Origin of the sequence: Micromonospora sp. NPDC047812 (assembly GCF_040704175.1) — a bacterium.
GTDB lineage: Bacteria > Actinomycetota > Actinomycetes > Mycobacteriales > Micromonosporaceae > Micromonospora.
In genome coordinates this window covers 56106-113776 of record NZ_JBEYRY010000013.1, presented here as the reverse complement: position 1 = coordinate 113776, position 57671 = coordinate 56106, and the positions used below count along the sequence as shown (strand labels likewise).

Annotated in this window: 50 protein-coding genes (1 of these 50 only partly in view); 45 read left to right on the top strand and 5 right to left on the bottom strand. The window is 74.4% G+C overall.

The genetic code is table 11. The features are described from left to right. Positions 1-1189, top strand: the 3' portion of a protein-coding gene (hisS, locus tag AB0883_RS28455; protein ID WP_366644373.1) for a histidine--tRNA ligase. Its footprint begins 140 nt before the window's first position; 1189 of the gene's 1329 nt are visible here — the last part of the coding sequence; its start codon lies beyond the left edge, outside the window; it ends in the stop codon at positions 1187-1189. A 69-nt stretch (positions 1190-1258) separates the two neighbouring features. Continuing rightward, entirely contained in the window at positions 1259-2191 is a 933-nt protein-coding gene (locus AB0883_RS28450) for an acyl-ACP desaturase (RefSeq protein WP_366644372.1), read from the top strand. A gap of 95 nt (positions 2192-2286) precedes the next feature. On the opposite strand, the gene AB0883_RS28445 is transcribed toward AB0883_RS28450, so the two are convergent. Then, a complete protein-coding gene (locus AB0883_RS28445) occupies positions 2287-2808 on the bottom strand; it encodes a PaaI family thioesterase (protein ID WP_366644371.1) in 522 nt (173 codons plus the stop codon). A gap of 56 nt (positions 2809-2864) precedes the next feature. On the opposite strand from AB0883_RS28445, the gene AB0883_RS28440 reads away from it, so the two are divergent. The 3 genes from AB0883_RS28440 to AB0883_RS28430 all read left to right on the top strand — a co-directional run bounded on the left by AB0883_RS28440 (position 2865) and on the right by AB0883_RS28430 (position 6412). Then, a complete protein-coding gene (locus AB0883_RS28440; RefSeq protein ID WP_366644370.1) occupies positions 2865-3341 on the top strand; it encodes a helix-turn-helix domain-containing protein in 477 nt (158 codons plus the stop codon). Positions 3342-3651: 310 nt separating this feature from the next. Beyond that, positions 3652-4701 carry a S1 family peptidase gene (locus tag AB0883_RS28435; protein WP_366644369.1) on the top strand — a complete coding sequence of 350 codons (1050 nt, stop codon included), beginning with the start codon at positions 3652-3654 and terminating at the stop codon, positions 4699-4701. A 103-nt stretch (positions 4702-4804) separates the two neighbouring features. Continuing rightward, positions 4805-6412, top strand: coding sequence for an MFS transporter (locus AB0883_RS28430; protein ID WP_366644368.1), 1608 nt, complete (start codon positions 4805-4807; stop codon positions 6410-6412). Positions 6413-6447: 35 nt separating this feature from the next. Here the strand turns inward: AB0883_RS28430 and AB0883_RS28425 are convergent, their stop codons facing one another. Then, positions 6448-7119, bottom strand: coding sequence for a hypothetical protein (locus tag AB0883_RS28425; RefSeq protein WP_366644367.1), 672 nt, complete (start codon positions 7117-7119; stop codon positions 6448-6450). Positions 7120-7318: 199 nt separating this feature from the next. On the opposite strand from AB0883_RS28425, the gene AB0883_RS28420 reads away from it, so the two are divergent. The 5 genes from AB0883_RS28420 (at position 7319) to AB0883_RS28400 (ending at position 12382) form a co-directional block, all read left to right on the top strand. Next, positions 7319-8089 carry a hypothetical protein gene (locus tag AB0883_RS28420; RefSeq protein ID WP_366644366.1) on the top strand — a complete coding sequence of 257 codons (771 nt, stop codon included), beginning with the start codon at positions 7319-7321 and terminating at the stop codon, positions 8087-8089. 122 nt (positions 8090-8211) lie between these two features. Then, the gene (gene aspS, locus AB0883_RS28415) at positions 8212-10017 is read left to right on the top strand and encodes an aspartate--tRNA ligase (protein WP_366644365.1); all 1806 of its coding nucleotides are present in this window, start codon (positions 8212-8214) and stop codon (positions 10015-10017) included. Positions 10018-10218: 201 nt separating this feature from the next. Then, positions 10219-10344, top strand: coding sequence for a hypothetical protein (locus AB0883_RS28410; protein WP_366644364.1), 126 nt, complete (start codon positions 10219-10221; stop codon positions 10342-10344). An 83-nt stretch (positions 10345-10427) separates the two neighbouring features. Next, complete coding sequence (locus AB0883_RS28405; protein WP_366644363.1) at positions 10428-11018, top strand: helix-turn-helix domain-containing protein; 591 nt, start codon at positions 10428-10430, stop codon at positions 11016-11018. Then, entirely contained in the window at positions 11015-12382 is a 1368-nt protein-coding gene (locus AB0883_RS28400; RefSeq protein ID WP_366644362.1) for an MFS transporter, read from the top strand. Before AB0883_RS28405 ends, AB0883_RS28400 begins: the two co-directional genes overlap by 4 nt. Positions 12383-12395: 13 nt before the next feature. Here the strand turns inward: AB0883_RS28400 and AB0883_RS28395 are convergent, their stop codons facing one another. Then, positions 12396-13136, bottom strand: a complete 741-nt coding sequence (locus AB0883_RS28395) for a GNAT family N-acetyltransferase (protein WP_366644361.1) — start codon at positions 13134-13136, stop codon at positions 12396-12398. 165 nt (positions 13137-13301) lie between these two features. Between AB0883_RS28395 and AB0883_RS28390 the strand changes: the two genes are divergently transcribed. The 22 genes from AB0883_RS28390 to AB0883_RS28285 all read left to right on the top strand — a co-directional run bounded on the left by AB0883_RS28390 (position 13302) and on the right by AB0883_RS28285 (position 40540). Further along, entirely contained in the window at positions 13302-13523 is a 222-nt protein-coding gene (locus tag AB0883_RS28390; protein WP_366644360.1) for a hypothetical protein, read from the top strand. 76 nt (positions 13524-13599) lie between these two features. Next, on the top strand, positions 13600-15105 hold the full coding sequence (locus AB0883_RS28385) for a replication-associated recombination protein A (RefSeq protein ID WP_366644359.1): 1506 nt from the start codon (positions 13600-13602) through the stop codon (positions 15103-15105). 3005 nt (positions 15106-18110) lie between these two features. Next, complete coding sequence (locus AB0883_RS28380; protein ID WP_366644391.1) at positions 18111-18734, top strand: hypothetical protein; 624 nt, start codon at positions 18111-18113, stop codon at positions 18732-18734. A gap of 149 nt (positions 18735-18883) precedes the next feature. Next, positions 18884-19345 (top strand): DUF948 domain-containing protein, encoded by a 462-nt coding sequence (locus AB0883_RS28375; protein WP_089000990.1) that lies wholly within the window; start codon positions 18884-18886, stop codon positions 19343-19345. A 27-nt stretch (positions 19346-19372) separates the two neighbouring features. Continuing rightward, positions 19373-19678, top strand: a complete 306-nt coding sequence (locus AB0883_RS28370) for a hypothetical protein (protein WP_132240143.1) — start codon at positions 19373-19375, stop codon at positions 19676-19678. Further along, the gene (gene alaS / locus AB0883_RS28365; protein WP_366644358.1) at positions 19675-22353 is read left to right on the top strand and encodes an alanine--tRNA ligase; all 2679 of its coding nucleotides are present in this window, start codon (positions 19675-19677) and stop codon (positions 22351-22353) included. The genes AB0883_RS28370 and alaS overlap by 4 nt, the downstream gene beginning before the upstream one ends. 72 nt (positions 22354-22425) lie before the next feature. Continuing rightward, positions 22426-22887, top strand: a complete 462-nt coding sequence (gene ruvX / locus AB0883_RS28360; protein ID WP_366644357.1) for a Holliday junction resolvase RuvX — start codon at positions 22426-22428, stop codon at positions 22885-22887. Next, complete coding sequence (gene mltG, locus AB0883_RS28355; protein WP_366644356.1) at positions 22884-24083, top strand: endolytic transglycosylase MltG; 1200 nt, start codon at positions 22884-22886, stop codon at positions 24081-24083. The genes ruvX and mltG overlap by 4 nt, the downstream gene beginning before the upstream one ends. After that, positions 24083-24907 carry a shikimate dehydrogenase gene (locus AB0883_RS28350; RefSeq protein WP_366644355.1) on the top strand — a complete coding sequence of 275 codons (825 nt, stop codon included), beginning with the start codon at positions 24083-24085 and terminating at the stop codon, positions 24905-24907. Before mltG ends, AB0883_RS28350 begins: the two co-directional genes overlap by 1 nt. A gap of 154 nt (positions 24908-25061) precedes the next feature. Next, positions 25062-26762, top strand: a complete 1701-nt coding sequence (locus tag AB0883_RS28345; RefSeq protein ID WP_366644354.1) for a glycosyl hydrolase — start codon at positions 25062-25064, stop codon at positions 26760-26762. A 221-nt stretch (positions 26763-26983) separates the two neighbouring features. After that, on the top strand, positions 26984-28912 hold the full coding sequence (locus AB0883_RS28340) for a hypothetical protein (RefSeq protein WP_366644353.1): 1929 nt from the start codon (positions 26984-26986) through the stop codon (positions 28910-28912). A gap of 130 nt (positions 28913-29042) precedes the next feature. Beyond that, positions 29043-29558: an acyltransferase gene (locus AB0883_RS28335; RefSeq protein ID WP_366644352.1), complete on the top strand. Its 516-nt coding sequence runs from the start codon at positions 29043-29045 to the stop codon at positions 29556-29558. Next, complete coding sequence (locus AB0883_RS28330; protein ID WP_366644351.1) at positions 29551-31173, top strand: lipopolysaccharide biosynthesis protein; 1623 nt, start codon at positions 29551-29553, stop codon at positions 31171-31173. Before AB0883_RS28335 ends, AB0883_RS28330 begins: the two co-directional genes overlap by 8 nt. 66 nt (positions 31174-31239) lie before the next feature. Then, positions 31240-32529 (top strand): O-antigen ligase family protein, encoded by a 1290-nt coding sequence (locus tag AB0883_RS28325; protein ID WP_366644390.1) that lies wholly within the window; start codon positions 31240-31242, stop codon positions 32527-32529. Then, complete coding sequence (locus tag AB0883_RS28320) at positions 32526-34133, top strand: lipopolysaccharide biosynthesis protein (RefSeq protein WP_366644350.1); 1608 nt, start codon at positions 32526-32528, stop codon at positions 34131-34133. The genes AB0883_RS28325 and AB0883_RS28320 overlap by 4 nt, the downstream gene beginning before the upstream one ends. 8 nt (positions 34134-34141) lie before the next feature. Then, a complete protein-coding gene (locus AB0883_RS28315; RefSeq protein ID WP_366644349.1) occupies positions 34142-35044 on the top strand; it encodes a sulfotransferase domain-containing protein in 903 nt (300 codons plus the stop codon). Further along, complete coding sequence (locus tag AB0883_RS28310) at positions 35041-36297, top strand: hypothetical protein (protein ID WP_366644348.1); 1257 nt, start codon at positions 35041-35043, stop codon at positions 36295-36297. Before AB0883_RS28315 ends, AB0883_RS28310 begins: the two co-directional genes overlap by 4 nt. A gap of 226 nt (positions 36298-36523) precedes the next feature. Further along, a complete protein-coding gene (locus AB0883_RS28305) occupies positions 36524-37006 on the top strand; it encodes a UDP-N-acetylglucosamine--LPS N-acetylglucosamine transferase (RefSeq protein WP_121395268.1) in 483 nt (160 codons plus the stop codon). 74 nt (positions 37007-37080) lie between these two features. After that, entirely contained in the window at positions 37081-37695 is a 615-nt protein-coding gene (locus tag AB0883_RS28300) for a glycosyltransferase (protein WP_366644389.1), read from the top strand. Continuing rightward, positions 37692-38612, top strand: coding sequence for a glycosyltransferase family 2 protein (locus AB0883_RS28295; protein ID WP_366644347.1), 921 nt, complete (start codon positions 37692-37694; stop codon positions 38610-38612). The genes AB0883_RS28300 and AB0883_RS28295 overlap by 4 nt, the downstream gene beginning before the upstream one ends. A gap of 187 nt (positions 38613-38799) precedes the next feature. Continuing rightward, entirely contained in the window at positions 38800-39978 is a 1179-nt protein-coding gene (gene aroC, locus AB0883_RS28290) for a chorismate synthase (protein WP_121395260.1), read from the top strand. Between the two features lie 58 nt (positions 39979-40036). Next, entirely contained in the window at positions 40037-40540 is a 504-nt protein-coding gene (locus tag AB0883_RS28285) for a shikimate kinase (protein ID WP_366644346.1), read from the top strand. Positions 40541-40703: 163 nt separating this feature from the next. Here the strand turns inward: AB0883_RS28285 and AB0883_RS28280 are convergent, their stop codons facing one another. After that, complete coding sequence (locus tag AB0883_RS28280) at positions 40704-41432, bottom strand: alpha/beta hydrolase (protein WP_366644345.1); 729 nt, start codon at positions 41430-41432, stop codon at positions 40704-40706. An 81-nt stretch (positions 41433-41513) separates the two neighbouring features. On the opposite strand from AB0883_RS28280, the gene AB0883_RS28275 reads away from it, so the two are divergent. The 5 genes from AB0883_RS28275 (at position 41514) to nusB (ending at position 46009) form a co-directional block, all read left to right on the top strand. Further along, positions 41514-42479: a YafY family protein gene (locus AB0883_RS28275; protein ID WP_366644344.1), complete on the top strand. Its 966-nt coding sequence runs from the start codon at positions 41514-41516 to the stop codon at positions 42477-42479. 149 nt (positions 42480-42628) lie between these two features. Then, the gene (gene aroB / locus AB0883_RS28270; RefSeq protein ID WP_366644343.1) at positions 42629-43705 is read left to right on the top strand and encodes a 3-dehydroquinate synthase; all 1077 of its coding nucleotides are present in this window, start codon (positions 42629-42631) and stop codon (positions 43703-43705) included. Beyond that, positions 43702-44133, top strand: a complete 432-nt coding sequence (gene aroQ / locus AB0883_RS28265; RefSeq protein ID WP_366644342.1) for a type II 3-dehydroquinate dehydratase — start codon at positions 43702-43704, stop codon at positions 44131-44133. Before aroB ends, aroQ begins: the two co-directional genes overlap by 4 nt. A gap of 884 nt (positions 44134-45017) precedes the next feature. Continuing rightward, positions 45018-45575: an elongation factor P gene (gene efp / locus AB0883_RS28260; RefSeq protein WP_366644341.1), complete on the top strand. Its 558-nt coding sequence runs from the start codon at positions 45018-45020 to the stop codon at positions 45573-45575. A 23-nt stretch (positions 45576-45598) separates the two neighbouring features. Next, positions 45599-46009, top strand: coding sequence for a transcription antitermination factor NusB (gene nusB, locus AB0883_RS28255; protein WP_357872626.1), 411 nt, complete (start codon positions 45599-45601; stop codon positions 46007-46009). Positions 46010-46137: 128 nt separating this feature from the next. On the opposite strand, the gene AB0883_RS28250 is transcribed toward nusB, so the two are convergent. Continuing rightward, positions 46138-46626 (bottom strand): helix-turn-helix domain-containing protein, encoded by a 489-nt coding sequence (locus AB0883_RS28250; RefSeq protein WP_013285505.1) that lies wholly within the window; start codon positions 46624-46626, stop codon positions 46138-46140. A 284-nt stretch (positions 46627-46910) separates the two neighbouring features. On the opposite strand from AB0883_RS28250, the gene pyrR reads away from it, so the two are divergent. From pyrR to pyrF, 8 genes are all read left to right on the top strand, one after another. Beyond that, positions 46911-47495 carry a bifunctional pyr operon transcriptional regulator/uracil phosphoribosyltransferase PyrR gene (gene pyrR, locus AB0883_RS28245; protein WP_366644340.1) on the top strand — a complete coding sequence of 195 codons (585 nt, stop codon included), beginning with the start codon at positions 46911-46913 and terminating at the stop codon, positions 47493-47495. Continuing rightward, positions 47492-48418 carry an aspartate carbamoyltransferase catalytic subunit gene (locus tag AB0883_RS28240; RefSeq protein WP_121395245.1) on the top strand — a complete coding sequence of 309 codons (927 nt, stop codon included), beginning with the start codon at positions 47492-47494 and terminating at the stop codon, positions 48416-48418. The genes pyrR and AB0883_RS28240 overlap by 4 nt, the downstream gene beginning before the upstream one ends. Next, positions 48415-49692, top strand: a complete 1278-nt coding sequence (locus AB0883_RS28235; protein WP_366644339.1) for a dihydroorotase — start codon at positions 48415-48417, stop codon at positions 49690-49692. Before AB0883_RS28240 ends, AB0883_RS28235 begins: the two co-directional genes overlap by 4 nt. A gap of 58 nt (positions 49693-49750) precedes the next feature. Beyond that, positions 49751-50914, top strand: coding sequence for a glutamine-hydrolyzing carbamoyl-phosphate synthase small subunit (gene carA / locus AB0883_RS28230; protein ID WP_366644338.1), 1164 nt, complete (start codon positions 49751-49753; stop codon positions 50912-50914). After that, positions 50907-54278 carry a carbamoyl-phosphate synthase large subunit gene (gene carB / locus AB0883_RS28225; protein ID WP_366644337.1) on the top strand — a complete coding sequence of 1124 codons (3372 nt, stop codon included), beginning with the start codon at positions 50907-50909 and terminating at the stop codon, positions 54276-54278. Before carA ends, carB begins: the two co-directional genes overlap by 8 nt. Before the next feature lie 19 nt (positions 54279-54297). Continuing rightward, positions 54298-55317, top strand: coding sequence for a quinone-dependent dihydroorotate dehydrogenase (locus tag AB0883_RS28220; RefSeq protein WP_366644336.1), 1020 nt, complete (start codon positions 54298-54300; stop codon positions 55315-55317). Further along, positions 55314-56588 (top strand): adenosylmethionine--8-amino-7-oxononanoate transaminase, encoded by a 1275-nt coding sequence (locus AB0883_RS28215; protein WP_366644335.1) that lies wholly within the window; start codon positions 55314-55316, stop codon positions 56586-56588. The genes AB0883_RS28220 and AB0883_RS28215 overlap by 4 nt, the downstream gene beginning before the upstream one ends. Positions 56589-56696: 108 nt before the next feature. Further along, a complete protein-coding gene (gene pyrF / locus AB0883_RS28210; RefSeq protein ID WP_366644334.1) occupies positions 56697-57536 on the top strand; it encodes an orotidine-5'-phosphate decarboxylase in 840 nt (279 codons plus the stop codon). Positions 57537-57671 lie beyond the last annotated feature (135 nt).

The following is a 57671-nucleotide window of genomic DNA, read 5'->3' as shown; positions in this document are numbered from 1 at the left end:
GCTGGACCAGCTGTTGCGCAAGGGGGAGACCTCCAAGGAGGTCTACCTGATCCGGCGGCTTCAGGCCGACGTCGAGGGCCCGGCCGGCGACGACGCGCTCGGCCTGCACTTCGACCTGACCGTGCCGTTCGCCCGCTACGTGCTGGAGAACGCCGGCAAGCTGCAGTTCCCGTTCCGCCGCTACCAGATCCAGAAGGTGTGGCGGGGCGAGCGGCCGCAGGAGGGGCGCTACCGCGAGTTCCTCCAGGCCGACATCGACATCGTCGACCGCGACACCCTCGCCCCGCACCACGAGGCGGAGATGCCGCTGGTGATCGGCGACGCGCTGCGCTCGCTGCCGATCCCGCCGGTGAGGATCCAGGTCAACAACCGCAAGATCTGCGAGGGCTTCTACCGGGGCATCGGGCTGACCGACCCGGAGTCGGCCCTACGCGCGGTGGACAAGCTCGACAAGATCGGCCCGGCGAAGGTGGCCGAGCTGCTGGCGCAGACCGCCGGGGCGAGCGAGGCGCAGGCCAAGGCGGTCCTGTCGCTGGCGGAGATCTCCGCCCCGGACGCCTCCTTCGCCGACGCCGTCCGCGCGCTGGGCGTCAGCGACCCGATGCTCGACGAGGGCGTCGAGGAGCTGGTCCGGGTGGTGGAGACCGCCGCCGCGCACTCCCCGGGTCTGTGCGTGGCCGACCTGCGCATCGCCCGGGGCCTGGACTACTACACCGGCACGGTCTACGAGACGCAGATGGTCGGCTACGAGCGGTTCGGCTCGATCTGCTCCGGCGGCCGGTACGACAACCTGGCCAGCGCCGGCGCCACCCGCTTCCCGGGGGTGGGCATCTCGATCGGGGTGACCCGGCTGCTGGGGCTGCTCTTCGGCGCCGGCGCGCTGACGGTGTCGCGGGACGTGCCGACCTGCGTCCTGGTCGCGGTGACCAGCGAGGAGCAGCGCGCCGCCAGCAACCGGGTGGCCGAGGCGCTGCGGTCGCGGGGCGTGCCGACCGAAGTGTCGCCGAGCGCGGCGAAGTTCGGCAAGCAGATCCGCTACGCCGAGCGGCGGGGCATCCCGTACGTCTGGTTCCCCGGGGTGGACGGCGCGGCCGACGAGGTGAAGGACATCCGTTCCGGCGAGCAGGCCGCCGCCGCGGCGGGGGAGTGGACGCCGCCCCGGGCGGACCTCAGGCCGCTGGTCAGCTGAGACATTACTGGCGCGTACGAGCGATCGGACCTACGGTGGCGTAAGTTACGCCACCGTAGGGAGATCGTCGTGACCGCACTCAGCCAGACCGCACTGCTTCTCGAACTGGAACCGGTCGTCGAGAAGAACCTCGAACGGCACCTGGCCGTCGCCAAGGAGTGGTTCCCGCACGAGTACGTGCCGTGGAGCGAGGGGCGCACCTTCGACGGGCCGCTGGGCGGCGAGGCGTGGGCGGAGAGCGACTCGACGATCCCCGACGTGGCCCGTACCGCGCTGATCGTCAACCTGCTGACCGAGGACAACCTGCCCTCGTACCACCACGAGATCGCCACCCTGTTCGGCCGCGACGGCGCCTGGGGCACCTGGGTGCACCGGTGGACCGCCGAGGAGGGGCGGCACGGCACCGCCATCCGCGACTACCTCACCGTCACCCGGGCGGTGGACCCGGTGGCGCTGGAGCGGGCCCGCATGACGCACATGTCCGCCGGCTACGCCAACGTCCACGACGACGAGGTGCTGCACTCCCTGGCGTACGTCTCGTTCCAGGAGCTGGCCACCCGGATCTCGCACCGCAACACCGGTCGGGTCACCGGCGACCCGGCGTGCGAGGCGCTGCTGGCCCGGGTCGCGGCCGACGAGAACCTGCACATGGTCTTCTACCGCAACCTGCTGGCCGGGGCCTTCGAGCTGGCGCCGAGCCAGGCGATGCGGGCGGTCGCCGACGTGGTGGCCGACTTCCAGATGCCCGGCAACGGCATCGACGGCTTCGCCCGCAAGTCCGTGGCGATCGCCCTCGCCGGCATCTACGACCTGCGCCAGCACCGCGACGACGTGGTGGCGCCGGTGCTGCGCCAGTGGGACGTGTTCAACGTGACCGGGCTCGACGCCGACGGCGAGGCCGCCCGCGACGAGATCGCGGCGCACCTCGACGACCTGGAGCGCGCCGCCTCCCGCTTCGAGGAGAAGCGCGACGCCCGCGCCGCCCGCCTGGCCGCCCGCTGACCCGGTCTTCGCGACAGGGCCGTCGATCACGCAGTCGTGGCGGGGGACGGAACGCCTGGGTCGCCGGCATCCCGGCACCACGACTGCGTGGTCGACTACTCGGTGGGCGCGGGGTCCAGGGGGAAGAGGAGGCAGGTCGAGGTGGCGTGGGCGACCAGGCGCGCCTTCGCGTCGAGCAGCCTCGCCTCCGCCAGGGCCGTGCGGCGACCACTCTGCAGGACGGTGCCCTCGCAGCGCAGCGTGCCGCTCGCGACGGTGACCGGGCGGAGGAACTTCACGTTCAGGTCCAGCGAGGTGTAGCCGACCCCGGCCGGCAGGGTGGTGTGCACCGCGCACGCCGCGGCGGTGTCCAGCAGGGTGGAGATGACCCCGCCGTGCACGGTGCCGAGCGGGTTGTAATGGAACTCCTGCGGGACGAGTTCGACGGCCACCCACCCCTCGTCGGCCTCCATCCGGGACATGTCGACCAGGTGCATGATGGGCGGCGCCGCCAGCTCGCCGGCGATCATCGCGCGGAGCAGCTCCAGGCCGCCGCGCCGGCCGACGTGCGCGGCGTTGATGCCCGGGTCGGACCACGAGAAGGTGCGGCTGCGCGCCGGATCCTGCGTCTGCGTCATGGACTCAGCCTGGCAGCGCGTTGCTGAGTCTGTCAATCAGACCTAGCCTGGAGCGCATGAGACCCGCGGCACTGGACTGGTCGGTGGAGAACTGCACCATCGCCCGGGCGATGGAGATCCTCGGCGAACGGTGGACCCTCGTCGTCCTGCGCGAGGTCTTCAACGGCGTCCGCCGCTTCGACGACATGCGGGTGCGCACCGGCGTTCCCCGGCAGGTGCTGACCAACCGGCTGGCGATGCTGGTGGAGCGGGGCGTCCTGCGGCGCGAGCCCTACCGGGAGCCAGGCAGCCGCGAGCGCCACGAGTACCGGCTGACCGGGATGGGGCTCGACCTGTGGCCGGTGCTGGTCGCCGTCCTCGGCTGGGGGGACCGCTACCTCGCCGACCCGGAGGGCTCGCCGCTGACGGTCGCGCACCGCGACTGTGGCGGCGAGGTCCGCGTCGAGCTGCGCTGCGAGCGCGGGCACGAGGTCGCGCGGCCGCGCGACGTGGTGCCGCGTCCGGGGCCCGGGGCGCGCCGCCGCGCCGGTTGACCGTCGGCGGGCGGACCGGCCGGGGCCGAGGCGTCGGCGCCGATCAGCAGGGTGCCGTCATGGGGTTGCCCGGTCGCACGTACCGGATGTTGGGACGATGGGCGGAGCATATAGACGTACGCCTGTGTCCACGATGTTTCGGGCCGATGGCCGCGGCAGCCGGGGCGAAAAGGACAAAGTCGGGTCTTGCATACGTACTCAAGTATGTGAATACTTCAGTGAGCTCGGCCGATACCCCCAGATCGGCAGGGCTGCTCCCGGCTCGTGTCGCCCCGGCGCGGGTCAGTCACCCCCTTCTGGAGGTTGTTGCATGCGACCCACGAGGTCCTCGCTCCGTCGTGCCGCCGTCGTCGCCGCGGCCGGCGCCATGGTCGCCGGCTCGCTGATCGGCGCGCCCGCCCAGGCCGCACCCTCGTTCGCTTCGCCCGACGCCGCCGCCGGCCTGGCCGAGCGCCTCGGCGACCGGTCCGCCGGCACCTACGCCGACGCCAACGGCAAGATGGTCGTCACCGTGACCGACGCGCTCGCCGCCCGGCAGGTCAGTGCCGCCGGCGCCATCCCGAAGATGGTCAAGCGCGGCGCCAGCGAGCTGGCCCGGGCCACCTCGGAGCTGGACCGCTCCGCCAAGATCCCCGGCACCGCGTGGTGGACCGACCCGGCCACCAACCAGGTCGTCGTCTCCGTCGACAGCACCGTCACCGGCGCCAAGCTGGAGCGCGTCAAGGCCGCCGCCGAGCGGATGAACGGCGCGATCCGGATCGAGTCCGAGGCCGGCGTGCTCGGCACCCGCATCTCCGGCGGCCAGGCCATCTACGCCGGTGGCGGCGGCCGCTGCTCGCTCGGCTTCAACGTCCGCAGCGGCAGCACCTACTACTTCCTGACCGCCGGGCACTGCACCAACATCTCGGCCAGCTGGTACAGCAACTCCGCCCAGACCAACCTGCTGGGCAGCCGCACCGGCAGCAGCTTCCCCGGCAACGACTACGGCATCGTGCGGCACAACAACTCCGCCAACGCCGCCGGCAACGTCTACCTCTACAACGGCAGCTACCGGGACATCACCGCCGCCGGCAACGCCTACGTCGGCCAGTCGGTGCAGCGCTCCGGCAGCACCACCGGCCTGCGTGGCGGCTCGGTGACCGCGCTCAACGCCACGGTGAACTACGCCGAGGGCTCGGTCTCCGGCCTGATCCGCACCAACGTCTGCGCCGAGCCGGGCGACAGCGGCGGCTCGCTGTTCAGCGGCTCCACCGCGCTGGGCCTGACCTCCGGCGGCAGCGGCAACTGCTCCTCCGGCGGCACCACCTACTTCCAGCCGGTCACCGAGGCGCTGAGCCGCTACGGCGTCAGCGTCTTCTGATCCATCGCACCGCAACGGGCCGCCGGGTGATCCCGGCGGCCCGTCCGCGTGCCCGGAGCGGTTCGCCGGACTGCAGCGGGCAGGTCGGGGTACGTTCCCGTCGGTGAGCGCCCCCGTGACCCCGCCCGCCGACGCCACCGCGTCCGCCTGGGCCCCGCTGCGACTCGCCGCGTTCCGCAGCCTCTGGCTGGCGGTGCTGGCCAGCAACGTGGGCACCTGGATGCAGACCGTCGGCGCCCAGTGGCTGCTCGTCGACGAGGCCAACGCCTCGACCCTGGTGTCGCTGGTGCAGACCGCCAGCATGCTGCCCGTGCTGCTGCTCGCCCTGCCCGCCGGCGCGTTGGCGGACACCCTCGACCGCCGCCGGCTGCTGATCGGCGTGCAGTGCTTCCTGGCCGCCGTCGGCGTACTGCTGGCGGGCCTCACCGCCGCCGGCCGGATGCCGCCGGCGCTGCTGCTCACCCTCACCTTCGCGCTCGGCGTCGGCCAGGCGCTGACCCTGCCCGCCTGGCAGGCGGTCATCCCCGAGCTGGTGCCCCGCTCCCAGCTCGTCTCGGCCTCGGCGCTCGGGTCGATCAGCGTGAACCTGGCCCGCGCGGTCGGACCGGCGGTGGCCGGCGTGCTGGTCGCCCGGGCCGGCGTCGCCACCGTCTTCGCCGTCAACGCGGTGTCGTTCGCCATCTTCGCGCTGGCCCTGCTGCGCTGGCGGCCCGAACGGACCGGCGGTGACGACCTGCCCGAGCGGTTCACGGCCGCGCTGCGCGCCGGCGGCCGGTACGTGCGGCACTCTCCGGTCGTCCGCCGGATCCTGCTGCGCGCGGCGCTGTTCGTGGTGCCCGGCAGCGCACTGTGGGCGCTGCTGCCCCTGGTCGCGAGCCGCCGCCTGCACCTGGGCGCGGGCGGGTACGGCGTGCTGCTCGCCGCGCTCGGCGTCGGCGCGGTGGCCGGCGCCCTCGTGCTGCCCCGGATCCGGCTGGCGCTCAGCACCAACCGGCTCCTGCTACTGGCCGGCCTGGTCTACGCCGCCGTCCTGGTGGTGCTCGCCCTGGCGCCGGGCCCGGTGCCGGTGGCCCTGGCCCTGGTGCCCGCCGGCATGGCCTGGATGACCGTGCTGTCGAGCGTCAACGCCGCCATGCAGCTCTTCCTGCCCGGCTGGGTACGCGCCCGCGGCCTCTCGGTCTACCAGATGGTCTTCGCCGGCGGGCAGGCGCTCGGCGCGGTCGCCTGGGGTGCGCTAGGCGAGCTGACCAGCCTCGTGGTGGCGCTCGCCGTGGCGGCCGGGACGATGGCCGTCGGCGCGGTGACCGTGCCGCTCTGGCCGCTGCGCGAGACCCGGGGCCTCGACCGGGACCCGGCGGTCTGGTGGCCCGAGCCGCACCTGACGCTGCCCGCGGACCCGCGCAGCGGGCCGGTGCTGGTGACCGTCTCCTACACGGTGCCGCCGGCGCGGCAGGCGGAGTTCGTCGCGGCGATGCGCCTGGTGGGGCGGTCCCGACGGCGTACGGGGGCGATGCGCTGGGGCCTGTTCCGCACGGGCGAACGGGCGGACGGCTTCGTCGAGGTCTACCAGGTGCCCTCCTGGGAGGAACACCTGCGCCAGCACGGCGGCCGGCTCACCGGCGCCGACCGTGGGGTCGAGGAGCGGGCCCGGGCACTGACCGTCGGGGAGATCGTGGTGAACCACCTCCTGCCGGCCGACCCACGCGACTGACGATCCCGGCGCGCGACCAGCCGCCGGCACCGCCGTCAGCGGCTGAGCCCGGCGTCAGCCAGGATGGCCACCCCGCCGACGAGGTCGCACTCCACCGTCAGCGTGAGCAGGTCGGCCCCCTCCACGGAGAAGGACAGCGACTCCGCCGGTCGGGACATCGTGGTCGTCCGGCCCGGCCGGGGTTGCCGGGTCAGGGTGTCGTCGGCCTGCCGGACGGTCACCACGGCGCTGATGCGCACGGCGGACTCCGGGTCCTCGCCAGGCGGGTACCAGGCCCGGAAGGTGGTGGAAAAGTCCAGGTAGCGACGCTTGAGCGGGTAGCTGACCGAACGGCTGCGGTCCTCGCCGTCGTTGGTCGGGCAGGAGAGCACGACCGGATGCGGCAGGTCGGCGCGGCCGGCCAGCGCGCGCGGTAGCGGTTGCAGGTAAGGGCTGCCGGCCTCGGGCGTCAGCGCGTCCAGATACGTACGGCCGGCGGGGCCGGTGCCGGGGGGCGCGGGAACGGTGCCGGGCGCGCTGGTGCTCGTCGTCGCCCGGGGCGGGGTCGGGGGCGGCGTGGGCTGCCGATCCTGACCCTGCCGGGGCCACTGCCAGGCGAGTACGGCGACGAGCAGGCTGGCCAGACCGATCACCGCGCCGGTCTTCTCGCCCGGCGTCAACCCCCGCCGGCGGCGGGGGGAATCGGTGCCGGGTACCGGCTCGGTCATGGGAACTCACCTGCACAAGATCGATGGGGGGCGGTTCATTATCCCGACTCGGCGGTGAGGCGGCGATTTCGGCGGGTGACGGGTTGCTGACAGCGGTCTTGCTGGCTTTCTGGGATAAATGCGCCCCGTGCCCGGCGGCTGCCGCGCATCAGGCCCGGGCGGCGGCCGAACGGCCACCCCGACGTGAGGAGCCACCAAGATGACCTCGGACCAGCAGGGCCCCCCGGTCTCGCCGCCCCCGGGCACGGGCGGTTCGGCAGCGCCGAAGCCGCGCGGCGGTAGCCGATTGCCGCTCGTGGCCGTCGGGGCCGCCGCGCTGGCTGTCATCCTCGGCCTGCTGGCCGCGGTGCTGTCGCTGCGGGCCCTCGATCAGGCCGACGACGCCCGGGACATCGCCCAGGCGGCCGGCGCGGGACGCACCGGTGCCCCGCCGCCCGGCACCGACGCGCCGTCGGAAGCGCCGACCGCGCCGGCGTCCGAACCCAGCGGAGCGGAGCCGCCTACGGGGCCGACGCCGGACGGGAGCACCGAACCATCCCTCAATCCGCAGACCCAGTACAAGGAGAAGTACGTCGACGAGCGCCTCACGCTGCGGGCCAGTTGCGGCAGCGACCTCGACATCGACCTGGACAAGCCGGAGGTGCGGGTCACCGACGGCGAGGAGCTCCGGTTCACCGCCCGCTGCGGCGGCGACTCGTCGTACTTCAACCTTGCCGCGGGGGCGAGGGGAGCCCAGGTCGACGCCGCGATGCTCAGCGCCGTGGACTGCAACGAACGGATCGTGAAGGGCTCGATCGGCCAGGACATCAACGTGCCCGCCCGCAAGGGCGTGGTGCTGTGCGTCAAGACTGCCCTCAACGAAGCACAGGAGCGCGGCGACACCTGGAAGATGGCACTGGTGCAGGTCACCGACGTCAACGACGACGGCACGGTGGTGCTGACCGCGAAGGCCTGGGACATCCCGCTGTAGGGGCGTGCACGGATCCGCGTCGCCGCCGGAGCCCGCCTCCCCCTCACCCCGCAACGGGGTGCGGGGGAGGACTGACAGAATGCCAGGGGTAACGGTGTACCGCAGATGAGGAGACGCTAGTCGTGATCCGTACCCATGACGCCGGCAGCCTGCGCGCGACGGACGCCGGCACCACGGTGACGCTCGCCGGGTGGGTGGCCCGCCGGCGCGACCACGGCGGCGTGATCTTCGTCGACCTGCGCGACGGCTCCGGCGTGGTCCAGGTGGTGTTCCGCGAGGAGGACGCGCACGCGCTGCGCAACGAGTTCTGCGTCCGGGTGACCGGCGAGGTGACCCGCCGCCCCGAGGGCAACGAGAACCCGGAGCTGCCGACCGGCGAGATCGAGGTGACCGCCGCCGAGTTGGAGGTGCTCTCCGAGGCGGCGCCGCTGCCCCTGCCGGTGGACGACCAGGTCGAGGCCGGCGACGACATCCGGCTGCGCTACCGCTACCTCGACCTGCGCCGCAGCGGCCCGGCGAAGGCGATGCGGCTGCGCTCGCGGGCCAACCAGCTCGCCCGCACGGTGCTGCACGAGCGGGACTTCCTGGAGATCGAGACCCCGACGCTGACCCGGTCCACTCCGGAGGGCGCGCGCGACTTCCTGGTGCCGGTGCGCCTTCAGCCCGGCAGCTGGTACGCGCTGCCGCAGTCGCCGCAGCTGTTCAAGCAGCTGCTGATGGTCGGCGGCATGGAGCGGTACTACCAGATCGCCCGCTGCTACCGCGACGAGGACTTCCGCGCCGACCGGCAGCCCGAGTTCACCCAGCTCGACATCGAGATGTCCTTCGTCACCGAGGACGACGTCATCGACCTCGGCGAGGCGATCGTCTCGGCGCTCTGGAAGGACCTGGCCGGCCACGAGATCTCCCGGCCGATCCCGCGCATCACCTGGCACGACGCGATGGCCCGCTACGGCTCCGACAAGCCCGACCTGCGCTACGGCGTCGAGCTGACCGAGCTGACCGAGTACCTGCGCGGCACCGAGTTCCGGGTCTTCGCCGGCGCGATCGACGCGGGCGGCTACGTCGGCGCGGTCGTCATGCCCGGCGGCGCGTCGCAGAGCCGCAAGGAACTCGACGGCTGGCAGGACTGGGCCAAGGCGCGCGGCGCGCGCGGCCTGGCGTACGTGGTGCTCGACGCCGAGACCGGCGAGGCGCGCGGGCCGGTGGCGAAGAACCTCTCCGCCGAGCACCTGGGCGGGCTCGCCGACGCGGTCGGCGCCAAGCCGGGCGACGCGGTCTTCTTCGCCGCCAGCACGAACACCCGCGAGGCGCAGGAGCTGTTGGGCGCGGCCCGCATCGAGATCGCCAAGCGGGCCGGGCTGGTCGACGAGAGCGCCTGGGCGTTCTGCTGGGTGGTCGACGCGCCCATGTTCGAGCGTACGGACGAGGGCGGCTGGACGGCGGTGCACCACCCGTTCACCTCGCCGAACGCCGAGTGGGTGGACCTGTTCGAGGAGGCGCCGGACCGCGCGCTGGCGTACGCGTACGACATCGTCTGCAACGGCAACGAGATCGGCGGCGGCTCCATCCGTATCCACCGGGGCGACGTGCAGAAGCGGGTCTTCGACCTGCTCGGCATCACCCCCGAGGAGGCGCAGGACAAGTTCGGCTTCCTGCTGGAGGCGTTCAAGTACGGCGCCCCGCCGCACGGCGGCATCGCGTTCGGCTGGGACCGGGTCTGCATGCTGCTCGCCGGCGCGGACTCGATCCGCGAGGTCATCGCCTTCCCGAAGACCCGGGGCGGCTTCGACCCGCTGACCGGTGCGCCGACGCCGATCACCGGCCAGCAGCGCGCCGAGGCCGGCATCGACGCCAAGCCGAAGGCCGCGGCGGCGCCGCACACCGGCACGGCCGGCCCGGCCGCCCCGGTCGCCGACCCCACCTGACCGACGCCTCCCCGTCCCGGGCCCGGCCCCCGGCTCGCGCTCGTGTGTCGACCAAGAGGTTTGCGTCATGATCCGCGCGAAGACATGACGCAAACCTCTTGGTCGTCCGTGGGAGTGAGGAGCTGAGGGGGAGGGAGGGGACTTGCCGCTGCTCGTGGTGGGAGCCAGCGGGTACCTCGGCGGCGAGGTCTGCCGACGGGCATGAAGACCACCACCGGCGCCGCCGCCGGCGTGCTCCGTCCGGCCGAGGTGCGCCTCGACTCCACCCGCGCCGCCGGGCTGCTCCGCACCCGCCTGCGGGGGGTGCGCGAACTGCTGATTCCCTGACCCGCCCGGGCCCCGCGCCGATGACGCACAGTTTCTATGCACAACTATTGTGCACAGTAACTGTGCACAGCTATTGTGCATCCATGGAGAACGAGCGACCCACCGCCCCGCGTACCGTCCGCCTGGACGCCCGGCAGGTGCGCACCCTCGCCCATCCGCTGCGGATGCGGCTGCTCGGCACGCTGCGCGTGGACGGTCCCGCGACCGCGACCACGCTGGCCGGGAAGCTGGACACCAACACCGGGGCGACCAGCTACCACCTGCGCCAGCTCGCCGAGGTGGGGCTGGTGACGGAGGACCCCGACCGGGGCACCGGCCGGCAGCGGTGGTGGCGGGCGGCGCACGACATCAGCGACTTCGAGCCGACCGACTTCGACGACGACCCGGACGCCCGGGCGGCGGTGCAGTGGATCCAGGCCGACCAGGTGCGGCTGCTGGCCGAGCAGGCCGAGCGCTGGATGGCCGTCGAGCACGGCTACTCCCGGCAGTGGCGCGACGCGGCCGGGATGAGCGACGTGCTGCTCAGGCTCGGCCCGGCACGCCTGCGGGCCCTGAACGACGAGGTGTGGCAGCTGATCGAGCGCTACCGTGACGAACCGGTGGCCGACGAGCCGGAAGCGGAGTCGGTGCTCGTCTTCCTGGCCGCGTTCCCCCGGGTGGAGGAGGGGCGGTGAGCGCCCTGTCCGTACGCCAGGTCCGGCGCCGCTTCCTGGTGCTGCACGGCCTGCGCTGGCTGCCCACCGGCCTGATGGTCCCGGTGATGATCCTGCTGATGCAGGAGCGCGGTCTGACACTGTCGCAGATCGGCCTGGTGACGGTCGCCCAGGGCCTCGTCGTGCTGGCCCTGGAGCTGCCCACCGGCGGCCTCGCCGACGCCCTCGGGCGCCGCCCGGTGCTGATGGTGGCCTGGCTGGTCAACCTCGCGTCGCTCGCGCTCTTCGCCGTGGCCGACTCGTTCGCGCTGTTCTTCCTGGTCTGGGCGTTGCAGGGCGTCTTCCGCGCGCTCGACAGCGGCCCGATGGAGTCCTGGTACGTCGACGCCACGCTCGCCGCCGACCCGGACGCCGAGTACGAACCGGGCCTCGGCCACGCCGGGACCGTCGTCGGCGTCGCCATGGCCGCCGGCGCCCTGCTCGGCGGCGGCCTGGTCGCGCTGGGGCCGGTCGGGCCCATCAGCGCGCTGACCGTGCCGGTGCTGGTCGCGATCGCGCTCCAGGCGGCGGCCCTGGTCGCCCTGCTGGTGCTGCTGGTCGAGGTCCGCCCGGGCCGGGGCGCCGGCGCGCTGCGGGCGTCGGTCGTCGAGGCGCCCCGGATGGTCGGGCAGGCGTTCGGGCTGCTGCGCCGCTCCCGGGTGCTGCTCGCCCTGGTCTGCGTGGAGTTGTTCTGGGGCTTCGGGATGGTCACCTTCGAGTCGCTGCTGCCGGTCCGACTGGCCGAGGTGGTCGGCGATCCGGACCGGGCGGCGGCGCTGCTGGGGCCCGCCAGCTCGGCGGCCTGGCTCGCCGGCGCGGCCGGCGCGGCGCTCACCCCGCTGCTGCTGCGGTGGCTGGGTGCCGCGCCGAGCGCCGCCCTGCTGCGGATCGTGCAGGGCGCGACCATCGTCGGGATGAGCCTGCTGGCCGGGCCGGTCGGGGTGCTGGTCGCCTACCTGGCCTGCTACACCGTGCACGGCGCGTCCAACCCGCTGCACATGGGGCTGCTGCACCGGCAGGTCGACGGCCCGTACCGGACCAGCGTGCTCTCGCTGAACTCGATGATGGGCCAGCCCGGCTTCGCGGTCGGCGCCATCGTGCTGACGGCGCTCGCCGACACGGTCAGCGTCAGCGCCGCGATGCTGGTCGGGGCCGTGGTGCTGGCCCTCGCCGCGCCGCTCTACCTGCCGGCCTGGCGGGCCCGCCACCGCGCCCCGGCCACCGGTGCGGCCCCGGGTGCCGATCCGGTGCCGGCGACCGGTGCGGTCCCGGGCGCCCGTACCGGGTCGGGTCCGGTGCCCGACGCGGTGGCGGCGCCCGCCTCCGCCCCGACGCGCGGCGCCTGACAGCGCCGGACGCTCAGGCCAGGTGCACCGAGCTGCGGGCCAGGGCGCCGGTGAAGCCGAGCCGCCGGTAGAGCCGGATCGCCCCGACGTTGACGCTGTAGACGCCGAGGGCCACGGTGTCGTGGCGGGCGAGCAGGGCCCGGGTCATCGCGGCGGTCAGCGCCGCGCCCAGTCCCCGCCCCCGCAGGTCGGGGGCGACGGTCAGTCCGGCGAGGAAGCCGATGTCCCCCCGGCTGCGGTCGGCGCCGCAGGCGACGAGCCGGTCGCCGTCGCGGATGCCGTACCAGTCGACGATCCGCGGGTCGCCCGGGCGGGAGGTGGTGGTGGGGAACGCCTCGTCGATGAGGGCGGTCAGCGCCGGGTGGTCGGCTGCGGTGAGCCGGACCACCCGCTCCTCGTCGGGCTGGCGCGGCGGCGCGACGGTGGTCCAGAGGAAGTCCCACTCGTCGTGCCGGGCCACGGCCAGCCGGCCGGGCAGCGCCGCCGGGTCGAGCCGCGGCAGATGCAGCCACTGGCCGGGCCGCAGCGCGCCCCGCGCGACCAGGTCGGCGAAGAGCTCGACCGCCGGCCCGGGGGCGCCGACCGCGCCGCCGCGCGGGCCGTGCTCCGCCGGCAGCAGCCAGCCCACCGCGTCGCCGCGCCGCCAGCCGCGCGGCACCTCGCCCCGGGTGAGCGCGTGCCGGGCGTACGGGTGGTGACCGGCGGCAGCCAGGATGGCGTCCCGCCCCTCCAGGACCTGGTCGGCGATGATCATGTCAGCAAGCCTAGGACGCGCTCCGGCCTCCTGCCGGCGGACCCGGCGTCCGGCCGCCGGCGGGACCTGGCGGGAGACCGTGCCGCTCCAGGGTGGAGATTGGCGAGCGGACCGATTGGGTACATCCCGCGCCGACCCACTGGGAACCCCCACCGGAGGAACGCCATGCTCGCCATTCTCGCGGCGGTCGTTTTCGGCTTCGCCCTGCTCATCGACCTGCTGAACACCAACTTCGGTGCTCCGGACCTGTTCAACTGGAACACCCTCGTGCTCATCGGCCTCCTGCTGCTCTCCCTCTACCTGGCCGGGGTCGGCCGGGGCCCGCGCGGCGGTGGCGGCGGCGGTGGCGGCCGGTGGTACCGGGGCCGGCGCCCCGGCCGCGGCTGACCGCAATCGATCATCGCGGGCCCGGTCCCACGGCGCGCTTCCGGCGCCGTGGGCCGGGCCCGGTACTGTTCCCGTGATGGAGTCCGACGCCCTCTTCTCCCTCGGTGAACCCGCCGGAGCGCCCCCCACGCCCGCGGGTTCCGTCGGTGTGGACGGGTTCACGGCGGTGGGGGAGGACTCGCCGCTGCCCGTCCGGATGCGCCCGCGCAGCATCGACGAGCTGGTCGGGCAGGACCACCTGCTCGCGCCGGGCGCCCCACTGCGCCAGCTCGTCTCGGCCACGGCGCCGATGTCGGTGATCCTCTGGGGCCCGCCCGGCAGCGGCAAGACGACCATCGCGCACCTGGTGGCGCGGGCCACGGACCGCCGGTTCGTCGCCATGTCGGCCCTCACCGCCGGGGTCAAGGACGTGCGCGCGGTGATCGAGACCGCCCGCCGCCAGCGCCGTTCCGGCGGCCCGCAGACGGTGCTCTTCATCGACGAGGTGCACCGGTTCAGCAAGACCCAGCAGGATTCGCTGCTCGCCGCCGTCGAGGACCGCACGGTCACGCTGCTCGCGGCGACCACCGAGAACCCGTACTTCTCGGTCATCTCGCCCCTGCTGTCGCGGTGCGTGCTGCTCACCCTCCAGCCGCTGGACGACGCGGCGGTGCGCGACCTGCTGCGCCGCGCGGTCGCCGATGAGCGCGGCCTCGGTGGCGCGCTCACCCTCGAGACCGAGGCCGAGGACCATCTCGTACGCCTCGCGGCCGGCGACGTACGCAAGGCGCTGACGGCGCTGGAGGCGGCGGCGGCCTCCGCCACGGCCCTCGGCGCCGGGCGGATCGACCTCGCCACCGCCGAGCAGGCGGTCGACGTGGCGGCCGTGCGCTACGACCGGGCCGGCGACGCCCACTACGACGTGACCAGCGCCTTCATCAAGAGCATGCGGGGCTCCGACGTGGACGCCGCGCTGCACTGGCTGGCCCGGATGCTGGTCGCCGGCGAGGACGCCCGGTTCATCGCCCGTCGCCTGGTCATCTTCGCCAGCGAGGACGTCGGCATGGCCGACCCGACCGCGCTGAGCGTGGCCACCGCCGCCGCCCACGCCGTGGAGTACGTCGGGCTGCCCGAGGCGCAGCTCAACCTCGCCCAGGCGGTGATCCACCTGGCCACCGCGCCGAAGTCCAACTCGGCGACCACCGCGATCGGCGCGGCCATCGCCGACGTGCGGGCCGGCCGGGGCGGGCCGGTGCCGCGCGGGCTGCGCGACGCGCACTACTCGGGTGCCAAGGGGCTGGGGCACGGGACCGGTTACCGCTATCCCCACGACGACCAGCGCGGCGTGGTCACCCAGCAGTACGCCCCCGACGATCTCGCCGGCACCGACTACTACCGGCCCAGTCAGCACGGCGCCGAGCGCTCGGTCGCCACCCGGCTGCCGTTGCTACGCCGTATCGTCCGGGGGCTGCCCGCTCCGGCCGCGCCCTCGGCGGCGGCGGTCGGGAGCGGTTCGGCGGACAACGGCCGCCGACAGACGGACACGGGCGGCGCCGACGCGGCGCGAGAGGGCGGCAGTGACACCGCCGGGGAGGGTCAGTAGTGAAATCGCGTGGTTCGGAGCGACCGGAGGACGGCCCCGAAGAGCGGCGCGACTCCCGCGCCAAGGGTCGCCGCTGGGGGCGGGGCAAGGCCGAGGCCGAGCCCGAGGAGCCGATCAGCGGCGAGGAGTTCGGCTGGATCGACGACCTGCGCTCGGCCAAGCAGCAGCGCACCGAGCTGGGGCCGGACGGGCTGGAGCCCGCCTCGCCTGCCGGCCCGCGTCCGGGTGACCCGACGGCTCCCGGCCCTGCCGGGCCGCCGCCCCACCGTGGCCCCGGTCCGGCCGCCGCGCCCCCGGTACGCCGCGGCGAGGCCGAGCCCCCGCGCTCGCGCCCGGTGGACGGACCCTGGCCCGGCGCGCCGGAACCCCGGCCGGCCGGACCCGCCGCCCCCGGGGCCGTCCCCCCGCACCAGCCCGTCCGTCGACCCCCGACGGCCGGTCGTCCGCAACCCGGCCCGGACGGCCCGGACCGACGGCCGCGCCCCGTTCCGGGCGCCCCGACGGGCCCGCAGGCCGGTCCGTCGGCGGGCCCGCCCGCCGGCACCGCGACGGGCCCGCAGGCGGCTCCTCCGGCCGGCCCGCCGGTTCCCGCGCCGCATCCGCAGGCCGGCTTCCCGGCGCATCCGCAGGCCGACCCGCGGACCGGGCCGCAGCCCGGCCTCCCCGCCGGGCCGCCGCCCGGCACGCCCCCGCCCACCCACGCCGGCGCGCCGACCGGACCGCGTCCGGGTGCGCCGGTGCCCCTGCACCCCGACGCGCCGAATGCGCCGCACCCGGCCGGGGCGACGCCCGGGCACCGCCCCGACGGCCGGGCGGCGGTGCCGAGCGGTACGCCGCCACCGGGTGCCGCCGGGCGGCCCGGCGGTGCCGTGGGCGCCGCCCGGGTCGGCGTCCCGGACCCCGGCGCCCCCCGGCCGCCAGCCGGTCCGCCGACCGGTGAGCTGCGCGGCGCCCCGGCCGACGCACGGGACCCCCGGTCCGGCCGGATGCGGCGGGGCCCGGTCGGTGCCGGCGCGCCCGTCCCGACGGACGGCACCGGAGCCGTGCCGACGGCAGCCCCGCCGGCGCCGGACGGCGACGGGGCCGACCGAGGGCGACGCCCCGGTGGGCCCACCGGCCGACGCCGCGCCGCCGAGGAAGACGTGCCACCGGTGCCCCGCTCGGGCAACGCCCCGCCGGTGCCCGGCTCCGGCAACGCCCCGTCGGTGCCCGGCTCGGGCAACGCCCCGCTGGTGCCCGGCAACGCTCCGCCGGTACCGCGCTCCGGAAACGCCCCACCCGTGCCCGGCGTGCCCGCCGCGCCTCCCGGCGTCGGGGTGCAACCGACCCAGGACCTCGCACCCCGCGGTCGACGCGCCGCACCCGACGACATCGAGGTCACGGGTCGGGGCCGGCGTGCGGCCGGCGACGACGAGACCGCCGGCCGGGCCGGGCGCGCCACGGTCGGCGGTCAGCCCTCCACGCGCCGTGGGGACGACGGGGTGGTCCCGACCCCGGGCCGCCCCGCCGTCCCGGACGAGGCGGAGAACCCGCCGCACGCGCCGCGCCCGGCCGACGGGGAAGCGGGGCGGCGACGCCAGCCCGGTGACTCCCGGGCCGGCCGACCGGAGCGCCCGGCCGACTGGCTGCGGCAGGCCGGCCGTGCCCACCACACCGATCCCGCCCTGCCGACGGTCAAGCGGTCGGCACCGCCCGCTCCGGGCGGTCCGTCGCCGGTGCCGCCCGGGCCGGGGCAGCACGGCGCCGGGACCGGCGACATCCCCGTGGGCCGGGCGCGGCCCGGCGCGCAGCCGCCGCGACCCACCGACGCCACCGAACCCGGCCGGCCGGCCGGCCGGGCCCGACCCGTCGCCGAGCCGCCCCGGCCCGCCGACACCGCACATCCCGGGCCGCCGGCCCGGGGCGCCGCCCGCCCCACACCGGCCGGTCCACCGCCACCGCCCGGCGCCCCGACCCCAGCCGGCCGGGCCCATCCCGACCCGACCCGCCCCGACCCCACCCCGGCCGGACCCGCGCGGGGTGCCGCGCGTTTGGACGCCGGCCTGGCGGGTCCGGCGCGTCCCGACCCTGGCCTGGCCGGTCCAGCGCGGGGTGCCGCGCGTCCCGACCCTGGCCTGGCGGGTCCGGCGCGGGGCGCCGCGCGCCCGGACACCGGCCCGGCGGGTCCCGCGCGGGGTGCCGCGCGTTTGGACGCCGGCCTGGCGGGTCCGGCGCGTCCCGACCCTGGCCTGGCCGGTCCCGCGCGGGGTGCCGCGCGTCCCGACCCTGGCCTGGCGGGTCCGGCGCGGGGCGCCGCGCGTCCCGACCCTGGCCTGGCAGGTCCGGCCCGGGGCGCCGCGCGTCCCGACGCCGGCCCGGCCGGTCCCGCACGGTCCGTCGCGCCGTCACCCGGCACCGCCGCCGGGCCGTCCACGGCCGGGTCGTCGCCAGCCGCCGCCAGCCCGAGCGCGCCGCCCGGTCCGCGCCGCCCCGGCCCCGGCCCGCACGGCCCCGAGGCGCCGTCGGGCCTCGCCGGCCCGGGAGCGAACCCGTCCGCACCGGGCGAGGCCGGACAGACCTCGTCCGGCCCGGTCCGTCCGGCCGCCACTCCGCCGGACCCGGCCCGGCCCGGTGCGGGTTCCGGTGCCGTCCGGCCGCCGGTCGGCGGGCGGGCCCGGCCCGAGCCGACGTCCGGCGAAGGCCCCCGACCCGGCCCCGCCGGCCCGCCCGGGGTGGCCCGGGCGGCCGCCCCGGCGCCCCGCCCCGGGCCCGAGGACCGCGCCGCCGGCCGGGCGATCCCGCCACACCGCGAGCCGGGGCGGCCGGAGCCGTCCGGCGTCGCGCCCGTGCCGCCGCCGGGCGCCGCGGGCGAGCCGGTGGTGGCGCGGGCCGCCGCGGCGGTCGTACCACCCACCGAGCCGGCCGACGAAGCGGCGCTGCGCCGGCCCGCGGAGCCGGAGTCGCCGGACGACGACGCGGCCGGCCCCGGCGGGCTGCGCGGCGCGCGGTCCGAGCTGCGTCGCCGGATGCGTGAGCGGCGGCGGCTGCGGATGGGCATCCTCGCCCTGGTCAGCGTGGTGCTGCTCGGCGCGATCCCGCTCTACTTCGGCATCCGTACGCTCAGCCGCGATCCGGTCTTCGACACCCTCGACGAGCTGGACGTGCCGGGTTGGGCGGCGGTGCAGACCGTCGACGACGTCAGCGGCAGCCGGTGGTGCCTGCTCGACTGCCGGCTGCGCGAACGCACGGCCACGTCCGAGCGGTCGCCGGCGGAGACGGCGCAGGTCTACGAGCGGGCGCTGGCCGACGACGGCTGGCGACCGTGGAAGGTGAGCCGCTGCCCCGAGCAACCGGCGAAGGGGAGCTACACGTGCTGGCGCCGGGACGAGCTGACCCTCGACCTGTGGGTGCGCGAGCCCGCCTGCGTGCCGCCCCCGGTGGACGGGGAACCGGCGGTCGTGCCGTCGCCCGACCCGGCGACCGCTGCGGAGCAGTGCTCCGGCTCGTTGGTGTCGGTGAAGGTCCGCAACGCGATCGACGACGAGCGGACCCGGCCCCAGCCCACCACCGACCCGTCACTCACCGGCGAGGATCCCTTCCCGACGGTCAGCGAGGATCCGCTCGCGACACCGACACCCTCACCGTCCTGAGCCGGTTTCCATCACGGACGGTAGGGTCTGGGGCTGGCGGACCGCCAGCTCCCGCCGGCCCCTCACGGGTGCCGGACGGCGGTGTGGGCAGGACGGTCGCGCGTTCCGGGGGCGTCGGGTTCCCGGAACTCTGCTTGAGGAGGACAGGCGTGGGCTTTTTCGAGGTCGCGGCGCTGATCGCGGCGATCGCGTTCGCGATGCTGGTGTTGATCCTGACGCTGCCCATCCTGCGGCTGCGGCACACCGTGGACGCCACCACCCGGATGATCAACGACCTCAACGACCGGACCGCGCCGCTGCTCGGCGACGTGAACACCACCGTGAAGAACGTCAACACCGCCCTGGAGCAGGTGCAGACCTCCCTCGACGGGGTCAACCTCCAGCTCGCCAAGGTCGACACCATGACCAGCCACGCGCAGAACGTGACCGCCAACGTCGCGAACCTGGCGACCGTCGTCTCCGCCGCCGCCGCCAACCCGTTGGTCAAGGTGGCAGCGTTCGGCTACGGCGTACGCAAGGCCGCGTCCGCCCGGCGGCACGCCGAGACCGAGCGTGAGGTGCGCGACACCATCAAGCAGCAGCGGCGGGCCGCCAAGCGCGGCAACCGCTGACCCGCCACGACCAGGAGGAGCTCGGAGATGAGGCGGTTGTTCTGGCTCGGCATCGGGCTGGCCGTCGGCGTGGTGGTGGTCCGCAAGGCCACCCGCACCGCACAGGCGTACACCCCGGCCGGCATCGCCAGCACGGTGACCGAATCCGCTGGCGGGCTGGCGGAGTCGCTGCGTAGCTTCGTGGAGGACGTCCGGATCGCGATGGCCGAGCGCGAGCAGGAGATCCACGAGGCGTTCGCCCAGGGCGAGGCGTTCGACGACCAGTTCGCCGAGCTGCGGGAGGACCCGCGCATCGGCGACCGAGAGATCTTTCCGGAGGAACACCAGCGATGAAGACGGCGGAGATCAAGCGGCGGTACCTCGCCCACTTCGAGGCGAACGGCCACACCGTGGTGCCGTCCGCTCCGCTGCCCGCCATCAGCGACCCGAACCTGCTGTTCGTCAACGCCGGCATGGTGCAGTTCGTCCCCTACTTCCTGGGGCAGCAGACCCCGCCGTACCGGCGGGCGGTCAGCGTGCAGAAGTGCATCCGCACGCCCGACATCGACGAGGTCGGCAAGACCAGCCGGCACGGCACGTTCTTCCAGATGAACGGCAACTTCTCCTTCGGTGACTACTTCAAGGACGGGGCGATCCCGCTCGCCTGGGACCTGGTCACCAAGTCCCAGGAGCAGGGCGGTTTCGGCCTCGACCCGGAGCGGATCTGGCCGACGGTCTACCTCGACGACGACGAGGCGTTCGAGATCTGGCGCTCGGTCGGTGTGCCGACCGAGCGGATCGTGCGCCGGGGCAAGGCGGACAACTTCTGGTCGATGGGCATCCCCGGCCCCTGCGGCCCGTGCTCGGAGCTGTTCTACGACCGGGGCCCGGAGTACGGCCGCGAGGGCGGCCCGGCGGTCGACGAGGACCGCTACATGGAGTTCTGGAACCTCGTCTTCATGCAGTTCGAGCGCGGCCCGGGCACCGGCAAGGAGGACTACCCGATCCTCGGTGACCTGCCGGCGAAGAACATCGACACCGGCATGGGCCTGGAGCGGATGGCCTCCATCCTCCAGGGCGTCGACAACCTCTACGAGATCGACGAGGTCCGGCCGATCCTCGACAAGGCCGCCGAGCTGACCGGCAAGCGCTACGGCGCGCACTCCGGCCACGTCGCCAGCGAGTCGCACCCGGACGACGTGCGGCTGCGCGTCATCGCCGACCACGTGCGTACCGCGCTGATGCTGATCGGCGACGGGGTCACCCCCAGCAACGAGGGGCGCGGCTACGTGCTGCGCCGCATCATGCGCCGGGCGATCCGGTCGGTGCGGCTGCTGGGCTGGCAGGAGCGGGCGCTGCCCGAGCTGCTGCCGGTGGCCCGGGACTGCATGGCCCCGTCGTACCCGGAGCTGGCCGCCGACTTCGACCGGATCGCCGACTACGCGTACGCGGAGGAGGACGCCTTCCTGTCCACCCTGCGCGCCGGCACCACGATCCTGGACACGGCGATCGCGGAGACCCGCACCGCCGGCAAGCCGGCGCTGTCGGGCGAGAAGGCGTTCCAGCTGCACGACACGTACGGCTTCCCGATCGACCTGACCCTGGAGATCGCGGCCGAGCAGGGCCTGGCGGTCGACGCCGAGGGCTTCCGCCGGCTGATGGCCGACCAGCGGGCCCGCGCCAAGGCCGACGCCCAGGCGCGCAAGACCGGGCACACCGACCTGTCGGCGTACCGGTCGGTGCTCGACTCGGGCGGCCCGGTGCGGTTCACCGGCTACGGCGAGGTGTCCCGGGAGTCGACGGTGCGGGCGGTGCTCGGCGTCGACGGCCCCCGCCAGGCGGCAGTCGAGGGCGACACGATCGAGCTGGTGCTCGACGCCACCCCGTTCTACGCCGAGGGCGGCGGGCAGCAGCCCGACCACGGCATGATCACGGTGGGCGGCGGCCAGGTCGAGGTGCTCGACGTGCAGCAGCCGGTGCCCGGCCTGATCGTGCACCGCGCCCGCGTGCTCCGGGGCGAGGTGCGGGCGGGTGAGACCGGCTACGCCGAGATCGACACCACCCGCCGGCGGGCCATCTCCCGGTCGCACACCGCGACGCACCTGGTGCACCAGACGATGCGCAACTTCCTCGGCGAGTCCGCCACCCAGGCCGGTTCGCTGAACGCGCCGGGCCGGCTGCGCTTCGACTTCAACACCCCGACGGGCGTGGCGCCGAGCGTGCTGCGCGACGTCGAGCAGCAGGTCAACGAGGTGCTCCTCGCCGACCTGGAGGTGCACGCCTTCATCACCTCGCTGGACGAGGCGCGGCGGATCGGCGCGATGGCGCTGTTCGGCGAGAAGTACGGCGAGGAGGTGCGGGTCGTCGAGGTCGGCGACTACGCCCGTGAGCTGTGCGGCGGCACCCACGTCTCCCGTTCCGGCCAGCTCGGGCTGGTCAAGATCCTCAACGAGTCGTCGATCGGCTCCGGGGTGCGCCGGGTCGAGGCCCTGGTCGGCATGGACGCCTTCAACTTCCTGGCCCGGGAGCACCTGCTGGTCTCCCGCCTCGCCGAGCTGTACCGGGTGCCCAACGACCAGGTCGCCGACCGGGTCGAGCAGACCGTGACGCAGCTGCGCGACGCCGAGAAGGAGCTGGAGAAGCTGCGGGCCCAGCTGGTGCTCGGCGGCGCGTCGGCGCTCGCCGCACAGGCGAAGGACGTGCGGGGCGTCGCGTACGTGGGCACCGAGGCGCCGGAGGGTGCGGCCGGCAACGACGTGCGGACCCTCGCCCAGGAGATCCGGGGCAAGATCGACCCGGCGCGGCCGGCGGTCGTCGCGGTGGCGGCCCGGGCCAACGGCAAGGCGTCGCTGGTCGTCGCGGTGAACCCGGCCGCGCGCAGCCGGGGCCTGGCCGCCTCCGACCTGGTCAAGGCGGCCTTCTCCGGGCGCGGCGGGGGCAGCCCCGACCTGGCGCAGGGCGGTGGCCTGCCGGCCGCCGAGGCGCCGAAGCTGCTGCTCACGGTCGAGAAGGCGATCGCCGAGGCGTGATGTGCGCTGGCAGCGGCCAGGGCGGACCCGCGCGGTCCGCCCTGGTTCGCCATTTCGAGGGAGTCACCGGCCGTGAGTGAGTTGTCCCGGGGAGTCCGGCTCGGGGTGGACGTCGGGCAGGTACGGGTGGGGGTCTCCCGCTCGGACCCGCACGGCGTGCTGGCCACCCCGCTGGTGACCCTCGCCCGCGACCTCACCGCGGCTGCGGACGCGGTGCCGGCCGACATCGCCGCGCTCGGGGCGCTGGTGGCCGAGCACGAGGCGGTGGAGGTCGTCGTGGGCCTTCCGGTCAATCTCGCCGGCAAGCACGGTCCCGCCGCCGTACACGCGAAGGCGTACGCTGACCGACTGGCCGATGTAATAGCGCCCGTTCCGGTGGCGCTCACCGACGAGAGGATGTCCACGGTCGTAGCGTCTCGTAGGCTTGCCGAGCGTGGTGTCCGAGGTAAACGGCAACGGGCGGTGGTCGACCAGGCTGCCGCGGTGGAGATTCTGCAGAGCTGGCTGGACGCGCAGCGGAGGCGGACGCGATGATGGACGATCTTGACCTCGGGTTCGACGAGCAGGACCGGGGTGAGAAGGGCAAGCACCGGCGCGGCGCGGTGCGCAAGCGCAAGGGCGGCTCCGGCGGCGGGCGGGGCAAGACCGTCCTGGCGCTGCTGCTCGCGCTGGTCCTGCTGGGCGGCATCGGCGGCGGCGCCTTCTACGGCTTCGACCGGATCCAGAGCTACTTCGTCACCCCCGACTACGACGGCGCGGGCACCGGCGAGGTGACGGTCGAGATCAAGCAGGGCGCGCTGATCGCCGACATGGCCGACGCGCTGGTCACCGCCGGCGTGGTGAAGAGCGCCAAGGCGTTCATCGAGGCCGCCGAGGGGAACGCCCGGAGCAAGAACATCCAGCCGGGCACGTACAAGCTGCGCAAGCAGATGAGCGGCGAGAGCGCGGTCACCGCGATGCTCGACCTGAAGAACCGGATCGTCAACGGGGTCACCATCCCGGAGGGCCGGACGGCGAAGAACGTCTACAAGCTGCTCTCCGAGAAGACCAAGATCCCCGTGAAGGACTTCGAGGCGGCGGCGAAGGACCCGATCGCGCGGGGCGTGCCGGACTGGTGGTTCAAGCGCAGCGACAACAAGAAGGTCAAGCCGTCGATCGAGGGCTTCCTCTACCCGGACACCTACGAGATCCCGCCGAAGGCGACCGCCGAGAGCATCATCGAGCTGATGGTGGAGAACTTCCTCAGCGTGACCCAGGAGATGCAGTTCGCCGACCGGGTGCAGAAGGAGCGCGGCGGCATCAGCCCGTACGAGGCGCTGATCGTGGCGTCGCTGGCGCAGGCCGAGGCGGGCAACAAGGACGACCTGGGCAAGGTCGCCCGGGTCGCGTACAACCGGGTCTTCGGCGACTTCGACTGCAACTGCCTGGAGATGGACGTCACGGTAAACTACTACCTGGAGTCGATCGGGAAGCCGACCAAGCGGTCCGGGGACATGACCGCGGCAGAACTGGACGACCCGAAGAACCCGTACAATCGCAAGCTGCGTGGCCTCGTACCCACCCCGATCAACAACCCGGGCAAGCAGGCCATGGAGGGCGCGATGGACCCGCCGGTCGGCAAGTGGCTCTTCTTCGTTGCGATCGACAAGGAGGGGCACTCCGCCTTCGCCGAGACCTTCCCGGAACACGAGAAGAACATGGATAAGGCCCGGGAGGCCGGGATCATCTGATGGCGGCCGCACGGCGGGCGGGGGTGCTCGGCACGCCGATCGCGCACTCCCTTTCCCCGGTGATCCACAACGCCGGCTACGCGGCGGCGGGGCTGACCGGGTGGTCGTACACCCGGATCGAGTGCGCGGCGGCGGAGCTGCCGGACGTGGTTGCCGGCCTGGGCCCGGAGTGGGCCGGGCTGTCGGTGACCATGCCCGGCAAGGAGGCGGCGCTCGCGGTGGCGGCCGAGGTTTCGCCGCTCGCCGCCGCCGTCGGCGCCGCCAACACGCTGGTACGCCGCCCGGACGGCTCCTGGTACGCCGACAACACCGACGTGGTCGGCATGGTCGAGGTGCTCGCCGACGCCGGGGTGCGCCCGGGCGCGACGGTGACCGTGCTGGGCGCGGGCGGCACGGCCCGGGCTGCGGTGGCGGCGGCGGGGCGGCTCGGCGCGGCTGCGGTGACCGTGGTGGCCCGCCGCCCGGCGGCGGCCGAGGAACTGCGCCCGGTGGCGCGCGCGGTCGGCGTGCCGATGACCGGCGCGCCCTGGGCCGACGCGGCCGACGGGTGCCGCGCCGACGTGGTGGTCTCCACCGTGCCGAAGGGCGTGGCGGATCCGCTCGCCCAAGCGGTGGCCTGGCGGCCGGGGACGGTGCTCTTCGACGCGCTCTACGACCCGTGGCCGACGCCGCTGGCCGCGTCGGCCCAGGATGCCGGCTGCCGGATCGTCTCCGGGATCGACCTGCTCCTGGCCCAGGCGGTGGGCCAGTTCGAGCACTTCACCGGCGTCGCCGCGCCCCGGGCCGCGATGGCCGCCGCGCTGGCCGCCGCCCGCGCCGCCTGACCGACGGCGTGGGGGCGGGAGTGTCCCCTGTGGTCGTCCGGGGCATCCTTAGGCGACGGTTAAGACGCGCTTAGGTCCGGCTGTCGTCCCCACGTCACGCCGTGGCCGTGGTTACGCTGCTGACCGTCACCGTCCGACACACAGGGAGTACTCCTTGAGCAGGCACGGACTGCACCGCATCCCCCGGCACCCCGGCCCACGGCGCAAGGCCGTCGTCCTCGGCGTGGCCGGCGCCACCGTGGTGGTCGGCATCGTGGCCACCACGATGCCGCTGCTGGCCGCCGACGACCTGTCCATCGGGGCGATCGCGGACACCACGGCGACCATGGTGCCGCAGGACGGCGACAACGGCGCGAAGACGACGCTGGCGACCTGTGCGGTCCGCTGCGACGGCAACCCGCGGGGCGGCCGGGAGGCGGTCGTCCAGTTCGCGGTGACCACCCTGCCGGCGACGGCGGTCAACGTGCGGGCCACGCTGCGGGTGCACGCGTGGCAGGAGTTCCCGGCGACGGTGACCGCGCACGCCTCCCCGGTGGACGCCCGCGCGGCACGGCCGACGCCGATGCTGCCCGGGGCGGTGCTCGACACCGTCTCCGGCGTGGCGAAGGGCTTCAACGAGTGGGACGTCTCGGCCCTGGTGAACGGCAACGGCACCTGGACGGTCTCGCTGGCGCAGACGGGCCTGGAGAGCAGGATCTACTGGGCGTCGACGGAGAACCGCAATCCCGACCTGCGTCCGCGCCTGGAGATCCGCTACGACGTCGGCACCCGGCCCACGCCGGCGGTGACCAGCGCCGCGCCGTCGCCGAGCCGGACGGTCGCGCCGAGCCCCGCGCCGCGGCCGACGCCCAGCGCCAGCCCCACCCGCGCCACCCCGGGCCCGTCGGCGAGCCCTTCGGCCGGTACGGACCGGTGCGGCGAGGTGTCGAGCAGGCTTGTGCCCTCCTGCGGCGCCTGGTGGGGGATGTACTCCCCGTCGAGCGCCGGCGACGGCTGGGACCACGGCGCGGCGGTCGCCGAGGTGGAGGCGCAGGTCGGGCGGAAGTTCGACATCGTGCACCGCTACCACGACTTCTCCAACGCCGGCAGCAACGGCGCCTTCCCCGACGCCTACCAGCGGCAGCAGATGCGCGAGGGGCGGCTGATGTTCTTCGCCTGGGAGTCGCGGATCTTCTCCTCCGGCACGGTGCTGACCTGGCAGGACGTCTACAGTGGCCGGTACGACGCCACCATCGACGCGGTCGCCGGCCGGATCCGCGACACCGGCGTGCCGGTGTTCATGGGCTTCGACCACGAGCCGGAGGACGAGCCGGCCAAGGGCAGCGACGCCGACTTCGTCCGCGCCTGGCGGCACGTGCACGACCGGTTCGCCGCGGCGGGCGCCGACAACGCGGTCTGGGTCTGGACGATGATGGGCTGGTCGGGTCACTACGACCGCTACACCGGTCTCTATCCCGGTGACCGGTACGTCGACTGGGTGGGCTACGACCCGTACAACTTCCACGTCTGCAACGGCAGCAAGGTCTGGAAGAGCCCGGCCACCACCATCGGCGGCTTCTACCGCTGGCTGGACGAGAACCGTCTCGGGGTCGGCAAGCCGCGGATGCTCGCCGAGTTCGGCACCAACTTCGACGCGGCCGACCCGGATGCGAAGCGGCGCTGGTTCGAGGAGTTCCCGGCGGCGCTGAAGGCGCACCCGAAGATCAAGGCGGCGATCTACTTCAACTCCCCGGGGATGACCCGCCGGTCGGACACCTGTGACATGACCATGAACCACGACGCCTCGTCGGTGGCGGGGTTCGCCCGCGCCGGCCGCGACAGCTACCTGCGACAGCCCACCGGGGGCGCCCGCTGACGCGACGCGTTCACAGTTCGACGCAGCGTGATAGGTGCGAGTCGGACATCCGACTCTATGCGTGCGGTGTCATGTTGCTGATGCAGTGACCGCCCAATCGGTGGATATCGCCACCCGGGGCCGACCAGGCACGCTACGCGGGTTCTCTCCCGACATGGAGGCGTAGCGTGCCCGACATCCCGCTCTCTCGGCGATCCGCCGGACTCCGCACCCGGGCGGCGGTGGTCGCACTCGTGACCGCAGCCGCCGTGCTGGCCGTCCCCACCGGGACGTCCGCCGCCGTGGTGCCGGCGCCCGAACCGGCGACCCTGGTCTCGGCCAATCCGGCCGACGCCACACCGCACGCCAGGGACGGCGAGACCCGCGCCTTCGCGCAGGTCGGCTCCACCGTGTTCGTCGGCGGCAGCTTCACCCAGATCCGGCAGACCGCCAGCGCGGCGTGGACCACCCAGCGCTACCTCTTCGCGTACGACCGGGCCACCGGCACGATCTCGACCAGCTTCCTGCCGGTGCTGGACGGCGCGGTCAACACCTTGGTCGCCGGGCCCGGCGGCACGCTGATCGTCGGCGGTACCTTCAAGACCGTCAACGGCGTCTCCCGCAAGAACCTGGTGGCGCTCAACCCCACCACGGGCGCGATCGTCGACAGCTGGGTCGGCCGCTCCGACGGCGGCACCGTCCGCGATCTGGCGCTGCACGGCAACTGGCTCTACGTGGCCGGGGCGTTCAACTGGCTCAACGGCACCGCGCACGCCGGGCTCGGCCGGCTCAACGCCACGACCGGCGCGATCGACCCGACGTTCAACGTCAACGCCACCGTCGGGCGCCACCAGACCACCTCGTACGTGTGGACGATCGACGTCTCCCCGGACGGCGGCACCCTGGCCGTCGGCGGCAACTTCACGCTCGTCAACGACCTGCCGCGCAACCAGATGGCGCTGGTCGACCTCACCGGCACGCCGGCGGTGCTCGACTGGAGCACGGAGAAGTTCGTGCCGCCGTGCGCGTCGCCGGCGACCTTCGTGCACTACGTGCAGGACGTCAAGTTCGGCGGCGACGGCAGCTGGTTCGTCGTCGGCACCAACGGCGGCTCGGGCTGGCCGGCCGCCTACTGCGACGCGCTGGTGCGCTTCGAGACCGCGGCCCGGGGCACCGGCCAGCTGGGCACCTGGGTCGACTACACCGGCAACGACACCATCACCTCCGTCGAGGTCGCCGACAACGTCATCTACCTCGGCGGGCACTTCCGCTGGCTGAACAACCCGAACGCCAGCGACACCGCCGGCAACGGCGCGATCGACCGGCTCGGCATCGCCGCGGTCACCCCGGCCACCGGCATGCCGGTCAACTGGAACCCCCGCCGCAGCGGCAGCGCGTCGATGCCGGCCGGCACCAGCAACTGGGGCTCCTCCGTGCCGGTGCTCTGGCGCGGCAGCGACGGCCTCTACTTCGGCCACAACTCCGACGGCATGGGCAACGAGTACCACGGCCGCCTCGGGATGTTCCCGCTGACCGGTGGGCGCACCATCACCCCGAAGAACGCGCCGACCGCCACCACCGGCAACCTCTACGTCGGCACCGGCGCGGGCGAGCTGGCCAAGGTGCCGTTCGACGGCGCCAGCCTGGGCACCCCGACCACGGTCAGCCAGCCCAACTACACGGCGGCCGGCGCGACCTGGCGGGTGGACGACCGGATCTACTGGTCGCACACCGTCGCCGGCACCCCCACGGGCAGCCGGATCGACATCTCGCTGTTCAACGGCGGCGCGATCGGCGCCCCGTGGGAGGCGTCCGGCTACAACGACTGGTTCAATCCGGCGCTGATGACCGGCGCGTTCTACCTCGACGGGCGCCTCTACTACACCCGCTCGGGCGCCAGCGGTCTCTACTACCGCTACTTCGAGATCGACGGCAACTACCTCGGCGCCACCGAGTTCACCCTGCCCACCACCGGGGTGACCTGGTCGGCCGTGCGGGGCATGGCCTGGGTCGCCGGCCGGATCGTGTACGGTGCCACCGACGGAACGCTGCGCAGCGTTCCGTTCGACCCGACGGCCGCCCCGGCGGTCGACGGAACGGCGGCGACGGTGGTCCCGGCGGCCGCCGGCGTGACGTGGTCAACGCCGTCGACCTTCTTCTCCGTGCAGTGACGGTCGACTGTTCGTAACGGAACATCGGTAGATTGTTCACGTTGGGCCGGCGACGGATCAGCCGTCGCCGGCCCGCACGACGTGGGGAGGGTCGTTGGTCGGCGCGGGTGGCAACCGCAGAGGGCTCGCGGTGCGGGCCGTCTTTGCGGTCAAGCGCGGCTGGTACACGCTGCGCTATCCCCGGCTGACACTGGGTCGGGGCGTGGAGATCCGCGGCCGGATCCGGTTGCGCCGGGGCGTACGGGTGAGCATCGGTGACCGCACCCGGATCAACAAGCTGGTCCGCTTCGCCGGCCCGGGCGAGGTGCGCGTCGGTGCCGACTGCCTGTTGAACGCCACCTGGATCGGCACTTGGACGTCGGTCACGATCGGCGACCGGTGCCTGCTCTCGGACTGCGAGCTGCTGGACAACGACTTCCACAACCTGCCTCCCGAGCAGCGGCACGACCCGCCCGTCCCGGCCACCCGCGCCCCGATCACGATCGAGGACAACGTGTGGATCGGGGCGCACGCCCTGGTGATGAAGGGCGTGCGGATCGGCCGGGACAGTGTCGTGGGCGCCGCCACGGTGGTCCGTACGGACGTGCCGTCGCGGGTCGTGGTCGCTGGAAATCCACAACAGACGGTGAAGAAGTTCCATGACTGACGCTTCCCCCGGTACCTGGCCCACGGACGTCCCCGCCGGTGGTGGCGGCACACCGGGCCGCACCGTCACGCTGACCGACCTGCTGCGCGTCCCGCTGCACCGGATCCGCCTGGTCGGGGCCGTCGCCGCGATCGGCCTGCTCGCCGCGCTCGGCTACGTGGTGCTCGTACCGGCCGCCGTGACCGCCAGCGCGGTCGTGGCGGTCCGCCCCGTCGTCACCGACGCGTTCACGCCCAGCGGCGCCAACGCCGACCGGGCGGTGAACATGAACGTGGAGAGCGGCATCGCCACGGGCACCGACGTGGTGCAGCGGCTGGCCGACTCGGGGAACCTGGACCCGCGCGCGGTACGCGACGCGCTGGAGGTCGAGGTGCCCACCGGCGGGCAGATCCTGCGCTTCGTCTACCAGGCCCCCACCGCCGAGCAGGCGGTCGAGGGCGTCAACCTCGCCGCCCAGGCCTACCTCGACGTGCGCCGCACGATGTACGAGAAGCAGCGCGAGGAGATGCTGCGCTCGTACGACGAGAGCATCGCCAAGGTCGCCGCCCAGCAGGCCGCCCTGCAGAAGCGCGTCAACAACGCCCGGGAGGGCGCCGTCGACGCCGCGGTGACCGAGCTGACCGGGATCAACAACCAGCTCACCCAGCTCAACGCCGCGCGCACCGAGATCGCCGCGGTCGACGTCAACCCCGGCTGGGTCACCCAGACCGCCGAGCGGGCCCTGGCCTCCTCCGCCGGCAACCGCCCGCTCTACCTGCTCGCCGGCCTGCTCGGCGGGACCCTGCTCGGCGTGGTGCTCGCGTACGCCTGGGAGTCGATGGACCGGCGGATCCGGTCGGTCGACGACGGCCGGGACGCCATCGGGCTGCCGCTGCTCGGCACGGTCCGCAGCCGCCGGTGGCGCGGCGGCAAGGAGGCGGTCGACGCCGACATCCGCTACGTGGCGATGGCCATCGCCGAGCGGGTGCGCCAGCCCGCCCGGGTGTCGCTGCTGACCGCCCGCGAGGAGGACCCCACGGCCATCACCGCCGGGCTGGCGGTGGCGCTGGCGGCCGTCGGCCGGGAGGTCTTCGTCGCCGACGACAGCGGGCGCGCCGAACGGCTGCGCACCACCGTGCTCGCCGACCGGGAGCGGCTGCCCGCCACGGCGGACCCGTCCCGCCCGCTCGTCCCGAAGCCCCGGCCGGCCGGCTCGACGACGGACGGCAAGAGCGGCGCCACCCCGGAGCCGGCCGCGGCCCGACGCCCGTCGCCACACCCGATCGGCGCCCGCCCGTCCACCGACCCGGACGCCACGCTGACCCTGCCCCGGGTCACCTCGACGGCGGCCGGCGGGAGCGGCAAGGCGCCGAGCACCGACCCGGTGACCGTCGGCGCGGGCAGCGTCCGGTTCGGCACCTGGCGGCAGGGCGCCGACCACAGCCTGGTGCTGTTCAACGCCCCGCCGGCGGAGTCCGACGAGCGCGGGGTCGCCGTCGCCCGGCAGGGCACGGCTGTCGTGGTGGTCGAACAGGACCGGACCCGGCAGGGCGACCTGCGCCGCCTCGTGGAGCGGCTGCGCGCCGCCGGGGTCACCCCGCTCGGCTTCGTGTTGACGCGCAGCGGCCGGGGCTGATCCGTGCCGGTCACCCGCGCGCCGGCGACGACCGAGCCGGGCGGCGGCCCGGGCGCCGCCGCGTCGCTGCCGCAGCCGCCGCCCCCGCCACGGTTGCCGCTCTGGCCGCTGGCGTTGATGTTCGGCATGGTGCCCGTGTGGTGGCTGGCCGGCGCGTTCTACCTCGGGTGGCCCCTGCTCGGGGCGCTGCTGTTCGCGCTGCTGTTCATCCGGGGCCGCGTGCCGTTGCCCCCGGCCGCCGGGATCTGGCTGCTGTTCCTGGCCGTCGTGGTGGTCAGCGCCACCCAGTTGCAGACGCCGGCCTCGGTGCTGACGTTCGCCCTGCGGCTCGCCTTCTACCTCACCGCCCTCGTGGTGGGCGTCTACGTCTACGCGGTCACCCGGGAACGCCCCGACCAGGTCGCGGTCCTCGTTCCGCTCTGCGCCTTCTGGTTCGGGCTGGTCGCGCTGGGCTGGCTGGGCGTGCTGGCACCCCGGTTCGCGCTGACCACCCCGGTGGAGGTGCTGCTGCCGGGCGGGGTGGCCAACACCCCGTTCATCCAGGACATGGTCCACCTCACCACCGCGGAGTACAGCGCCCGGTCGTTGAATCCGATCTACCGGCCGGCCGCGCCGTTCGCGTACACCAACAACTACGGCAGCGCGTACGCGATGACGCTGCCCTGCGTGGTGGCCTTCACCATGCTGCGCCGGCGCGGCGTGCTGCGCTGGGCGCTGCTGGCGTCGCTGCCGCTGTCGTTGGCGCCGGCCTTCCTCACGCTCAACCGGGCGATGTTCCTCAGCCTCGGCGCCGGGCTGGCGGTGCTCGGCGTCCGGGCCGCCCTGCGCGGCAACGTCCGGGTGGCCGCGTCGATCGTCGGGGTGGTGGTCACCGGTGGCCTCGTCACCCTGTTCATCCCGGTCACCCAGCTGATCGGCAACCGGGTCGAGTCCAGCGACACCAACACCGACCGGCTCTCCCTCTACGTGGAGGTGATCCGGCGGGTACGGGAGTCGCCCTGGCTCGGCTACGGCGCGCCGGTGAACGTCGACACCGTCAGCGCCGAGGCGCCGATCGGCACCCAGGGGCAGCTGTGGATGGTGCTGTTCAGCCACGGCGTCCCCGCGCTGCTGTGCTTCCTCGCGTGGTTCGTGGTCGCCGCGCTGATCTGCGCCCGGGCCACGTCCGCCGCCGGGCAGTGGCTGGCCGTGGTGCCGGTGGTCTGCCTGGTGCAGATCCCCTTCTACGGCATGGCCAACCAGAACCTCGCGGTTGCCTTCTTCGCCGTCGCCTTCGCGATGGCGCTCACCGAGCGGGAGACCGTCGCCCGCCCGCACCACCCCCGTCTCCCGCGCCCGGAAGCGGTGCCCGCATGACCGCCGCCACCCACCCGCCGCCCGGGTCCCACGCCGCCGCCGGGGCCGCCGGGGCGTCCGGCGACGACACGGAGACCCGCCGCAGCGTCCGCAGCGGCGTCGCCGGGCTGATCGGCGCGGCCACCAGCGGACTCTTCGGCTTCCTGCTCGCGGTCGTCATCACCCGCGGCTACGGCACGGTCGGCTCCGGGGCGTTCTTCGCCGCGATCGGGGTGGTCACCGTCGCCACCGCCGTGTGCACCCTCGGCGCGGAGACCGGGCTGATGTGGGCGCTGCCCCGCCGGCGCCTCGGCGCGCGCGGCGACGCCGCCCGGGTGCTCCCGGTGGCGCTGCTCCCGCCGCTGCTGGTCGCGGTCGCCGTCGCCGTGGGCGGGGTGCTCGCCGCCGACGCGCTCGCCCCGCGCCTGCTCGGCGGCTCCGGCGTCGACGGCGCGGCCCTGCTGACGGCCAGCTTCGCCGCGGTGCCGGTGGTGGTGGCGATGACGCTGCTGCTCGCCGCGCTGCGCTGCGTACGCCCGATCCGGGCGTACGTCGGGGTGCAGTTCTTCCTGCTGCCGGTGGCCCGGCCCGTGCTGGTCGGCGCGGCGGCCCTGGCCGGCGGGGGCCTGCTGGCCGGCATGACCGGCTGGCTGGTGCCGGCGGCGCTCGCCCTGCTGGCCTGCCTGACGCTGGTGGCCGGCCCGCTCGGCGTCGGCCGGGGCGCGGCGCTGCGGCCCGCCCCGGACGACTGGTCGGCGTTCTGGCGCTTCGCGCTGCCCCGGGCCGCGTCGGCCGCCATCGACGCCGGCAACATGTGGGTGGGCGTGCTGCTCACGTCGGTGCTCGCCGGGCCAGCCGACGCCGGCGTGTTCGGCGCCGTCGGGCGCTACATCCTCGCCGGCCAGCTGGCCATGCAGGGGCTGCGGGTGGCGGTGTCGCCGCAGCTGTCCCGGCTGCTCGGGCGCGGGGACCGGGTTGCGGCGGCGGCCGTGCACCGGCAGTTGACCACGTGGGGGCTGGTGCTGTCCTGGCCGGTCTACCTGCTGCTGGCCGTCTTCGGGCTGGCCTTCCTCCAGCTCTTCGGGCCCGAGTTCACCGCCGGCGCCACCGCGATGACCGTGCTCGCGTTGGCCATGCTGGTCAACACCGGCGTCGGCAACGTGCAGAGCCTGCTGCTGATGGGCGGGCGCAGCGGGCTGCACCTGGCCGCCACGCTGGCCGGGCTGCTCGTTACCGTCTCCCTCGGCCTCTGGCTGATCCCGGCGCACGGCGCGACCGGGGCGGCGCTGGCCTGGGCGCTCGGCATCGCCACCGAGAACGTCACGGCGGTCGTCTGCGCCCGGGTCGTGGTCGGCCAGCCGCTGGTGGACGCGGCGATGCTGCGGGCCGGGGCGGCCACCGTCGCCGGGGTCGGGGCCGCCGCGGCGGTCGGGGTGCTGGCCGGCGGCCGGGGGATCGGCGGCCTGGCCGTGGCCCTGGGCGTGCTGGCCGCCGGCTGCGTCGGCTTGTTGACGTTGCCCCGGGTGCGGCACCGCATCCGGGTGACCATGGTGCAGGTCCGTGGGCGGCAGGAGGCGGCCCCGGCCGCCACCGGGCGCGCCCCGGAGGAATCGAAGGGCAGGTGAGGTCCGTCGTGCCGTCCATCCGAGACCGGGTGAAGCAGCTCGTACCGACCCAGGTGACGGAGCGGGTGCGGGAGTCACTCGTCGACTACGGGGTGCGGACCAGCGACCGGCGACCGCTGCCGGACTTCCTCATCATCGGCACGAAGCGGGGCGGCACCACCTCGCTGTGGAACTACCTGATCCAGCACCCGCTGGTGCCCCGGCTCTTCCCGGCCTGGAACACCAAGTCCTCGCACTACTTCGAGGAGCACTGGCGCCGCGGCGAGGCCTGGTACCGCTCGCACTTCCCGACGCAGCGCCACCGGGAGGCGCTGGAGAAGCGGCACGGCGGGCCGGTACGCGTCGGCGAGGCGGCGCCGCTGTACATGTTCCACCCCCTCGCGGCGCAGCGGGTCGCGGCGCTGATGCCGTCGGTGCGGCTGATCGTGCTGCTGCGCGACCCGGTGGAGCGGGCGTACTCGCACTGGAAGGAGCGGCGCACGCACGGCATCGAGCCGCTCGACTTCGCCGCCGCGCTGGCCGCCGAGCAGGAGCGCACGGCGGGGGAGCGGGAGCGGCTGATCGCCGAGCCGGAGTACTTCAGCGAGCCGTACGACTGGTACACCTACCGGGCCCGGGGCCGCTACCTGGAGCACCTGGAGCCGTGGCTGGAGCGGTTCGACCGGGGGCAGATCCTCTTCCTGCCCAGCGAGGACCTCTACCGCGACGCCCGGTCGACCTACCGCCGGACGCTGGACTTCCTCGGCCTGCCCCCGCACGACCTGCCCGACTTCAAGGTCTACAACGACCGCCGCTCGGCGCCGCTGGAGCCGGCCGTGCGCGCCGAGCTGACCGAGTACTACCGCCCGTACAACGACGCGTTGCGGCAGCGGTTGGGGCTGGAGCTCGACTGGCCGGACCGGGCCCCGTGACGGCGCCGGCCGCCGCCGACCCCCGCTCGCGTACCGACGGGCTCGGCTGGGTCACCCGGGCCGTGTTCGGCGACGAGCGGATCGCCCTGACCGTGGGCGCCCCGCCGCCGCCGGGGCACCGCGCCGTCGCCCGGTACGCGGTCGTCCCGTCGCTCGCCCGGGCCCGGTTCCTGCTGCCGCTCGGCGCGCCCCGGGCCACGGCCGCCTCGCTGCTGGCGTACAACGCGCTGCGTCCGCCGAAGGTGCGGGCGGTGCGGGCCGGGCTCGGCGTGCTGGCGCGGGTCGGCGCGGTCGACCTGGCCCGGTTCCCCCGGCTGACGGTGTCGCTGCCCGAGCGGGTCGCGGCCGACGAGGCGCTGCTGGCCGGGCGGTTGGGCGCCGCGCTCGGCGCGCCGTCGGTCTACGCTGCCTGCGGGGTCCGCCCGCCGGACCCGAACCACAAGCCCACCCTGCAACTGTTCGGCGCGGACGGCCGGGCCCTCGGCTACGCGAAGATCGGCTGGAACGGGGCCACCCGGGCGTTGGTGACCGCCGAGGCGGCGGCCCTGCGCGAGCTGCCGGCGGTGACCGGCGTGCCCGACCATCCGGCGGCGCCCCGGCTGCTCGCCGAGACGACGGCCGCCGGGCAGGTGGTCGCGCTCGTCGAGCCGCTGCCACCGGCGGTGCGGGGGGTGTCGGCCGGCGAACCGCCGCGGATCGCGGCGCTGCTGGCCGTGGCCCGCCGGGGCCGCCCGCCGGCCCCACCGCGCGCCGTGGCCGGGTCGGCGTTCCTGGCCCGGCTCGCCGCCGAGGCCGCACGCGCCGCCGCCGGCACGCCGGACGGGGCCCGGGCGGTCGCCGCCGTCGCCGCCCTGACCGGCCGGCACGGCGACACGGCCGTCGAGTTCGGGCACTGGCACGGTGACTGGGTGCCCTGGAACCTCGGCGTGTACGCCGGCCGCCTCGTCGCCTGGGACTGGGAGCACAGCGGGCCGGACGTGCCGCTCGGCTTCGACCTGGCGCACGACGCGTTCCAGCGGGCCCTGGTGCTGCGGGGCGAGCCCGCCGCGGCGGCGGCGCGGGCCGTCGACGCCCACCTCGACCGGTACGGCGCCGACCTCGGGCTCGCACCGGCGGCCCGGCGGCTGGTGGCCGACGCCTACCTGCTGGAGATGTGGCTGCGCACCTGGCGCCTCGCCGACGCCGGCGCGGGCTGGAACGCCGCACTGCATCCCGCCCTGCTGGACGTCATCGAGAAACGACATAGCGGCTGATCCGCCGAAATCGCCGGAGCCGGCGGTCCGCCGTCGACTCCGGACGGTGACGAAGAAACTCCAGGTCGTGACGATCGTCGATGTCGATGGTCGGTGCGGCGCACCCGATCCGCCACCCGCAGAGATCGATTTGTCGCCCGGTCGCCCTATTTCACCAGCCGGGGGACGTGTGATCTGCTGTCGCGTGGCGACCACCGAACGTCCAAGCGAACTTGTGGGGAGTCGCGTGGAAACGACAACCGAGGATGCCGGCGAGCCCGGAGTCCTGCTCCTGGTGGGCTCCAGCGGCGGCCACCTGGCCCAACTGCTCGCCCTGCGCCCGTGGTACGAACGCTGGCGGCGGTGCTGGGTCACCTTCGACACACCCGAGGCCCTCTCGCTGCTGGCCGGCGAGGAACTCGTCCCGGCGCACCACCCGACCACCCGCAACGTGCCGAACCTGCTGCGCAACGCCGTCCTCGCCTGGCGGGTGCTGCGGTCGCGCCGGGTCGCCGCGGTGGTGACCACCGGCGCCGGGGTGGCCGTCCCGTTCGTGGTGCTGGCCCGGCTCCGGCGCGTACCGACCGTCTACATCGAGGTGTACGACCGCATCGACACCCCGACCCTGACCGCCCGGCTCTGCCGGCCGTTCCTCTCCGCGATGCTCGTGCAGTGGGACGAGCAGCGCCGGCAGTACCCGGAGGCCACCGTCGTGGGGACCCTGTTGTGAGCGCCGAGAGCACCGGAACCGCCCCCGCGCACCGCGTCGCCCCCGGCCGTCACCGGCCGGCGGGCGCCAACCGGGTGCCCCGGCCACGCGACCCCGGCGACCTCGTCCGGGCCCGGCTGCTGGTCGCCGTCGGCACCGACAAGCATCCGTTCGACCGCCTGGTCGGCTGGCTGGAGGAGTGGCACCCCGCCGTCGCCGAGAACGTCGGGCTGACCGTCCAGCACGGACACACCCGGGCCCCCGGGGTACCCGGGGCGATGCCCTTCCTCGGCCACGACGAGCTGCAGACCGCGATGGCCGAGGCCGACCTCGTGGTCTGCCACGGCGGCCCGGCCACCATCCTGGAGGCCCGCCGGCACGGTCACCTGCCGATCGTCGTCCCACGGGACCCGGCCCGGGGCGAACACGTCGACGACCACCAGCAGTTGTTCGCCCGCCGCCTGGGCGCGGCCGGCATGGTGGCGCTGGCCGAGACCCGGGAGGCGCTGTTCGAGGCGCTCACCGCTGGCCTCGCCGACCCGTCGCGGTTCGCCGTCGCGGCCGACCCGGACGCGTCCCGGGCGCGCCGCGCGGCGGTCGAGCAGGTGGGACGGATCGTGGAGGACCTGGTGGCCGCGTCGACGAGACGACGGCAGCGGACGAGGTGGCGGCCGTGGGCACGGCCCGGCCGGAACGGAGAGCGGCGATGACCGAACACCCGAGCGTGAGCGCGGTGGTCCCCACCCGGGACCGCCCGGAGCTGCTCCGGGCCGCCGTGCGCGCCATCCTCGACCAGGACCACCCCGGCCCGATCGAGGTGGTGGTGGTCTACGACCAGTCCGAGCCGGACGCCTCGCTGGCCGAGCTGTCCCGCCCGGACCGGCTGGTCCGGGTGATCCGCAACGGGCGTTCCCCCGGCCTGGCCGGCGCCCGCAACTCCGGCGTCCTGGCCGCCACCGGCGAGCTCGTCGCGTTCTGCGACGACGACGACGAGTGGCTGCCCGGCAAGCTGCGCGCCCAGGTCGAGGCGCTCGCCGCCCACCCCGACGCGGAGTTCGTCAGCTGCGGCATCCGGGTCAGCTACGACGGGCACACCGTCGACCGGGCGCTGCCGAGGGACTCGGTCACCCTGGCCAACCTGCTGCGGGACCGGATGACGGAGCTGCACCCGTCGACCTTCCTGATCCGCGCCGCCGCGCTGCGCGACGGGTTCGGGCTGGTCGACGAGGAGATTCCGGGCAGCTACGCGGAGGACTACGAGTTCCTGCTCCGGGCCGCCCGCAGCGCGCCGCTGGTCAACCTGCGCACGCCGTACGTGCTGGTGCGCTGGCACAAGCGGTCCTACTTCGCGCAGCGCTGGGACACCATCTCCGAGGCGTTGCAGTGGCTGCTGGAGCGCTATCCCGAGTTCGGCACCCAGCCGGCCGGCGAGGCGCGGGTCACCGGGCAGATCGCCTTCGCCCGTGCCGCGTCCGGCGACCGGCGGGGCGCGATGCGCTGGGCCCGGCACACCATCCGGCGCAACCCGCGCGAGCCGCGGGCGTACCTGGCCCTCGCCGTGGCCGGGCGGATGGTCCGCGCCGACGCGGTGCTGCGTACCCTGCACAAGCGCGGCCGGGGCATCTGAGCCCGCGCCGCCCGGGCCCGTCCCCGGCGGGGCCCGGACCGGCCCCGGGGCCCTGCGGGTCCTGCCGGCGGGTGTGCCCGGGCGGCGGGCCACCCGACGGTCCGCGCCGGTGCCGCGTGGCGTCCGCAGGGCGGGACGCGGCGGGCACCGCACGGCGGCGGGCACCGGGCGTGACAGACTGACCGCTGTGTTGCGCTGGTTGACTGCAGGGGAATCGCACGGTCCCGCCCTCGTCGCGATGCTGGAGGGCGTGCCCGCCGGCGTCGAGGTGACCACCGGGGAGATCGCCGGTGAGCTGGCCCGGCGGCGGCTCGGCTACGGCCGGGGCGCGCGGATGTCGTTCGAGCAGGACGAGGTCGAGATCATCGGCGGGCTCCGGCACGGGGTGACGCTCGGCAGCCCGGTCGCGATCCGTGTCGGCAACTCCGAGTGGCCCAAGTGGCGCACGGTCATGGCGGCCGACCCCGTCGACGCGGAGGAGCTCGCCAGCCAGGCCCGCAACGCGCCGCTGACCCGCCCCCGTCCGGGCCACGCCGACCTGGCCGGCATGCAGAAGTACGGCCACACCGACGCCCGGCCGATCCTGGAACGGGCCAGCGCGCGGGAGACCGCCGCCCGCGTCGCCGTCGGCACGGTCGCCAAGGCGCTGGTCCGGCAGGCCCTCGGCATCGAGATCGTCTCGCACGTGGTGGAGCTGGGCCCCGTCGCCGCCAAGCCGGGGCTGCGCCCCACGCCCGCCGACGCCGCCCGCATCGACGCCGACCCGCTGCGCTGCCTCGACCCGGAGGCCAGCGCCCGGATGGTCGCCGAGGTCGACGCCGCGAAGAAGGCCGCCGACACCCTGGGTGGCGTGGTCGAGGTGCTGGCGTACGGGGTGCCGCCGGGCCTTGGCAGCCACGTGCAGTGGGACCGCAAGCTCGACGCCCGGCTCGCGACCGCCCTCATGTCGATCCAGGCCATCAAGGGCGTGGAGATCGGCGACGGCTGGCAGCAGGCGCGCTCCCGTGGCTCCGAGGCGCACGACGAGATCATCCCCACCGCCACCGGCGTACGCCGGGTCACCGACCGGGCCGGCGGGCTGGAGGGCGGCATCACCACCGGCGAGCCGCTGCGGGTGAAGGCCGCGATGAAGCCGATCTCGTCGCTGAACCGGGCCCTGGCCACGGTGGACGTCACCACCGGCGAGCCGGCCACCGCGATCAACCAGCGCTCGGACGTCTGCGCCGTACCGGCCGCCGCCGTCGTGGCCGAGGCGATGGTGGCGCTGGTGCTCGCGGAGGCCGCCACCGAGAAGTTCGGCGGCGACTCGGTCGCCGAGATCCGCCGCAACCTGGCCGGTTACCTCGACGCGCTGGTGATCCGGTGAGCGCGGGGCGCGCGGCGGGTCGACGGGCGGGGCGCCCAGCCGGCCGGCGGTGCCGCTGATGGCGCCGGTCTGCGTGCTGGTCGGGGCGCCCGGCTCCGGCAAGACCACGGTCGGGCTGGCGTTGGCGGAGCTGCTCGGCGTGGAGTTCCGCGACACCGACCTGGACATCGTCCGGCTGGCCGGCAAGCCCATCCCCGAGATCTTCATCGACGAGGGCGAGGACCACTTCCGTACCCTCGAACGGGCGGCGGTGGCGGCGGGGCTGGCCTCGTGCGAGGGCGTGCTCGCCCTCGGCGGCGGCGCGGTCCTCGCCGAGGAGAACCGCGCGGCCCTGGTCGGGCACCCCGTGGTCCACCTCTCCGTCGAGCTGTCCGACGCGGTGAAGCGGGTCGGGCTCGGCATGGGCCGCCCGCTGCTGGCGTTCAACCCCCGGGCGACGCTGAAGTACCTGCTGGACCAGCGCCGCCCGCTCTACGCCGAGGTGGCCACCGCGACGGTCGTCACCGACGGGCGGTCCCCGGCGGAGATCGCCGCCGAGATCGCCGCGCTCCTCAAGCGCTGAGGCGCTGCGCTCCTCAAGCGCTGAGCCGCCGCGCTCCTCAAGCGCGGCGCCGCGCTTGCGCCACGGCGCCGCGCTTCCGCCGCGGCGATGGACCGGCGTACGTGCCCGGTCGGTCCGGCCGCCCGCATCCCGCATGCCCGCAGGTGGCGGGCGCCGGTGGCCGTCAGTCGCGGGCGATGCGGTCGAGCACGTCGGCCAGGCCCGCCGGCTCGCTGAGCATCGGCCAGTGCCCGGTGGGCAGCGCGTGCAACTGGCCGCCGGCCAGCCCGGCGAAGAACGGGTGGCCCTGCGCGATCATGCCCTCCACCACGTCGAGCGGGAAGGTGCTGGCGACCAGGGCCGTCGGCACCGCGCGCCCGCCGGTGCGGCGCACCGGGTCGGTGGCGGCGCGCAGCGGGTGGGCGGTGGCGCGCCGGCGCAGCAGCGCGAGCGCGGCGGAATCCAGCCCGGCCAGGTTCTCCGGGTCCTCCGCCGGATCGAACGCGGGCGGCGGCAGCAGGTGCCCGTCGCCGATCTCGGCGCGCAGCCGCTTCTGCTCCTCCGGCGGGTTGCTGTCGAACTGCGACATGCCGTCCGGCATCGGCCCGCTCTCCACGTAGACCACCCGGGCGATCCGTTCCGGGACGCGGTCCGCCGCCTGGATCACCGGCAGCCCGCCGCCGGAGTGCCCGACCAGCACCACGTCGTGCAGGTCCTCCACCTCGATCAACCGGACGATGTCGGTGGTGTGCGTCTCCAGGCCCACCTCCGGGCCGGCGAGGTGGGCGCGCTCGGCCACCCCGGTCAGCGTCACCGGGTGGACCTCGTGACCCCGCCCGCGCAGCGCGAGGGTCACCTCACGCCACGCCCAACCGCCCAGCCAGAAACCCGGAACCAGCACGAACGTCGCCATCCGCGACCTCCCTCTCTCGTCGTCGGGGACCACCGTACGATCGAATCCGGACGCTTTCCGCCCGCTTTCGAGGAGTGGCCTGTGGCACACCCCGCCGCCCGGGTGCTCGGCATGCTCGAACTGCTCCAGAGCCATCACCGGCTCACCGGGGCGGAACTGGCCCGCCGGCTGGGGGTGGACGGGCGCACGGTGCGCCGCTACGCCGCGACCCTGGCGGAGCTGGGCGTCCCGGTGACCGCCGAGCGGGGCCGCCACGGCGGCTACCGGCTGCGCCCCGGCTACAAGCTGCCGCCGCTGATGCTCACCGACGACGAGGCCGTCGCCGTGCTGCTCGGTCTGGTCGCCGCCGAGCGGCTCGGGCTGGGCACCGAGGAGCCCGCGACCGCGACCGCGCTGGCGAAGATCCGTCGGGTGCTGCCGCCCACGCTCGGTGACCGCCTCGCCGCGGTGCAGGAGCACCTCGACTTCACCCTGCGCCGGTCGGTCCCGCAGGCCCGGCCGGCGACCGCGACGCTGCTCACCCTCGCCGACGCGGCCCGGCACCGGCGCCGGGTACGGCTGGACCACCGCTCCTTCTCCGGCGCGGCGACCCGCCGCGAACTCGACCCGTACGGCCTGGTCTTCCACGCCGGCCGGTGGTACGTCACCGGTCACGACCACCTGCGTGGGGAGGTACGCACGTTCCGGCTGGACCGGATCGGGGAGGTGGAGCCGGGGGAGGGGACCTTCACCGTCCCCGACGGCTTCGACCCGGTGGCCCGGGTGACCCGCGCGCTGGCCCGCGTGCCGTACGCCCACGACGTCGAGGTGCTGCTGGAGACCGACCTGGCCGCCGCCCGACGCCGCCTCCCGCCCAGCGTGGCCGAGCTGAGCGCGACCGCCGACGGCGTGCTGCTGCGCGCCCGCGCGGAGAACCTGGGCGGGATGGCCCAGCTGCTCGCCGGGCTGGGCTGCCCGTTCACCGTGCTGCGTCCCGACGCCCTGCGCGACGAGGTCGCCGGGCACGCCCGCCGGTTGGCCGCCTGGGCCGTACGGGTGCCCGGGTGAACCCTCCGCCGACGTGACCGGCCCGTGCCGCCTCGGCGGGCCACGCGGACGACGCGGGCGACCGCAAGGACGGCGGGCCGGCGCGAGCGGATGGCCACGAAGTGGACAGTTCCCGCCCGGGACCGGGCGGCTGGACTAGGCTGCCGGCGATGGACGAGGTGACCCGGATCCCGGTCGGCGGCGAGCGCCCGTACGACGTGCTGGTGGGACGCGACCTGCTCGACGCGCTGCCCGGGCTGCTGCCGGACGCGACCCGGGTGGCGGTGCTGCACGCGCACCCGCTCAGGGAGTTGGCCGACGCGGTCGGCGGACGGCTGCGCACCGCCGGCGTCGCACCGCTGCTGATCGAGGTGCCGGACGCCGAGGCGGGCAAGCGCATCGACGTCGCGGCGACCTGCTGGGACCGGTTGGGCGAGGCGGGTTTCACCCGTACCGACGCGGTGGTGGGCGTCGGCGGCGGCGCGGTGACCGACCTGGCCGGCTTCGTCGCGGCCTGCTGGCTGCGCGGGGTGCGCTGGGTGCCGGTGGCGACCTCGCTGCTGGGCATGGTCGACGCGGCGGTGGGCGGCAAGACCGGGATCAACACCGCCGCCGGCAAGAACCTGGTCGGGGCGTTCCATCCGCCGGTCGGCGTCCTCGCCGACCTGGCGACGCTGGACAGCCTCCCGCAGGCCGACCTCGCGGCCGGCCTGGCCGAGGTGGTCAAGTGCGGCTTCATCGCCGACCCGGTGATCCTGGACCTGGTGGAGCGGGACCGGGCGGCGGTCACCGACCCGACCGGCCCGGTGACCCGCGAGCTGATCGAGCGGGCGATCCGGGTGAAGTCCGACGTGGTCTCGGGCGACCTGCGCGAGTCGGGCGTGCGGGAGGTGCTCAACTACGGCCACACCCTGGCCCACGCCATCGAGAAGGCGGAGGGCTACCGCTGGCGGCACGGTCACGCGGTGTCGGTCGGGGTCGTCTACGCCGGTGAGTTGGCCCGGCTGGCCGGGCGACTGGACGCCCCCACCGCCGAGCGGCACCGCACGGCCATGGCGGCGCTCGGCCTGCCCACCAGCTATCCCGCCCAGGCCTGGCCCGGACTGCTCGCCGCGATGCGGGTGGACAAGAAGACCCGGGGCAGCCAGCTGCGTTTCGTCGTGCTGGACGGGCTGGCCCGGCCGGCGATCCTCGAGGGCCCGGACGACGAGCTGCTGGAGGCGGCCTACCGCGAGGTGGCGGCGTGAAGGTCCACGTGCTGAACGGCCCGAACCTGGGCCGGCTCGGCACCCGACAGCCGGACGTCTACGGGGCGACCAGCTACGCGGACCTGGTGACGCTCTGCGAGTCGACCGGGCGGGAACTCGGCCTCGACGTGACGGTGCGGCAGACCGACGCCGAGCACGAGCTGCTGGGCTGGCTGCACGCCGCCGCCGACGAGGGCGCCGCCGTGGTCCTCAACCCCGCGGCGTGGTCGCACTACTCCTACGCGGTCCGGGACGCCTGCGCCATGCTGCGCGGGCCGCTGGTCGAGGTGCACATCTCCAACATCCACGCCCGCGAGGAGTTCCGGCACCACTCCGTGGTGTCGGCGGTGGCGACCGGGGTGATCTGCGGCCTCGGCATCGACGGCTACCGCCTGGCTCTGCACCATCTGGCCGCACTCAGCCGCTGAGGCCGTCACCCCGCCACCAACCCCGCTATCCTGTCCCGCTGCCCGCTGCCCGCTGCCCGCTGCCCGCTGCCCGCTGCCCGCTGCCCGCTGCCCGCCGCCCGCCGCCCGCGCGTGAGTCGGCGAGATGCGTGCCGACGCTGCGCTTCGGTCGCCGTCACAATGAGTAACCTATCCCTTCGTTGCTGTGAGTCACCTTCCGCGCAACGGACGCTCGCTGCCCTCCGGACGCTTTGCTCTGCATCCGGATTCGCACCAGCGTGCTGAGCTGCGATTTCTTGTCGGCGACGAGCCGTGGTCGAGGACGAGAGGGTGACCATGCGTAACTGTTGCGTCCGCAGGTGCAGAGCAAAGGGGGGCGCAGGAAGCTCCCGCCGGGGAGGCCTCGGATTACGGAGGGTGACATGTTGGCACCTTGCTGCCGGCAATCCCGCGACGTGGCGGGGTCGGCGGCGGGGCGACGTGGCTGGGGCCGGCGGGGCGACGTGGCGGGACCGGTGGGCGACGTGGGCTGGGGCCGGCGGGGCGCGTGGGCTGGGGCCGGCGGGGCGCGTGGGCTGGGGCCGATGGGGCGACGTGGGCTGGGGCCGGTGAGGCGACGTGGCCGGGACCGGCGAGAGCACCCGGAGCCGCGGCGGAGAGCGGTGGGAGGTGGTGGTAAGTGTCACGGGCGGTAGGAGGGTGCCGGAAAGGTCGCGGGCGGCCGGCGGGAGGTGCCGGAAAGCGCTGCGGGCGGGCGGCGGGATTGTGGCGGAAAGCGCCGCTGGTGGGCGGCGGGAGTGCGGCGGGACCGCGGCGGGAGGGTGGCGGGCAGCGGCGGGCAGCGGCGTTCGGCGCAACTAGTAGACTTGCCAGGTCTGTCCGCCAATTGATGATCAAGGCAGGAAATGGCCACCACCAACGACCTGAAGAACGGCCTGGTACTCAACCTCGACGGAGAACTCTGGGCCGTCGTCGAGTTCCAGCACGTCAAGCCCGGTAAGGGTGGTGCGTTCGTGCGTACCACCCTGAAGAACGTGCTGTCCGGCAAGGTGGTCGACAAGACCTTCAACGCGGGCACCAAGGTCGAGACCGCGACCGTGGACAAGCGCACCATGCAGTATCTGTACGCCGACGGCGAGGACTACGTCTTCATGGATCTGGAGACGTTCGACCAGATCAACGTGCCGGGCGCCACCGTCGGCGAGGCGGCGAACTACCTGCTGCCCGAGGCCGAGGCGACCGTGGCCACCCACGAGGGTGTCCCGCTCTACATCGAGCTTCCGACCAGCGTCGTGCTGGAGATCACCTACACCGAGCCGGGCCTGCAGGGCGACCGGTCGACCGGCGGCAACAAGCCGGCCACCGTCGAGACCGGCGCGACGGTCCAGGTGCCGCTCTTCATCACCACCGGCGAGAAGATCAAGGTCGACACCCGCGACGGCCGTTACCTCGGCCGCGCCTGATGGCCGAGGGTCCCAAGCAGCAGATGCCTGCGCGTCGCAAGGCGCGCAAGCGGGCGCTGGACGTGCTCTTCGAGGCCGACCTGCGGAACCGTCCGCCGGTCGAGGTGCTCGCCGGCTACATCGAGCGGATCGAGAAGCCCCGGCCCGAGCACCTGGGATACGCGGTGAGCCTCGTCGAGGGGGTCGCCGCCCACCTCGACCGGATCGACGAGGTGATCGCCAGCTACGCCGAGGGGTGGACGCTGGACCGGATGCCGGCGGTCGACCGCAACCTCGCCCGCATCGCGGTCTACGAGCTGCTCTACGTCGACGAGATCGACGACGCGGTGGCCATCAGCGAGGCCGTCGAGCTGGCCCGGCAGATGTCGACCGACGACTCGCCGCGCTTCCTCAACGGCATCCTCGGCCGCATCGCCGAGTACGCCACCCGCTGACGCGGCGCACGTCACAGCCGACGTGCGTCACACCCGGCGGGTGACGGCGGGCGGGGACGCGACACGAACGACCGTACGACGACGAGAAGGGCCCGTGCCGTCCGGCACGGGCCCTTCTCGCGGTCGGGTCAGCTGGCGAAGAACGCCCGCGGGTCGGCCACCAGCACGCCGTGCTCGGTGAGCCGCTCGATCAGGCCGGACGGCGAGGCGTCGTACACGATCGCGAGCGCGCGCAGGTCGTCGGCGCGGATGGAGAGCACGCGGCCGTTGTAGTCACCGCGCTGCTGCTGGATGGCCCGCGCGTACCGGGCGACGTAGGCCAGGTCCTCGGAGGCCTCGTCGTACAGCCGCTCCAGGTCGAGGACGATCTTGCTGGTGGGCTCGTGGCGAACCCCGCTGCCGTCGGGCAGCAGCTCGGAGACGGGAACGCGGTAGAAGTCGGCCAGCTCGGCCAGGCGCGACACCGTGACGGCGCGGTCGCCGCGCTCGTAGGAGCCGACCACCACCGCCTTCCACCGCCCGTTCGACTTCTCCTCCACACCCTGCAGGGACAGGCCCTGCTGCTGGCGGATGGAGCGCAGGCGGGCGCCCAGAGACTTGGCGTATTCAGAGGGCATTAAACACTCCCAGTGCTGCTCGGGGTTCTCCCAGCGATCGCTACGGAGCGTGACGGTACGGGGATTGGCACAACTGGTCAAGTGGTCGTGACCTTACCGTTGGGATCACCGGGGGAGTTGTCCCCATTTCGCCGGGCTGACCAGGGGGTCAGTGGCCGGCGGCGGTCAGTGCGGTGACCACTGGTAACGTGGCGGGAAGCCCCGGTCCGGGCCGCTCGCGTCCCGGCACCGGCATCCGACGTCCTTTAACGACCCGTCCCGTGAGGCGGGGAAGGAGGTCCGCCGTGGCCTACCCACCTGCTGTCCAGTCGCCGCCGCCGCGACAACCCTCGGTGAAGGTGATCCTCGCCAGCGCCGACGTCCAGCGCGTGGTCGACCGCATCGCCCACCAGATCCTGGAGAAGACCCAGGGCGCCGAGAACACGGTGCTGCTGGGGATCCCCACCCGGGGCGCCCCCCTCGCGAGGCGGCTCGCCGCCCGGATCAGCACCTTCGAGGACGTGACCGTCCCGGTGGGCGTGCTCGACATCACCCTCTACCGCGACGACCTGCGCCGGCACGCCACCCGCGCGGTCGGGCCGACCCAGGTGCCGCCCGGCGGCATCGACGGCAAGCGGGTCGTGCTCGTCGACGACGTGCTCTTCTCCGGCCGCACGGTGCGGGCCGCGCTCGACGCGCTCAACGACGTCGGCCGGCCGGCGTCCGTCCAGCTCGCCGTCCTGGTCGACCGCGGCCACCGCGAGCTGCCGATCCGCGCCGACTACGTCGGCAAGAACATCCCGACGTCCCTCGCGGAGAGCGTGAAGGTCACCCTCGCGGAGACCGACGGCACCGACGAGGTCAGGTTGTACGGGGGTGCCCCCTCATGATCCGGCACCTGCTCTCGGGCGCCGACCTGGACGCCGCCACCGCCACCGAGATCCTGGACACGGCCGCCGAGATGGCCACCGTCGCCGGCCGGGAGGTCAAGAAGCTGCCCGCGCTGCGCGGGCGCACCGTGGTGAACCTCTTCTACGAGGACTCCACCCGGACCCGGATCTCCTTCGAGGCGGCGGCGAAGCGGCTCAGCGCCGATGTGATCAACTTTTCGGCCAAGGGCTCCAGCGTGACCAAGGGTGAGAGCCTGAAGGACACCGCGCTGACCCTGCAGGCGATGGGGGCCGACGCCGTGGTCGTCCGGCACCCCGCCTCCGGCGCCCCGCACCGGCTCGCCGACTGGGTCGACGGGTCGGTGGTCAACGCCGGCGACGGCACCCACGAGCACCCGACCCAGGCGCTGCTCGACGCGTACACGATGCGCTCCCGGCTGGGGCGGCTGGCCGGCCTGTCGGTCGCGGTGGTCGGGGACGTCCTGCACAGCCGGGTGGCCCGCTCCAACGTCCTGCTGCTGTCCACGCTCGGCGCCAAGGTGACCCTGGTCGGGCCGCCGACGCTGATCCCCGTCCACATCGCGCAGGCCCTCGCGCCCGGCACCGACGTCTCCTACGACCTCGACGCGGTGCTGCCGCAGTCGGACGTGGTGATGATGCTGCGGGTGCAGCGTGAGCGGATGAACGCCTCCTACTTCCCGTCCGCCCGCGAGTACGCCCGCCGCTACGGCCTGGACGGCCCGCGGATGCGCCGGCTGCCCGAGCACGCGATCGTCATGCACCCCGGACCGATGAACCGGGGGATGGAGATCACGCCCGAGGTCGCCGACTCGCCCCGCTCCACCATCGTCGAACAGGTCGCCAACGGGGTCTCCGTGCGGATGGCCGTCCTCTACCTGCTGCTCGGGGGGAACAACCGGTGAGCTCGTACCTGATCTCCAACGTCAGCGTCGTCGGCGCCGCGCCGACCGACGTGCTGATCCGCGACGGCGTGGTCGCGGCCGTCGGCGCCGGACTGGACGCGCCGGAGGCGACCGTCGTCGACGGCACCGGGCTGGTCGCCCTGCCCGGCCTGGTCGACCTGCACACCCACCTGCGCGAGCCCGGCCGGGAGGACGCCGAGACCGTCGAGTCCGGGTCCCGGGCGGCGGCGCTCGGCGGCTACACCGCGGTCTGCGCGATGGCCAACACCTCGCCGGTGGCCGACACCGCCGGCGTGGTCGAGCAGGTCTGGCGGCTGGGCCGGGAGGCCGGGCTGGTGGACGTGCAGCCGATCGGGGCGGTCACCGTCGGCCTGGCCGGCGAGCACCTCGCCGAGCTGGGCGCGATGGCCGACTCGGCGGCCCGGGTGCGGATCTTCTCCGACGACGGGCACTGCGTCGCCGACCCGAGGCTGATGCGCCGGGCGCTGGAGTACGTGAAGGCGTTCGACGGGATCATCGCCCAGCACGCCGAGGAGCCCCGGCTCACCGAGGGCGCGCAGATGCACGAGGGTGAGGTCTCGACCCGGCTCGGCCTGACCGGCTGGCCGGCGGTCGCCGAGGAGGCGATCATCGCCCGCGACGTGCTGCTCGCCGAGCACGTCGGCAGCCGCCTGCACGTGTGCCACGTCTCCACCGCCGGCAGCGTGGAGGTGCTGCGCCAGGCCAAGGCCCGGGGCGTCCGGGTCACCGCCGAGGTCACCCCGCACCACCTGCTGCTCACCGACTCCCGGGCCGAGACCTACGACCCGGTCTACAAGGTCAACCCGCCGCTGCGCACCGCGGCCGACATCGCCGCGCTGCGGGCGGCCCTGGTCGAGGGCGTGATCGACGTCGTCGCCACCGACCACGCCCCGCACGCGGTGGAGGACAAGGAGTGCGAGTGGGCGTACGCCCGGCCGGGCATGCTCGGCCTGGAGACGGCGCTGTCGATCGCCCTCGACGTGCTCGGCCCGCAGTGGGACCTGATCGCCGAGCGGATGTCGCGCACCCCGGCCCGCATCGCCGGGCTGGAGGGGCAGGGCCTCGACCCGGCACCCGGCGTGCCGGCGAACCTGACCCTGGTCGACCCCGCCGCCCGCCGCACCATCGAGCCGGCGGAGCTGGCCAGCCGTAGCCGCAACACCCCGTACGCCCGCATGACGCTACCGGGTCGCATCGTGGCGACCTTCCTGCGCGGCGAGCCGACGGTCCTGGACGGAAAGGCCCTCAAGTGATCCGAGCGAGGAGTGCAGCGCAGCGGAGCCCCGCAGTCCGGATCGAAGGAGACGCAGCATGACCCGCAGACAATCGGCGATCCTCGTCCTGGAGGACGGGCGGACGTTCCACGGCGAGGCGTACGGCAGCGTCGGGGAGACCTTCGGCGAGGCGGTCTTCAACACCGGCATGACCGGCTACCAGGAGACGCTGACGGACCCGTCCTACCACCGTCAAGTGGTGGTGCAGACCGCCCCGCACATCGGCAACACCGGCGTCAACGGCGAGGACGACGAGTCGGCCCGCATCTGGGTCGCGGGCTACGTGGTCCGCGACCCGGCCCGCATCGACTCCAACTGGCGGGCCACCGGCGGGCTGGAGGAGCGGCTGGCCGCCGAGGGCGTCGTCGGCATCAGCGGCGTCGACACCCGGGCGCTGACCCGGCACCTGCGCGAGCGCGGCGCCATGCGGGTCGGCATCTCCAGCGTCGAGACCGACCCCCGGGCGCTGCTGGCCCGGGTGCGGCAGGCCCCGGAGATGGTCGGCGCGGACCTGTCCGCCGAGGTCACCACGGCCAAGCCGTACGTGGTGGCGGCCTCCGGCGAGCACCGGTTCACGGTCGCGGCGCTGGACCTGGGCATCAAGCGCAACGTCCCGCGCCGGCTCGCCGCCCGCGGGGTCACCACGCACGTGCTCCCGGCCGGCTCCACCATCGACGACCTGCTCGCCACCGGCGCGGACGCGGTCTTCTTCTCGCCCGGCCCGGGCGACCCGGCCACCGCCGACGGGCCGGTGGCCCTGGCGCGGGAGGTGCTGCGCCGCAGGGTGCCGCTGTTCGGCATCTGCTTCGGCAGCCAGATCCTCGGCCGGGCGCTGGGCTTCGGCACCTACAAGCTCGGCTACGGCCACCGGGGGATCAACCAGCCGGTGCTCGACCGGGTCACCGGCAAGGTCGAGGTGACCAGCCACAACCACGGCTTCGCGGTCGAGGTCCCCGGCGCGGGCCACGGCGCGGTCGTACCCGACCAGGTGATCGAGACCGAGTTCGGTGGCGTCCAGGTCAGTCACGTCTGCCTCAATGACAACGTGGTCGAGGGGCTGCGGGCGAAGGACGTGCCCGCCTTCACCGTCCAGTACCACCCGGAGGCGGCGGCCGGTCCGCACGACGCGGACTACCTCTTCGACCGCTTCGCCGAGCTCATCGAGGGCCGGACCCAGAGCGAGGGGCGCACACATGCCTAAGCGGACCGATCTGAAGCACATCCTGGTGATCGGCTCCGGGCCGATCGTGATCGGGCAGGCCTGCGAGTTCGACTACTCCGGCACCCAGGCCTGCCGGGTGCTGCGCAGCGAGGGGATCCGGGTCAGCCTGGTCAACTCGAACCCGGCGACGATCATGACGGACCCCGAGTTCGCCGACGCCACGTACGTCGAGCCGATCACCCCGGAGTTCGTCGAGCTGGTGATCGCCAAGGAGCGTCCCGACGCGATCCTGCCCACCCTCGGCGGGCAGACCGCGCTGAACACGGCCGTCGCCCTGCACGAGGCGGGCGTGCTGGAGAAGTACGGCGTGGAGCTGATCGGCGCCAACATCGAGGCGATCAACCGCGGCGAGGACCGGCAGCTGTTCAAGGACATCGTCGCCAAGGCCGGCGTACGCCTGGGCATCGACGACCCGACCGGCCTGGTGCCCCGCTCCCGGGTCTGCCACTCGATGGCGGAGGTCGAGGCCACGGTCGCCGAGCTGGGCCTGCCGGTGGTGATCCGGCCGTCGTTCACCATGGGCGGCCTCGGCTCCGGCATGGCGCACACCCCGGAGGACCTGGCCCGCATCGCCGGTGACGGGCTGGCCGCCAGCCCGGTGCACGAGGTGCTCATCGAGGAGAGCGTGCTCGGCTGGAAGGAGTACGAGCTCGAACTGATGCGCGACCGGCACGACAACGTCGTGGTGGTCTGCTCGATCGAGAACGTCGACCCGATGGGCGTGCACACCGGCGACAGCGTCACCGTCGCCCCGGCCATGACGCTCACCGACCGCGAGTACCAGCGGCTGCGCGACCTCGGCATCGCGGTGCTGCGCGAGGTCGGGGTGGACACCGGCGGCTGCAACATCCAGTTCGCCGTCAACCCGGCCGACGGCCGGATCGTGGTGATCGAGATGAACCCCCGGGTGTCCCGGTCGTCGGCGCTGGCCTCCAAGGCCACCGGCTTCCCGATCGCGAAGATCGCCGCGAAGCTGGCCATCGGCTACACCCTCGACGAGATCCCCAACGACATCACCCTGAAGACCCCGGCGGCCTTCGAGCCGACCCTGGACTACGTGGTGGTGAAGATCCCCCGGTTCGCGTTCGAGAAGTTCCCGGGCGCCGACCCGGAGCTGACCACCACCATGAAGTCCGTCGGCGAGGCGATGAGCCTGGGCCGCAACTTCAGCGAGGCGCTGAACAAGGCGATGCGGTCGCTGGAGACGAAGGCGGGCGGCTTCTGGACGCTGCCCGACCCGGCCGGCGCGACGAGGGAGAACACCCTCGACGCGCTGCGGATGCCGCACGACGGCCGGCTCTACACCGTCGAGCGGGCGCTGCGCCTCGGCGCGTCGATCGCCGAGGTCACCGCCGCGTCCGGCGGCATCGACCCCTGGTTCCTGGACCAGATCGCCGCCCTCGTCGAGCTGCGCGCCGAGATCGTGGACGCCCCGGTGCTCGACGGCGAGCTGCTGCGCCGGGCCAAGCGGGCCGGCCTGTCGGACCGGCAGCTGGCCGCGCTGCGCCCGGAGCTGGCCGCCGAGGACGGCGTACGGACGCTGCGGCACCGCCTCGACGTCCGCCCGGTCTACAAGACGGTGGACACCTGCGCCGCCGAGTTCGAGGCGACCACGCCCTACCACTACTCGACGTACGACCAGGAGACGGAGGTCGTGCCGTCGGCCCGGCCGAAGGTGATGATCCTGGGTTCCGGGCCGAACCGGATCGGTCAGGGCATCGAGTTCGACTACTCGTGCGTGCACGCGGTACAGGCGCTGCGGAGCGCGCCGCTCGGCGGGGCGGCGGGCTCCGGCTACGAGACCGTGATGGTCAACTGCAACCCGGAGACCGTCTCCACCGACTACGACACCGCCGACCGGCTCTACTTCGAGCCGCTCACCTTCGAGGACGTGCTGGAGGTCTGGCACGCCGAGGACTCGTCCGGCAGGGCGGCCGGCGGGCCGGGTGTGGTCGGGGTGATCGTCCAGCTCGGCGGGCAGACCCCGCTGGGCCTGGCGCAGCGGCTGAAGGACGCGGGCGTGCCGGTCGTCGGCACCTCCCCGGAGTCGATCCACCTGGCCGAGGAGCGGGGCGCGTTCGGGGCGGTGCTGGCCCGGGCCGGGCTGCGCGCGCCGGCGCACGGCATGGCCACCTCGTACGACGAGGCGAAGGCGATCGCCGACGAGATCGGCTACCCGGTGCTGGTCCGACCGTCGTACGTGCTGGGCGGGCGGGGCATGGAGATCGTCTACGACGACGCCACGCTGCGTGACTACATCGGGCGGGCCACCGAGATCTCGCCGGACCACCCGGTGCTGGTGGACCGCTTCCTCGACGACGCCATCGAGATCGACGTGGACGCGCTCTGCGACGCCGACGGCGAGGTCTACCTCGGCGGGGTGATGGAGCACATCGAGGAGGCCGGCATCCACTCCGGCGACTCGTCCTGCGCGCTGCCGCCGATCACCCTGGCGGGCTCGCACGTGGCCCAGGTGCGCCGCTACACCGAGGCGATCGCCCGGGGCGTGGGCGTGCGGGGCCTGCTCAACGTGCAGTACGCGCTGAAGGACGACATGCTCTACGTGCTGGAGGCGAACCCCCGCGCGTCCCGGACGGTGCCCTTCGTCTCGAAGGCGACGGCGGTGCCGCTGGCGAAGGCGGCGGCCCGGATCGCGCTGGGCGCCACCATCGCCGAGCTGCGCGCCGAGGGGCTGCTCCCGGCGACCGGGGACGGCGGCTCGCTGCCGGCCGGAGCCCCGATCGCGGTCAAGGAGGCGGTGCTGCCGTTCAAGCGGTTCCGCACCCCCACCGGCAAGGGCGTGGACTCGCTGCTCGGCCCGGAGATGAAGTCCACGGGCGAGGTGATGGGCATCGACACCGCCTTCGGGCACGCCTTCGCCAAGTCGCAGTCGGCCGCGTACGGCTCGCTGCCGACCGCCGGGAAGATCTTCGTCTCGGTCGCCAACCGGGACAAGCGCGGCATGATCTTCCCGATCAAGCGCCTGGCGGACCTGGGGTTCGAGATCGTCGCCACCACGGGCACGGCGGAGGTGCTGCGCCGGCACGGCATCGCCTGCGAGCAGATCCGTAAGCACTACGAGTCCGGCGGGGGCGAGGACGCGGTGTCGCTGATCCTCGGCGGCGACGTGGCGCTGGTGATCAACACTCCGCAGGGCTCGGGCGCGAGCGCCCGCTCGGACGGCTACGAGATCCGCAGCGCCGCCGTCACGGCGGACATCCCGTGCATCACCACGGTGCCGGGCGCGGCGGCGGCGGTGATGGGCATCGAGGCGCGGATCCGGGGCGACATGCAGGTCCGTCCGCTCCAGGAGCTGCACGCCGCCCTGCGGGCCGCCGAGTGACCGCCCCGGCGAGCGCGCGGTGATGTTCGAGCGGATCGTGCGGCCCGGGCTGTTCCGGATCAGCGGCGGGGACGCCGAGGCCGCGCACGAGTGGACGCTGCGCCGGCTGGCGGAGCTGTCCGGGCGGCCGGCGGCGCTGGCCGTGCTGCGGGCCCGCTACGCCGTCCGCGCGCCGCGCACGGTGTTCGGCGTCGAGTTCCCCAACCCGGTCGGGCTCGCCGCCGGGATGGACAAGGACGGCGTGGCGCTGCCGGCCTGGCCGGCGCTGGGCTTCGGCTTCGTCGAGGTCGGCACGGTCACCGCGCACCCGCAGCCGGGCAACCCCCGGCCACGGCTGTTCCGGCTGCGCGACAGCGAGGCCGTGGTGAACCGGATGGGCTTCAACAACGCCGGCGCCGAGGCCCTCGCGGCCCGGCTCGCGGCGCTGCCCCGCCCGCTCGGGGTGCCGCTGGGCATCTCGCTGGGCAAGTCCAAGGTGACCCCGCTGGACGAGGCGGTGGAGGACTACCTCGCGTCGTACCGCGCGCTGCGCGGGCACGGTGACTACTTCGCGGTCAACGTCTCCTCGCCGAACACCCCGGGGCTGCGCTCCCTGCAGGACCGGGCGCACCTGGACGCCATCCTGGCGGCGCTGGTGGGGGAGAAGCCGGTGCTGGTGAAGATCGCCCCGGACCTCACCGAGCCGGCGATCGCGGAACTGCTGGAGGTCTGCCTGGCCCGGGGCGCCGCCGGGGTGATCGCCACGAACACCACGCTGGCCCGCGACGGCCTCGCCCCGGCCGACCGGGCGCGCGGCACGGAGACCGGCGGCCTGTCGGGTCGCCCGCTCGCCGACCGCGCCCGCGAGGTGGTCGCCTTCGTGCACCGGGAGGCCGGCGGCCGGCTGCCGGTGATCGGCGTCGGGGGCATCGTGGACCCGGACGCGGCGGCCCGGATGTTCGACGCCGGCGCCGTCCTGGTGCAGCTCTACACCGGCTTCATCTACCGCGGCCCGGCCCTGGTCCGCGCCGCCGTCCGCGCCACGGGGACGGGCAGGTGACCCCCGAGGAGATCCTGGCCGCCGACCGGGCGCACGTGTGGCATCCGTACGCGGCCCTGCCGCCGGCGAGCGCGCCCTACGTGGTGGAGGGCGCGGCGGGCGTACGGCTGCGGCTGGGCGACGGCCGGGAGCTGGTCGACGGGATGTCGTCGTGGTGGGCGGCGATCCACGGCTACCGGCACCCGGTGCTCGACGCGGCGGTGACCGACCAGCTCGGCCGGATGAGCCACGTGATGTTCGGCGGGCTCACCCACGCCCCGGCGGTCCGCCTGGCGGCCACCCTGGTCGAGCTGGCCCCGGACGGGCTGGAGCACGTCTTCCTGGCCGACTCCGGCTCGGTCGGCGTCGAAGTGGCGATCAAGATGTGCCTGCAGTACCAGCGGGCCATCGGCCGGCCGGAGCGCCGCCGGCTGGGCACCTGGCGGGGCGGCTACCACGGCGACACGTTCCACCCGATGAGCGTCTGCGACCCGGAGGGCGGCATGCACCACCTCTGGGGCGACGTGCTGCCCCGGCAGGTCTTCGCCCCCGTCCCGCCCGGCGGCTTCGACACCCCGCCCGAGCCGGCCTACGAGGCGGCCCTGGTCGAGGCGGTCGAGCGGCACGCCCACGAGCTGGCCGCGGTCGTGGTGGAGCCGGTGGTCCAGGGCGCCGGCGGGATGCGCTTCCACCACCCGCACTACCTGCGGGTGCTGCGCGAGGTGACCCGGGCGCACGGGGTGCTGCTGATCTTCGACGAGATCGCCACCGGCTTCGGCCGCACGGGCGCGATGTTCGCCGCCGAGCACGCCGGGGTCGCGCCCGACGTGATGTGCGTGGGCAAGGCGCTCACCGGCGGGTACCTGACGCTGGCCGCGACGCTCTGCACGGCGGAGGTCGCCCGGGGCATCTCCGCCGGCGGGGTACTGGCGCACGGCCCGACGTTCATGGGCAACCCGCTGGCCTGTGCGGTCGCCAACGCCTCTCTCGGCCTGCTGCGGGCCGGGGACTGGGCGGGGCAGGTGGCACGGGTGCAGGCGGGCCTGCGGGCCGGCCTGGAGCCGTTGCGCGGCACGCCGGGGGTGGCCGACGTGCGGGTGCTCGGCGCGATCGGCGTGGTCCAGCTGGACCACGAGGTGGACCTGCCCGCTGCCACCGCCGCGGCAGTCGCCGAGGGGGTCTGGCTGCGGCCGTTCCGCGACTTGGTCTACACCATGCCGCCGTACGTCACCGACGACGCCGACGTGGCCCGGATCGCCGCCGGGGTCGCCGCCGCGGTGCGGGCCGGCTGAGCCGCCGGTCACGGTCCGGCGGGAGTACGCGGGCGGCGCGCGCCGCCCGCGACAGGAGCGTGCCCCGGCGGCGGACGCCCCGGGCGCCGAGGAGAGGGAGAGAACCGGATGGAGAGCTTCGGCGCCCGCCTGCACCGGGCCGTCACCGAGCGGGGTCCGCTCTGCGTCGGCATCGACCCGCACCCGGGGCTGCTGGCCCGCTGGGGGCTCGACGACGATGTCCGGGGGCTTGACCGGTTCGCCCGGACGGTCACGGAAGCCCTCGGTGACCGGGTCGCGGTGATCAAGCCGCAGTCGGCCTTTTTCGAGCGGTTCGGCTCGAAAGGTATCGCGATTCTTGAGTCAACTATCCGACAGTTACGCGAGGCCGGCTCGCTCGTTCTGCTGGACGTCAAGCGCGGCGACATCGGCTCGACCGTCGCCGCGTACGCCTCGGCGTACCTCGACCCATCCAGCCCGGTCCATGTGGACGCGGTGACCGCGAGCCCGTACCTCGGTGTCGGCGCGCTCGCGCCGATGTTCGAACTGGCCGCCGAGCACGGCGGCGGGGTCTTCGTGCTGGCGCTCACCTCCAACCCCGAGGGCGCCGCCGTGCAGCGCGCGCGCACCGCCGACGGGCGCACCGTCGCGCAGGCCGTCATCGACGAGATTTCCCAGCTCAACGCGGGTGCGCAGCCGCTCGGCAGCGTCGGGCTGGTGGTCGGCGCGACCATCGGTGACACCGGTCACGACCTGTCCGCCGTGAACGGTCCGCTGCTCGCCCCGGGCCTCGGGGCGCAGGGCGCCACCGCGGCCGACCTACGCGTCGTCTTCGGCTCCGCGCTGCCCGCGGTGCTGCCCTCGTACTCCCGGGAGGTGCTGGGCGCGGGCCCGGATCCGGACGCGCTGCGGGCTGCCGCCGACCGTGCCCTGACCGGCTGTCGGGCCGCCCTCGCCGCTGGTGACTGACTGACGGCTCGGTCACCTTTGTAAAGATCATCGCGCGTCCACGTTGCCGAATGCGCCGTCGACCGCTAGTTTTCCCCGCGCTGGGAACCATGGACCCCTTGGTTCACAGCGACACCACGTTTCACAGATGCGGCG

Coding starts and splice junctions, on each gene's coding strand:
- AB0883_RS28445 (WP_366644371.1), bottom strand. CDS start 2,808: ATGACGCAGACGCAGGATCCGGCGCGCAGCCGCACCTTCTCGTGGTCC.
- AB0883_RS28440 (WP_366644370.1), top strand. CDS start 2,865: ATGAGACCCGCGGCACTGGACTGGTCGGTGGAGAACTGCACCATCGCC.
- AB0883_RS28435 (WP_366644369.1), top strand. CDS start 3,652: ATGCGACCCACGAGGTCCTCGCTCCGTCGTGCCGCCGTCGTCGCCGCG.
- AB0883_RS28425 (WP_366644367.1), bottom strand. CDS start 7,119: ATGACCGAGCCGGTACCCGGCACCGATTCCCCCCGCCGCCGGCGGGGG.
- AB0883_RS28420 (WP_366644366.1), top strand. CDS start 7,319: ATGACCTCGGACCAGCAGGGCCCCCCGGTCTCGCCGCCCCCGGGCACG.
- AB0883_RS28410 (WP_366644364.1), top strand. CDS start 10,219: ATGAAGACCACCACCGGCGCCGCCGCCGGCGTGCTCCGTCCGGCCGAG.
- AB0883_RS28405 (WP_366644363.1), top strand. CDS start 10,428: ATGGAGAACGAGCGACCCACCGCCCCGCGTACCGTCCGCCTGGACGCC.
- AB0883_RS28395 (WP_366644361.1), bottom strand. CDS start 13,136: ATGATCATCGCCGACCAGGTCCTGGAGGGGCGGGACGCCATCCTGGCT.
- AB0883_RS28390 (WP_366644360.1), top strand. CDS start 13,302: ATGCTCGCCATTCTCGCGGCGGTCGTTTTCGGCTTCGCCCTGCTCATC.
- AB0883_RS28385 (WP_366644359.1), top strand. CDS start 13,600: ATGGAGTCCGACGCCCTCTTCTCCCTCGGTGAACCCGCCGGAGCGCCC.
- AB0883_RS28380 (WP_366644391.1), top strand. CDS start 18,111: ATGCGTGAGCGGCGGCGGCTGCGGATGGGCATCCTCGCCCTGGTCAGC.
- AB0883_RS28370 (WP_132240143.1), top strand. CDS start 19,373: ATGAGGCGGTTGTTCTGGCTCGGCATCGGGCTGGCCGTCGGCGTGGTG.
- alaS (WP_366644358.1), top strand. CDS start 19,675: ATGAAGACGGCGGAGATCAAGCGGCGGTACCTCGCCCACTTCGAGGCG.
- mltG (WP_366644356.1), top strand. CDS start 22,884: ATGATGGACGATCTTGACCTCGGGTTCGACGAGCAGGACCGGGGTGAG.
- AB0883_RS28350 (WP_366644355.1), top strand. CDS start 24,083: ATGGCGGCCGCACGGCGGGCGGGGGTGCTCGGCACGCCGATCGCGCAC.
- AB0883_RS28330 (WP_366644351.1), top strand. CDS start 29,551: ATGACTGACGCTTCCCCCGGTACCTGGCCCACGGACGTCCCCGCCGGT.
- AB0883_RS28320 (WP_366644350.1), top strand. CDS start 32,526: ATGACCGCCGCCACCCACCCGCCGCCCGGGTCCCACGCCGCCGCCGGG.
- AB0883_RS28295 (WP_366644347.1), top strand. CDS start 37,692: ATGACCGAACACCCGAGCGTGAGCGCGGTGGTCCCCACCCGGGACCGC.
- AB0883_RS28285 (WP_366644346.1), top strand. CDS start 40,037: ATGGCGCCGGTCTGCGTGCTGGTCGGGGCGCCCGGCTCCGGCAAGACC.
- AB0883_RS28280 (WP_366644345.1), bottom strand. CDS start 41,432: ATGGCGACGTTCGTGCTGGTTCCGGGTTTCTGGCTGGGCGGTTGGGCG.
- aroB (WP_366644343.1), top strand. CDS start 42,629: ATGGACGAGGTGACCCGGATCCCGGTCGGCGGCGAGCGCCCGTACGAC.
- efp (WP_366644341.1), top strand. CDS start 45,018: ATGGCCACCACCAACGACCTGAAGAACGGCCTGGTACTCAACCTCGAC.
- nusB (WP_357872626.1), top strand. CDS start 45,599: ATGCCTGCGCGTCGCAAGGCGCGCAAGCGGGCGCTGGACGTGCTCTTC.
- AB0883_RS28250 (WP_013285505.1), bottom strand. CDS start 46,626: ATGCCCTCTGAATACGCCAAGTCTCTGGGCGCCCGCCTGCGCTCCATC.
- AB0883_RS28240 (WP_121395245.1), top strand. CDS start 47,492: ATGATCCGGCACCTGCTCTCGGGCGCCGACCTGGACGCCGCCACCGCC.
- carA (WP_366644338.1), top strand. CDS start 49,751: ATGACCCGCAGACAATCGGCGATCCTCGTCCTGGAGGACGGGCGGACG.
- carB (WP_366644337.1), top strand. CDS start 50,907: ATGCCTAAGCGGACCGATCTGAAGCACATCCTGGTGATCGGCTCCGGG.
- pyrF (WP_366644334.1), top strand. CDS start 56,697: ATGGAGAGCTTCGGCGCCCGCCTGCACCGGGCCGTCACCGAGCGGGGT.